The sequence below is a fragment of the Asticcacaulis biprosthecium C19 genome (assembly GCF_000204015.1).
Classification (GTDB): domain Bacteria; phylum Pseudomonadota; class Alphaproteobacteria; order Caulobacterales; family Caulobacteraceae; genus Asticcacaulis; species Asticcacaulis biprosthecius.
In genome coordinates, this window is sequence record NZ_GL883077.1 from 1,435,619 (window position 1) to 1,492,688 (window position 57,070).

A 57,070-nucleotide genomic window follows, 5' to 3' on the forward strand; every position below is an offset into this window, starting at 1 on the left:
ACACACGATGAGTCAAGGTCATCGTGGGTTGGTATTACTGGCCGGTATGTCCACCTGCCGCCGCAGAGATGGCGTTAACCCGGCTTGCGGATCAGAAAGGTTATGTGCGGACACAGCGTCAGCTTCAGCAGATTGATATCAGCGACCGGCCGGCCCAGTCTGAGGCCGTATTCGACGCACAGGTCGTGAAAGAAGTTGTCGCGGCGGATGAGGTCCTGCAGGTCGTTCCTGGCCGTGGTAATCGCGCGCAGGCGGTGGAACATCCAGGAAAACACATCATAGGCGGCGTGGATCTCTTCCAGCCGCAGACCCGCCTTCACGGCCGCGGCCTTCAGACCCAGAGGCGTGAGATTGTAGAGCGAGTGGTCGTGGACCTGCTCGAGATAGCCGGCGGCGCCGAACACGATGCCATTGGGTTTCAGCACCCGTGCGATCTCGGACAACGCCAAATCGGGGTCGCGGAGGTAACAGAAGATCTGGAAGGCGAAGACGGCGTCGAAACTGGCGTCGTCATAGGGCAGACGCAGGTCCTCGCAGGCATCGACCTCCGGTTGGGGGTCGCCGCCGCTGCCCGGCAGCCCGGCCGGCTGAACGCCGCGCCAGACAAAGCCGGCGTTTTCCAGCATGCCGCGGTAGATGCCGGATCCGCAACCATAGTCGAGCACGCTCGGTATTTCGTCATGGAGCGCGCGGTGCGAGTCACAGAAGCGGACGGCCAGTTGCTCGGGCGATACCGGATCGGTCGAGGTCTGGCTGACGAACGGGCCGATCTCCTGGCGCAAGGAACCGTCGATAACCAGTTCGTGCCCGTCCTGGAACAGTCTCTGCAACAGGGCGGTCAGGCCCGCCATGATCTCTTGGTTTTTCTCTGCCGCAATCCCGTCCATGACGAAGCGTATCTCACGGAAGAATCCACCGGGCAAGCCATGACGGGCCTTTATTACCAGACGATGTGAGCCAGGACGTCGGCCGTAGTGGCACTGTTCACTGTGATGACATTGCCGCCGCCCAAGGTGATCAGCACATTGGCCCCCGACTGGGTGACCATGCCGCTGCTGACCACGCCGCTGGTATAGGCATTGATGTTGATCGTGTCGTTCTGGGCCGCGCTGAAGTCGCTGATGGTGTCGGCGCCGCTAGCCGCTTCGAACAGGAAGAGGTCCGCCCCAAGCCCACCCGCCAGGACATCTGCCCCGCCCTTGCCGTTGAGGGTGTTGTTGCCGCTGTTGCCGGTCAGTGTGTTGGCCAGGCTGTTCCCGGTGGCGTTGACATTGGCTGAACCGGTCAGGTTGATGGTTTCGGCGTAGCGGCCGCTCAAGCTATAGCTAACGGTCGAAGAGATGACGTCGGTCCCTTCGCCGGAGGCTTCCACGACATTGTCGCCGCTGGTCTGGACATAGTAGGTGTCGTTGCCCAGCCCGCCGGTCAGCACATTGACGCCGGAATTGCCGGTCAGGACGTTGTTGAGCGCGTTGCCGGTACCGTTGACGGCGTCCGAACCCGTCAGGGTCAGGTTATCGACATTGGCGGCCAGGGTATGGGTGAGGGCGGTGGAGACCAGATCGATACCTTCGCCGGCCGCTTCGGTGACCACGTCTTCGGCATCGTCGACGACGTAGCTGTCGTTGCCGGTGCCGCCGATCATGGTGTCGGCGCCGGCGCCGCCGTCCAGGCTGTCGTGGCCGCCCAGACCACTCAGGGTGTTCACGCCGTTGTTGCCGGTCAGGGTGTTGGCATTGCCGTTTCCGGTGGCGTCGAGATTGGCCGCGCCGGCCAGGGTGAGGAACTCGACATACCGCCCGGCCAGGGAATAGCTGACGGTCGAAATGACGGTGTCGCTGCCGTCGCCATTGGCCTCTACGACATTGTCGCCGCTGTTTTGAATGTAATAGGTGTCGTTGCCGGCCAGGCCTGACAGGACGTTGTTGGCCTCATTGCCGCTCAGGACGTTGTTGCCGGTGTTACCCGTGCCGTTGACGGCAGCCGCGCCGGTCAGCAGCAGGTTCTCGACATTAGACCCCAGGGTCCAGGTGATGGCGGACTCGACGGTGTCGGTGCCTTCGGCGGCGGCTTCGACGGTGCTGTCGCCTGTGTTCTGGACGACATAGGTGTCGTCACCCGCCAGGCCGGTCAGGACGTTGTTGCCGCTGTTGCCCTCGATCCGGTTGGCCAGTTCGTTGCCGCTGCCGTTGATATTGGCCGAACCGGTCAGAATCAGGTTTTCGACCTGGGTACCCAGGAAGTCGCGCGTCGCCGACGAATAGACGACATCAACGCCGCCGCCCGCCGACTCGACGACGCTGTCGGTCTGGCTCTGGACGTAATAGGTGTCGTTGCCGGCAAGACCCGACAGGACATTGTTGCCGGAATTACCGGTCAGGACGTTATCGAGAGCGTTGCCGATACCATTGATCGCCGTGGCCCCGATCAGGCTCAGGTTTTCGAGATTGGCCCCCAGGGTAAGGGTAATGGAAGTCTCCACCGTGTCGGTGCCTTCGCCGGCAGCTTCGGTGACCAGATCGCCGGTCGTGTTCACAACGTAGGTGTCGTTGCCCAGCCCGCCGGTCAGGGAATCATTGCCCGTACCGCCGTCCAACCGGTTATGGCCGGAATTGCCGTTCAGCGTATTGGCATTGCCGTTGCCGGTGGCGTCGATGTCGGCCGCTCCCGTCAAAGTCAGGACCTCGACGATGCGGCCGGCCAGGCTGTAGCTGGCGGACGCGAAGATGATGTCCGTGCCCTGGCCCGCCGATTCCACGACATTGTCGCTGGAGTTCTGCACCACGTAGGTATCATCACCCAGGCCGCCGCTCAGGACATTGGTGGCGCTATTGCCGGTCAGGATATTGTTGAGCCCATTGCCGGTGCCGTTGATCACGGCCGTGCTCGTCAAGGTCAGGTTTTCCAGCTCTGCCGACAAGGTCAGGGTGATCGAGGATTCGACCGTATCCAAGCCCCCACCGGCCGCTTCGCCGAAAGCATCTCCGGCGGAATTAATGACGTAGGTGTCGTTGCCCAGGCCTCCCACCAGTGTGTCATTGCCGGTGTTGCCGTCCAGACGGTTGGCGTTGTTGTCGCCCGTCAGGCTGTCATTGAAGGTCGAGCCCAGCAGGCCCTCAAAATTGGTCAGCAGGTCATTGCCGTTGCCGGTCGCCTGGGCTGCGCCCTGCAGGGCCAGGCTGACCGTGACGGGTCCGGTAGCGCTGGCGTAGCTGGCGATGTCAAAGCCGGCTTGGCCGTTCAGCGTGTCGTTGCCGGCGCCACCATCGATCGTGTCGTTGCTGTTGCTGCCGGCGTAGCTGTCGTTCCCCCCTCCCCGGAGGATGTACTGGCTGCCGCTGGCGAGCGCCACGTTGATGCTTTCGAACGAGGCGAAGGTGTTGACCCCGATGGTCAGGGTCACACCTGACCACACCAGGTTCAGACCCGAAAGTCCGCTCAGGTTCAGGTTCAGATGGTCGATCCCCGTGCCGCCTGACAGGTTCAGCCGGTTGCCGGCCGCGCCCAGGGCGTTGCCGTCGACATTCATGACATCGTCGCCGCGGCCCATGGTGTAGGCGATGCGTTCCATACCGTTGAACTGGGTGCGATTGGCGCCTTCGTTATAGAAGTCGCCGTAGAAGCGCACGCCACTGTCGTTGTAGATATAGCTGGTAACGCCGGTATCCTGGCTGTTGTTGCGCACCGTCAGGAAATCGTAGCCGGAACCGCCCTCGACATATTGGTAGCCGATGGCGCTGTTCAGGGTGATGGCGTCGTCGCCGCCCGCCAGCCTGAACTGTTCACTCGTCGCCGTCGTGCGTGTGACCGTATCGTTGCCGCTGCCGAAGGTCACATTGAAGACTTCAAAATTGAGCAGGCTGAGGCGGGTACTGGTCAGCGAGGTTTCGTTCAGGACGATATTGGCCGTCAGGGCGCCCAGATTGGCGCTGAGGCTATCGCTCCCGGCGCCGGCATCGAAAGCGATGCTGGTATTGCTGTTGACCAAGGGGCCGCCGTCCAGGCTCAGGGCGTCATTTCCGGATCCGGCGATGACGCTCAAGTTTTCCGTGCCGTTGAACTGGGTGCGGTTGGTGTCGTTATAGATGTCGCCGTAAAAGCGGATGCCGCTGTCATTGTAGATGGCGTGGCCGACATTGGCGGTCACTGTGTGATTGTCGATACTGAGGCTGTCCGTACCGTCTCCCGCTTCGACATACTGGTAACCCGCCGCGCTGGTCAGGGTGACGGTGTCGTTGCCGCCCGCCATGCGCCAGCTCTGGTTGTTGGCGCCGGCGACAGTGACGCTGTCATTGCCGCTGCCCATGTAGACCGTACCGTAGATTTCGAAGCCATTGAGTGCCACACGATCCGCGGTGAGGCTGCTGTTGAACACAGTAATGTCGGTTGTAATGACCGACAGGTTGGCTGAGGTCAGGGTGTCGGTTCCGCCGCCCGCGTCGATATCGGCACTGTTGGCCACGGTCGCGAGCACCCCGCCATCGAAGGTGAGCGCGTCGTTGCCGGTACCCATTCGGTAGACAAGCGCCTCGGTCCCGTTGAATTGCGTGCGGTTGCCGCCGTCATTGTAAAAATCGCCGTAGAAGCGTGCGCCGCTGTCGTTGTAGACATTGCTCGACACGCCCGCTGTCTGCGTCGAGTTGTCGACCGACAGGGTATCGAACCCGCCGGCCAGTTCGATGTACTGATAGCCGTGGGCGCCATTCAGGGTCACGCTATCGTTGCCGGCGCCCAGGCGCAGATCCTGGCCGGCGGTTTCGGTCAGGGTTACGCTGTCATTGCCGCTGCCGAAGGTCACGACATAACTGATGAAGCCCAGAAGGCTCAGGCGGCTCGTCGTCAGGGAGGCGTTGTTCAGGACGATATCAGTGGTGATGACCCCCAGGTTCGCCGACAGGTGGTTGCCTCCAGCGCCGGCGTCGACATAGACCGTGTTGGCCACAACCGCCAGCGGACCGGCGTCGAGGGTCAGGGTATCGCTGCCTGAGCCCATATAATAGGTCAGGTTCTCAACGGCGTTATACTGCGTGCGATTGCCGGCGTCATTGTAGAGGTCGCCATAGAAGTCAACGCCGCCGTTGTTGTACAAGGTGCTGCCGACGGCGACCGTTTGCGCGGAGTTGTTCACCGTCAGGCTGTCTTGGCCCGCCCCCATGGCGACATACTGGTAACCCAGGGCGCCGTTGAAGGTGACGCTGTCATTACCATTGCCGAGCACCAGACTCTGGCCGCCCGTATTGTTTAGAGTGACGCTGTCGTTACCGCTGCCGAAGGTGACATTGTAGGTGGTGAAGTTCTTTAGCGACAACCGGCTGGTGGTCAGAGACGCATTGGTCATAACTATGTTGGTGGCAACGACCCCCAGATTGGCGTTCAGCGTATTCACGCCGCCGCCGGCATTCACGGCAACATTGGTATTCGAAGCGGCGAGAGGGCCTCCGTCCATGGTGAGGGTGTCGTTCCCCAGGCCCATCGTATAGTTGATCTTCTCGATGCCGTTATACTGGACACGGTTGGTGTCGTGGTAGAGGTCGCCGTAGAAGTCCACGCCGCCATTGTTGTACAAGGTGCTGCTAACCCCCACCACCTGGCTGGCGGCATTGACGTTCAGCGTATCCTTGCCGGCGCCGCCTTCGACATAGATGTAGCCTGTCGGATTGTTGTAGGTGAAGATATCGTCGCCGGGGCTGTTGCGCAGTCCGCCATTGCCGGTCACCAGCTTTTGGGAGTCGTCGCCGATGGCTGCGACAGGGGGCGTGCCCAGACTCTCATGTGTCAAGGCGGGAGCGGTGATGATCACGCGGAATGGGCTGTCATCAAACGACGGCAGGAGGCTGCTATGGATCTTGCCATCGTGGGCACGTGATGCTGGGCTGCCATCGAGATAGATGGCGTTGGCGACACCGCCGGTGCGGCCGGAATGATCGACAAAAAGGGCAGGCATGGTCGTTTCCTCGAATTATGATCTGGCGGGAGTGGGCGCGGCATCGCCGCGTATCCGGAAAAAATGACAGGCTACTTTGACGGCTACGGTAATGAGGACGCGGGCGCCGTGCCGAAATCGGACGCAAGGCGCGGGTACGGCATTAGGATTTGATTAAGGTTTTACCGGAACGGCGTTCTCTTGGCTACAGAAAACGCCGTATCGTTGATCCACTATCCTGTCACGCCGCTGGCAAAATGATTAATGACAATCAGGGGGAGCAGCGCTACTGTTGACTGGGTCGACATGCAATGGGGCGCAGGGAGACAGGTGCTTGAGTGACAGGCCGACGGGTATAGGGGCGTTGACCGAGCGCCAGAAGGAAATTCTGCGCCTGATCGCGCGGCACCACCAGGAGAAGGAGATCGCACGTCTCCTGCGGATCAGTGTGCCGACGGTCAAGGACCACGCCGCCACGGCGCGGCGGCACCTCGGTGTCAGTACAACGCGCAAGGCCGCCATGATGCTGGTGGAATACGAGGCCGGCGCCGGAGCTATACCCGGCGTAGGGTATACGTCGCGATCAGTCGCCAGACCGCCCGAACCTCTGTCAGCTTCAGGTCATGAGCCAAGCATTCAAACCGAACGACGACTACCTGATCATCACCTACCAGGAGCTGGAAATGGCCTGGAGGATGCTCGCTTCACCCGAGAAGCTGGATCAGATTACGGACACACTGGATTCCGTCCGGCAACTGAACCGCAGCTACGGGCCGGAGAAGGCCATCTTCACCATGGTCTCAGCGACGGCGTGGCTGACCCAGGACGAGCCAGCGTAACGACGAGTGCGGGGTTCATTTCCCGGCTGAAATCGATGTCACTTCCGATGTGGCTGGGGCTGATTGCAACGACCGCCGTGGGATCTCTGATCCTCATGACGTTCGTTCTGGCCCTGACGCTCGGAACCCTGAACGTCATTCAGCAGATCACACACTACTTCGGCTGGTGAGCACGCCAGTCGGCGTTCTCAGCAGTTAGGGGTATCAAGATGAAACGAGCGGATATGGTGCGGTACGGCGCCGAGCAACTGATCAACGCAGAAAACGCCATCGAACTGGCGCTGTGTCAGTCGGCGACGCTGATCAGCGAGCTCAGCCGGATGCGCATGGAGTCCCGACTGTCGGCTGTGGTCGGCCAGGATGCCCTTGACTCCGCGGCGGACGTCATCATCAAACTGACCGAGGCGCGCCGCGCCATCGTCCAGACCCACGGTCACCTCAACGACGTCAAGATCCAGATCGGTTGTGGAGCGGTCGCCGCCGGTGACGTCGAAAAGCCTCCCAAGCCGACACCTACTGGTATGCGGTTGCCCCTGGCCGTGGCTGCCGAATAAGGAGACGCATGTATTACACCTGGGCTATCGTCTCCCGATTCTGGGGATTTCTCATCGTACCCTATGCCCTCGTGCGTGGCGGCCCCGCGGAAAGATGCGGTGCCGCCATTTACGGTTTGGCCTGGGCTGCGACCTTTTTTTCCCAGAGCCGCGACGGCAACGGGCCAGGCATATGGGTTTTCGTCATCGATTCCCTGATGATGCTGGCATTTATCGTCCTGTCGGCGGTGACCCGCAAAATTTGGACGCTGTTTGCGGCGGCCTTCGCCATGGCCGCGGTATTGTGTCACATCGCCGGCATGATTGGGCAGGTCAATGTGGTGACCTATGTCACCGGGATCATGTTGTGGGGCGCCTATGGCATGCTGGTAGCACTGACTGGGGGCATGATCAGCGTCGAACTGGAACGTTACCGCCGGCATCGCCAGAAGCCTGAATCTTAGTGGCAAATGCAACCATGGGCGATTTTATGCGGCATACTTTCTTCCGGTTGCTTACGCCGAGTGCGTAGCACTCGCTATGGTGCCAACACTGAATCGTCCCGGCCTACGCTGCGGGCGACTGTTTTTATTCCAACCCCCAGCAATGGACCTGAATATGGACGAAAGCCGCGTTCATCCCATAGATGTACATGTCGGAAGCCGCGTGCGTATGCGGCGCAAATTTATGGGAATCTCCCAGCAGGTGCTGGGTGACAGTATTGGCCTGACCTTCCAGCAGGTGCAGAAGTACGAGCGCGGGTCGAACCGCATCAGTGCGTCAAAGCTGTGGCATATCGGTCAGGTGCTGAAGGTGCCGATCGACTATTTCTTTGACGGCTTTGCCGGCGGAGAGGCGCCCGAAGATGCGCCGGGCGGAACCGAGGCGAAGATCAATGCCTTTTTGACCACCACCGAAGGCATCGAACTGGCGGAAGTCTTCCCTAAGGTGTCGGGCCCCAAGCTGCGTCGCAAGGTCCTGGACCTGGTCAAGGCCCTGGCTGACGACTCCGAAATCTAATTCGAGCCGTGGTCGGCGAAATTTTCTTCTGAAGGCAACCGCCTTCATCCATAAATTTATTCCGGCGCCGTGACTGCGGCGCCGGAATTTTTTTTGGTCACTTCGCAGCGTTGACGATGTCGGTAATCGTCACAGGGAAGCCCTGGGTCGCGGCGCCGCGATCGAACAGCCCCGACTGGTGGTTGGTCAGGTATCCGTTGTCCCAGTACATTGGGATCATGCCGTGCTGGAAGGCGGAGCCGGTGATGTATTTGTTCCAGTAGTTGCGATAGATGCCGCTGGCATCGTACTCGGTGCGCAGGCTGGCGGCGTATTCGCCCAGGATGACCGGCACGCCCTTGTCGACGAAGTTGACCTTCATCTTCTGGAACTGCGCATCGGTATAGGCCTCGTTGGCCCAGGTCTCGGTATTGGCCGGGCTGGTGGCGATCGAGCCCCACTGCCAGATCGTGCTGCCGGTATTCAGCGTAAAATTGTAGGGGTCATAGTAGTGCACCTCCATCATCAGCCGGCCGGTCGTGGTGTCCGTCGGCAGGGTGGCGTTGCACAGAAGGGTGTGGTCGATATTGGTGTTGAAGCCCTGGACCACCAGCCAGCGTGAGGTGTTCCCGCCGCCGGTGGCGCGCACAGCATCGACGAACTTCTGATTGAAGCCGTGCTGCACCTCGCAATATTCGGCCTTGGGCGTGCCATAGTCGCCGTCCACCATGACCTCGTTGGTGCCGGCAAACAGCAGGTGGTCGTCATAGTCCTTGAACGTGGTGCCGATCTGGGTCCAGAACTTGGTCAGGCGGGCATCGGCGACGGCCTCGCTGGCATAGGTCGGCTGCAGCCAGCCGCCGTCCCAGTGGACGTTGATCATGACATACAGATCCGCCGCACGGGCATAGTCGATGACCTCCTTCACCCGCGTCAACCAGGCCGCGTTGATGGTGTCGCTGGAGTCGGCATACTGCTTCCACGACACCGGGATGCGGATGCTCTTGAAGCCGGCGGCCTTGACGGCCGTCATCAGGGCCTGGGTCGCGGCTGGATTGCCCCACGCCGTCTCCTGCGATACCGAATGCGGCGGTGTGCCCGAGCCGATGGCTTCCAGGGTATTGCCGAGATTCCAGCCCGGCGACATTTCGGTCAGGGCATTGGCGGCGGTCAGCCCGGCCGACGACGACGAACTGCTGCTTGAGCTGCTCGAACTGCTGCTTGAGCTGGAGCTGCTGGTGGCAGTGCTGGAGCTCGAACTGGAGCCCCCGCCACCGCCTCCGCCTCCGCCTCCGCCTCCGCCACAGGCGGTCAGCATCACGACCGTCGCCAGGCCCAGCGCCCAGGACGCCTTCGTCTTCGACGTTTCGAAAGTCTTCAGTGTAAACACATCAAATCTCCCCATTAGGTTTTTTGGATCAGGCGCCGTTGGTCAGCGCACGATAGGTGAAGGTGTTGAGCCGCACGGCGCCGGTCCCGGTGCAGCAGATGGCGATCTTCAGGCTCAGGAATCCTCCGAAGACATTGTGGTGCATGCCCGATACCTCCATCCGGGTCGGATGGCGGATCCAGGATGCGCCGTCATCGGGCGAATAGTGCCAGGTGATGACGTTGTCCTGATTGGTGACCCTCAGGCGCAGCTGGCGCGCCGTGATCTTCTGCCGGTTCCAGGCGTGGTCCTCGGCATATTGCCAGGTCCGCGTCTCTTCGCCGGTAAAGCCGACCCCGACATAGGCTTTGGAATTATAGTAAAGCAGCAGGCCCGCCACGGCCTCGCCTTCCAGTTCCAGGGTAACCTCGACCTCGTACGACCGGTCGCCGACCGGGCAGGTCAGCGGCGCACTATCGGCCGGCGACGTGCCTCGGGCGGCCAGGCGAAGGCCCTTGCCCTCGTACTTCACCCGGTCCATTTCGCCGGGCTTGGGGTCGTGGAAGCTCCACTGGATGCCGAAGCGGTTGGCGCTGAAATCGTCCGACAGTTTGAACCCGGCCGGGCCTGCCGTGCCGCCCTTGGGTTTCCTCATCGGCTTGGACAGGTCAACGCCCAGAGCGCGGAACCAGCCATCCTTGGTCCATTCGGCGGGCTCCAGCAGGGTCTGGCGGCCAAGCGTCCGGAAACCGTTCTCGTAGCCGTGGTACACCAGCCACCAGTCAGCTTCTCCGTTTTTTGGTGAAGGCCCTTCCATCAGAGTGGCGTGGCCGCGCGACCACCAGGGTTCGTCGGTGCTGAGCGTGCGGACCAGGGGGTTGTTAGGGTAGTGCTCCCACGGTCCGTGGATCGATTTGGAACGCGCAGCGATGACCATATGGCCGGTTACGGGGCCGGCCGTACCGCCGACGGCGGTCACCAGGTAAAAATACTCGCCGCGGCGCAGCAGCTTGGGGCCTTCCGGCGCGAAGTTCTCCACGATCCAGTCGTCGGGATTGATCCACGGTTGATAGGCCGGCTCCAGGACACCGTCCGCCGCCAGGCCGTCGTCGGTCAGGCGGATCTTGCGGATGCCGTTGACGAACAGGTAGCGCTTGCCGTCCTCACCGACGATGTGGCCGGGATCGATGCAGTCATGGATGTTGAGATCGACCGGATCGCTCCATGGACCTTTGATATCGGCGGCCCAGATGGCATAGATCGACCACGGCTTGCCGTCGGGTGCGGCCGGGATGTAGATGAAATAGCGATCGTTGTGCTTGCACAGGTCGACAGCCCAGATGGTGCCCAGCGGCTTGAACAGGGCCGGACCGACCGGTGTCCAGTTGACCAGGTCGGTCGAGTGCCAGATGACCAGGCCCGGATACGAAAAGAACGATGAGAACGTCATGTAGTAGTCGTCACCATCCTTAAGGATGGTCGGGTCGGGATGGTCGCCGGCGATGATAGGGTTGAGATAGGTGCCGTCGCCAAGGTCGGCTTTGCGCTGACCTTCCGGGCCTGTGCCCCACTGCGGCTTGGCCCTCTTGTCGCCCGCCACGGCAACGGCCGGCACCAGGACGGCGGGTGTCAGGACAGCGGGTGTCAGGACAGCATTGGCCGCCAGAGTCGTGAACAGATTGCGGCGTGTCGTCAAGGCGGGCGTCCTCAGTTCGGCGTGATGGTGACGATGACTCTGGCGTACCGCGTCAGGGCGGGCGCGCCCTTATCGGTGACTTTGACGATGAAATGGGCGGTCTCGGCTTTCGAAACCTGAGGTGCCACGACCGGAACGGCATAGATGTTCTCGGCACCGGCGATGGCGATCGGCGTCTTGAGGCTTCCCGCTTCCGGATAATGGAACCAGAGATAGCTGAGATTGTCGCCGTCCGGATCGCGGCTGCCAGCGGCGCTCAAGGTAAAGCGCTCACCCGACTTGACGGTCAGGTGGTCGGCATGCCCCAGGGCTACAACCGGCGGGTGGTTGGCCTTGGCATAGGGCCTGATCGTCCAGTCCATGCGCGCGGCAAAGTCGTTCTGAAAGTCCTTGCGCCAGCGCCACACGGTCGTCTTGTAGCCGGTCGCGCTCTTGTCCGACGGGCGAACGGCGCGGCCGAAGTCACTGGCCACGAAGGGCGTATAGGTGTCGACGGCATTGCTCCAGATCGGCCGCGGTTCCTGCTCGATCGCCATGCCGCCGTTGAAACCCTTCGGGTCGGTATCGGCCAGTTTCGGCACGTACAACTCATAACGTCCGCCCCAACCGCCCCACTCCGGGTGGTCAGGTACATTCAGCCCGTTGGGGATCAGCGCCAGGAAGCTTGGCGTATCGCCTTCCATGCCATAGGCGACGTCCGGGTACATGGCGCCGAGCGGCCCGTGGCCCTGCTGGATATTGGCGCCCAGCCAGGCATTGCTGATCTCGGTATTATCGAAGCCCGCTTCAACATGCATGATGCCGCTCCAGGTGGCGTTGCCGTAACCGCCCGGGCTGACGATGTAGAACAGGTCCGGGAAGGTTTTGCGCATCCAGATGCCGGAATCGTCCTGGTCGGAGATGGTATAGACGCGCAGCTTGGCGACCAGCCGTTTGACCTCGGCCGGGGAGCGGGTTTCGCGCAGTTTGTAGAGCGCCTGGGCCAGGGTGTTGGCGCCACCCCAAACCGAAACCCAAAGCGGTCGGTTATCGGGTGTGTCCAGCAGGGCGATGATGCGGTCGGAGCCGGGTGAATCCTTGCCCTTTCCGACCCCAGTCATGCCGTAAAGCGGCAGGCCCTGGGTGACGCGGTCCTGCAGCGCCTGGGCCGTGGGGTAACCCGGCGCGTGCAGCAACAGATTGGCCTGCACCTGGCCATAGGCGGTGATGATGGCGCGCAGCGACTCCGGCGCCACCCGGTTCTTCATATGGACTGAGGTCGTCGCTACGATGGCCTCGACATCGATTTCGTTGCTGTAAACCAGCAGGCGGACCATCGACTCGCTGTCGTCGGGTTCATTCTCGATATCGGTCAGGACGACAACGCGCTGTTTGACCGCTTCGGCCGCGGCCGTCCCGGCGAAACATAAGGTCGCCGCCGTCAGGATCGCTGCAAGGCGCTTCACGGCTGCACCTTTACCAGGACGACATCGTTGCTGTTCATCGCCACCGTCACCTCGGCCGTACCGTCAGCGCCGACCTTGATCCGGCGCGTGGTTTCCGGGGCATCGGTGGTCAGGCTTTGCAGCTTGGCCAGTTGCTCCGGCGTGGCGTCCTTGGGCGAGCCCATGGCGATCCAGTGGGAGTAGGCGTCATTGACCTTGTAGCCGGTGCGCTGGACGGTCACGGTGTAGCTGCCGGGCTTGAGGCCGCTCAAGACAACCTTCGCCGGGACGGAGGTCCGGTTCGGCACCAGCTTGCTGAAGAAGGTGCCGTTGCTGCTGCCCTTCTGGTCGGGGTGCTGGTAATCCCAGATCACCGCCGACAGGGTGTTGCCGTCCGACGATGCCCAGACCTGACCGTCCGTGGACGGAATTTCATTGCCCTTGAGCGCGTTGAGATACTTGTAGCCGAACCACGACGCCTTGCGGATGCCGTCGCGAGTCATCAGGCCGAAACCGCCATGGAAGGTCGCCGAAGGCGGGCCGGGCTCTTCGAACAGGTCGGAATAAAGCCAGTAGCTCATACCCTGGACGATGCCTTGCGTGGCCTTCAGCTTGCTGAGGATATAGGGCGCAGCGATGTAGGAATCGTGGCTCAAGTCGCGCGGATTGTAGCTGGTGCTCCACTCGGTGAAGAACAGTGGCAGGCCCGGCAGGTGCGACGCTTCGATCTCGTTACGCACCTTCTGGACATCACCGATGACCGCATTGGGATTCTTCGACAACTGGAGGTCCATCTTGCCCTCTTCGTCGAGATAGCCGTAATCGACACCGTAGGTATGGGTGGTGGCGAAATCGACCGGGGTGTTGGTGGTCTTGGCCCAGGCCAGCAACTCCGGCACCCAAGCGGCGCCGGCCGTCGACGGCCCGCCGACCTTGAGCTGCGGATCGATGGCTTTGATGGTGCGCGCGGTCAGACCGTAAAGAGCGAAATAGACCTCCTGGTCGGCATGCTGGAAGAAGCCGTCGAGATTGGGCTCGTTCCACACCTCGAAATACCAGGTACGGACCTCGTCGATGCCGTACCGGGCGATCAGGTGACGGACGAAGCTGTCGATCAGCTGCTTCCACAGGTCGAAGCGCGGATGCGAGGTATTGCCCTTCCAGTAGAAGATGGTCTGGTCCGAGGTCTTGATGGCCGACGGCGTGAAGCCCAACTCGACGAAGGGCTTGATGCCCATTTTCAGGAAGCTGTCATAGAGATAGTCAATCTTCGTCCAGTCATAGACCAGCTTGTTATCGACCATCTTCACCGTGCCCAGCTCGTCGTGGAAGATGTCGTGGAAACGGATATAGCGGAAACCCAGTTCCTGCGCGGCCAACTTCAACTGCGCCAGGTTGGCGTCGCGGATGGTGACACCGGGATAGTCGGCACCGACCGACAGGTCGAAGAAGCGATCGACCGGCTGCGTCGCCTTGCCGGCGTCCAGCTCGATGGTGCGGGTCGTGGTTGCGGCCAGGGCCGGCGTCGCCGCGGCCAGGGCCAGCAGCGAGGTCAGGGTGGTGCGGCGTGAAATAGGTCGCGTCATGGTTTCCTCATCTATTTTTGGGCAGGCGACGGCCGGAACAGGCGAAAATCGGGTAAGGGCGGGGCAGGCGGGTCGTCGTCCGTCCTGACGATATACAGCGTGTTGGCGGTGCCGTCGAACGCCGGCCAGGCGGGCAGGTCCGGGCCGTTCGGCGATCCCGTGGTGGCAAATCGCACCCAGGTATCGGCCAGTTGCGACGCCAGTTTACGGTCATTGGCCGTCCAGGCGCGCTTCGACCCGTCGAGATTGTCGAAGATATACTGGACGTCAGCGCCGTGACCGATGCCGCAGCCATAGTTGCACGGCGTCTCCTGGGCCGGCATATGGGCGAACAGGTAGATATAGGCGTCCGATCCGTCCTGTTGCGCCTGCAGATCGGCCCAGTACCACATCCGCCAGCCCCACCAGTCATTGGTCAGACGGTTGATCGAGGCCCTGGCGTCGGCATCGGTTCCTGCCGGATAGGCGGCCAGCAGAGCGTCGGATGGGGCATGGCCCAGCAACTGCGTCACCAGCGCGTTGTAGTTGGCGGCGGTAAAGTCAGAGGTTTTGAGCAGCTCCGGCGCCAGGTCCTTGCCCTCGTCGGCGGCCCAGCCGACCAGCAGCGGCACGTCGTTATAGCGGCGGCCGGCATAGAGGCTGGTCAGGTCCTCACGCAGGACATAGCCGTCAACGCTGGGGACCGTGTACCACGGCACCGCATGCAGGGCTTCGACGCTCATCCGGCGCAGGTCGGAAACATGAGTGGCGCCGGCGGCCTGGGTATAGGTCACGGCCCGCGCTTCGGCGCCTGTGCGCGAAAACATGGCGTCCTCGCTGGGGTCGATAGGCATGGCATAGTTGCCGCTTTGGGCGATGCCGCGATGGAAAAGCCCCTTGGCCACCGGCGACGCCATCAGCAGGTTGACCGATTCACCGCCGGCCGAATTGCCCATGATGGTGACGCGCTGCGGGTCGCCGCCGAAGGCCGCGATGTTGTCGCGGACCCATTGCAGGGCGGCGATCTGATCCTCGATGCCCTGATTGCCCGAGGCCTGGTGCGGCGACTCGGCCGCCAGTTCCGGATGGGCGAAGAAGCCGAAAATGCCGAGGCGATAATTGATGCTTACGACCACAGCGCCATGCTGCGCCAGGTTGGCGCCGTCATAGGAGGTCTGCATGCCCGACCCGCCGGTAAAGGCGCCGCCATGAATCCACACCATGACCGGCAGGTCCTTGGCGTTTTCCGGCGCCCAGACATTGAGATAGAGGCAGTCCTCACTCTTGCGCTCCGCCACCCAGGTCGCGGTCTGGGCACAGGCGGCCGACCGGCGTTGCGCTGGCCGCACACCGTCCCACGACGCGACCGGCTGGGGCGAGCGCCAGCGCAACTCGCCGACCGGCGGCGCTGCGAACGGCCACCCCCAGCCACGACCTGACGCTGCCGTCGTCCGTGCCGACGATCTGACCGCCGGTCACCTGGACCGGCGCCAGTACCACAAGCGCGGCGGCCAGGAGTGAGATCATCGCGACACGACCTTGACCAGGCCCGGTGCCGACTTGGCGAAGGCCTTGTCGCTGCCGGTGGCGGTCAGGGTCTTGGAAGTGTCGTCCCAGTGCAGTTTGGTCAGGCTGACGCCCTTGCCGGCTTCGTAGTCGTAGGTATTGCCGTCGTCGTCATAGAGGGTGAAGTCGCCGTCCTTGCCGGGATAGATGGCGATGGCAGTGATGGCCTGTTTGGTCGCCGTAGACGGGATGTCGGCGCCGATGGGCAGGATCGAACCGGCCTTAACGAACAGCGGAATCTGATCAATCGGCGCGGCGACCGTCAACCACTGCCCGCCGGCGAACTTTTCGTTGGTCCAGTAGTTGTACCAGTCGGCTCCGGCCGGCAGATAGACGCGCTTTTCGGTCTGGCCCTGTTCAGTGATCGGCGCGACCAGGAAGGCCGGGCCGAACATGTATTGCGTCCCCAGGTCCGCCACATTGGGGTCCTGCGGGAAGTCCATCCACAGCGGGCGCATGAAAGGCGCGCCCGTGTCGTAGGTCATCTTGGCCTGGCTGTAGATATAGGGGATCAGTTGGTAGCGCAGCCGGTCGAACTTCGCCATCACGCCCTCGGCCTGCTTGCCGAAAGCCCAGATCTCGGCGTTCTTGCGGTCACCGTGCAGGCGCAGGGTCGGCAGGAAGGTACCGTACTGGAACCAGCGGGTGTGCAATTCCGGATAGTCGTGGTTCTGGCCCACCGTCTCACGCGCATCGGACGGATCCAACAGCGGCGTCTTGGTGGCATTCGTCGTCTGCGGCAGCCATTGCCAGCCGCCGATGTCGTTGCCCCAGTAGGCGATGCCCGATGCCGTCATATTCAGGCCCGTCGGGACCTGGCGCTGCAGCGCCTCCCACGACGGATGGATGTCGGACGACCAGAACAGGGCGCCGGTGCGTTGCGAGCCAAGATAGGCCGCCCGCGCGAGGATCAGGACGCGCTTGTTGGGCTTCCAGGCACGCATGCCCTGGGCCACGCCCTCGACATGGACCAGCGGATACAGGTTGCGATAGCGGTCGCCGGTGCCGATCGAGAAGTGATACCCTTCCGGCACCAGGTCCGGCTCGGTCTCGTCCAGCCACGGATAGTCAAAGCCCTGGCTCAGAATATTGTCCTTGATCTTGCCCCAGAACCATTGCCGCGCCTCGGGGTTGGTCGAGTCGATCAGGGCGCCTGTGCGGTCCGACCGGAAGGGCAGGCCGTCGACCGGTGAACCATCCTTGTGGTGCAGGAAATAGCCCTTGGCCGCCAGTTCGTTGTAATAGCGGCCCGAGGTCTCATAGCGCGGCCACACCGAGATGATCGACTGCATCCCCATGTCGTGCAACTGCTTGTTCATACCGGCGGCGTCGGGAAACTGCGCCGGGTCGATGTCCATCTGGCCCATGCGGGTCCAGTGGAACCAGTCGACCACCATGACGTCGAGCGGATAACCCTTCTGGCGGTAGGTGTTGGCGACGCGCAGCACCTGTTCCTGGCTGTCGTAGCGCGCCTTGGACTGGATCAGGCCGAAGGCGGCCTTGGGCGGGATCGGGGTCTTGCCGGTGACGCGGGCATAGGCCGAATAGATCTGTTCCGGCGTATCGCCGGTGACAATGAAGAAGCTGACACGCTCGCCGACCTTCGACTGGAAGGCGGTGCGGCCGTTGACGGCGCCAACAAAGCGGGTCTGCGACGGGTTGTCCCAGATAATGCCGTAGCCCTTGGACGACACCATGAACGGGACGCAGACGGTTTCGCCGGCCGGAGCGTCGTACCAGTGTTTGCAGTCCAGGACCTTGCCGCGCAGGTCCAGCGAACCCAGCGATTCCTGGTTCTGGCCCATGCCATAGAGATGCTCGTCGGCGGGCGCGGCAAAGGACGCGCCGACCTGGTAGGTCGCTTCGCCATTGACCTCGTGCGGCGCCATTTCCCAGCCGTTCATAGTCAGCAGGGTGTCACCGCGGGCGTTCTTTACCGTCAAGCCGACCGGCGCGAGGGATGGCGCGAAATACTTCTCGCCCTGGCTGGGCACGCGCGGCGCCGGGGCTGGATTGATCTTCAAAGTCAGGGCATTGGAGGCGAAGGTGTCGCCATCCGCACCCGTGGTCTGGCGGAAACCGGAGTTGTCGCCATTGGCTGGTAAAATGCCATAGCCTGGACCTTTCAAGGCCTCGGCCTTCTCGGCAGCGATGGTGACGTGGACCACATTGGGGCCGTAGGCTTCAACGCTGACCCAGGCGCCATTGCGGTCGAGGGTGGCGATCGGCGCCGCCAGGGCTCCTGACGCCAGGGTCATGGCCGAGGCCAGGACGGCGAGTGATGCGCCGACGGAAAACTTGCTCATCTGTGCTCCGATACAAAGGTCCCTCCCGGTGTGACGGCCGGGAGGGTAAGTTTTTGGAAGACGGTCCAGGGAGGACACGCCACGTGCCTGGACCGGCACACGCAGCGGAAAGTTGATCACGGCAAGCCGTGACCAATCCAAATGGCGAGGAGGCTGCTGGGGCGGGTTGCGACGTGAGCGCTAACATTGGAAAGCATCATGGCGTCGCAACAGCAGGGTGTTCGGTAGGTCCTCCGGTTATGTTTTTTCCCGAGTGTATACGTGGTATGATAATTTGTCTAAACCTCAGAATTGGTTTGACATTTCACCCTTCATCGCTTCAAAGTGTCCGCACAAGTGTTCGTTGTGTCCGGAAGCGTACATGTCCCAAGCCAAGCCCAGCGTCCTGTTCATCGATGACGATCCGGACCTGAGAAAAACCGCCGAACTTCTGCTGCGCAAGAAGGGCTACAGCGTCCATGGCGCGGCCCATCCGGACGAGGCGCTAAGCTGTCTGGTCGCCAACAGCATCGACGTCATTCTGCTTGACCTGAATTTTTCGCGCGGCCAGACCTCGGGCGAGGAGGGCCTGGCCTGCCTGCGCGACCTGCTGCGTCATGACCCCAAGGCGGCCGTTCTGGTGGTCACAGGCCACAGCGGACTGAATATCGCCGTCCAGGCCCTGCGCAATGGCGCGCGCGACTTCATCATGAAGCCGTGGAACAATGATCGCCTGGTTGAGGCCATCGAAGCGGCGCTGACCGCGCGCAAGCCAGTCGAGATCAAGGCGCTGGATCCCTCCATCATGGTCGGGCATTCGCCGGCCCTGCAACGCATCGCCTCTGCGATCGACCGCTGCGCGCCGCTCACCGCGTCGGTCCTTCTGACCGGGGAGGCCGGCACAGGCAAGACCCTGGCGGCCATGGCCTTTCACCGGCAATCCGGCCGCGCCAACCTCACCTGCGTCGAGGCGTCGGCGCTTACGGCCGGCGATCTCGATGACATGGCCAATACAACGCTTCTGGTCGAAAACATCGACCGGCTGGGGGAGGGTCAGGGACCGGCCCTGTTGGCCTGGCTGCACCGGGCGCCGCGCCATAACAGCCGGCTGATTGCCACCAGCACCCGGCCGCGCGCCGAGCTGGGTCTCGATCGCGGCCTGATGTACGCCATCAGCACGCTGGATGTCGCCCTTCCGCCGCTGCGTGAGCGGCCGGATGATATTGTTCAGTTGGCGGAGCATTTCATCCGCATTACCTGCCAGCAGCACGGTTTTGCCACCAGGACATTGTCGCCCGAAGCCCAGGCCCTGCTGACGTCACAGGCATGGGACGACAATATCCACGCCTTGCGTCATACGATTGAACGGGCGGTGATCCTGGGCGACAGCGTTACGATCTCCGGTGCCGACCTCGCCCTGCATACTGGCGACGGCCTGTCGGCTGTTCCGGTCAAACCGAAACTGGCGGCGTCGGAAAAGACCCTGATCGAAGACGCGCTGAAGCGGACCAACTTCAATGTTTCGGCGGCGGCGACTGAGCTGGGCTTGACGCGGCCGGCCCTGTACCGGCGTATGGCGAAACATGGCCTCTAGGACGCGCGCCTTCCACATGCTGCTGATCGCCGCTCTGGTGGCGCTGGCGCTGTTTGCCTTCGAGGCCGGGCGCACCGGGCTTTGGGTCAATCTTCTCCTGGGGCTGCTGGGCTGCGCTGTCTTGCTGTTCCTTATCTGGGTCCGGCCCGAGGACCGCCTGGCGTTGGTGTCATCGCCGCCGGTTCTGGCGCCGGATGATCCCGACGGCCTGCGTCTGCTGCTGGACCAGGTGCCGATCCCGCTGGTGCGCTGTGCGCCGTCGCAGACGCCGCAGGCCATCAATCGCGCGGCGCGCGGCCTGTTCCAGGCGGAGGATGTGATCGCGTCGGACGAACTGATAGCGGCTTTGACCGGGCCAGTCTCCGGCGCGCGGCCGGTGGTCACTGTGCTGGGGCGGCGCTATGCCCTGAGCGTCAGCGAAATCGAATCCGGCGACGGGCCCGTCCGCCTGGCCGCCTTGACCGATGTCCAGGTCGAGATGCACAAGGCCGAGGCCGCGGCGCTGCGCGACACCCTGCATATTCTCAGCCACGAGATCATGAATTCCCTGACTCCGGTGGCGTCGCTGGCCGATGTCGCCGATTCCTATCTGGACGGCGAGACCAGTGCCGGCGCCGGCTCGGCGCGTGAGGCGCTGGAGATGCTGTCGCGGCGCGCCAGGAGCCTGACGCGGTTCATCGAGGCCTATCGTTCGGTCGCCCGCCTGCCCGAGCCCGTGCTGCAGCCGGTGGCGCCGGCCCGGCTGATCGACGATATCCTGGGGCCGTTCCAGCACAGTTCCTCGGCGCAGGATGTCGCCTTTCAGGTGGATATCGCCGACGCTTTGCCGACCGTCGATATCGATGAGCCTCAGATCAGCCAGGCGATCATCAATGTCATCACCAATGCCATCGAAGCGACCGAAGGCCAGGCCGACCGACGAGTGCGCGTCTCTGTGTCCCAGGTGCACCAGACGGTGGCGATCCGCGTGTCCGACAACGGTATCGGCATCGCCGGCGACATTCGCAGCAATCTGTTCAGCGCCTTTGCGACCACCAAACCCAAGGGCACCGGCACAGGACTGAACCTGGCGCGACAGATTCTTCTGGCCCACGGCGGCAATCTCGAACTTCTCGACGGGGAGGCGGAGACGACCTTCGCCTTCACCCTGCCGGTCAGGGGTTGAGCATGCCCCTGATCAGCCTCAGCGATATCCATCATACCTACAGCGGGACGGCCCAGGCCGTACCAGCTCTGCGCGGGGTCTCGATCGACATTGATCCCGGCGAATTCGTCGCCATCATCGGACCTTCAGGTTCCGGCAAGTCGACCCTGCTCAACATTATCGGCACCCTCGAAAAGCCGAGCCAGGGCCGCTACCTGTTCGACAACCGCGACGTCACCACCATCCCCGAGCGCGACCTGGCTCGGCTGCGCGCCACCCGGATCGGCTTTGTTTTCCAGAACTTCAACCTGATCGACCACCTGACCGTCTATCAGAATATCGAACTGGGTCTGCGCTATCGCCGCGACCACCTGCGCGGCCGGCGCGAACTGGTCATGGAGGCGATGGACCGGGTCGGCATGGGGCACCGCGCCGACCACCTGCCGCGTCAGCTCTCCGGCGGTCAGCAGCAGCGCTGCGCCATCGCCCGCGCCATTGTCGGCCAGCCCGCGATCGTTCTGGCCGACGAACCGACCGGTAATCTCGATTCGCGCAACGCCGCCCAGACCCTGGGTATCCTGAAGGAGCTCAACGACAAGGGCACCACCCTGATCATCGTCACCCACGCGCTCAGTCAGGCCGACCAGGCCTCACGGACGATCGAGATGCACGACGGCCGCATCCATCTCTCAAGCCGCAGGCTGTCGTGACCCCGCTGCTGTCCCTCCTGCTGTACATCTTCCGCACGGTCGTCGCACGCTGGGGCGTCTATCTGCTGATGGTGGCCGGCCTGACCCTAAGCTATGCCGCCGCCATCGTCGTTACCCTTTATGTCCACGATGAACTGACCCACGATCGCTTTATGGCGCAAGCGGACCGGGTCTATATGCTGACGGCCCGCTATGGTCCGCCCGATCGCGGCCTAGTGGCCAGCGACCGGACGCCGGCTGGAATGGCCAAGTGGATGGCGTCGGACGTCGCCGAGATCGACCAGGTCGCCCGGATCGTCGCCATCGAATGGCCGATGCGCAGCGCCCGCCGCCAGGTGCGCGAACGCTTCTACTGGGCCGACCCCAACATTTTTAAAATATTGCAACTGCCGGCCGTCGAGGGCGACCTGGCCACAGCGTTGAAAGCGCCCGGCAGCGTGGTCATGACGCAAAGGATGGCACGCGCCTATTTTGGCCGGCCTGACGCCGTCGGCCTGACCCTGACCACCAAGGACAACCAGCCCCTTACGGTGACAGCGATCCTGAAGGACCTGCCGGCCAATACCCATCTCGACCGCGAGATCTTCGTCTCGGGCCGCGGCAGCTACTCCATGCTGGCGGTGTTCGACCTCAATCCCGACTATCAGTGGAACAGTGCCTATATCTACGCCACCTTCAAGCCCGGAGCGGACGTCGCCGCGGTCGAGGGGCGGCTGCAGGCCATCAGCCGCAGCCACTGGCGTGGCCCGAACAACCTGCCGGAAGGTTATGAGCTGATCCGCCTGACAGACCTGCACTTCCATCCGCATGGCGATGGCGAGCAGAGGCCGCGCGGCCACGTCGGGTCGATCCTCGCCCTGGTCGTCGTCACCGCCGCCATCCTGGCCCTGGCCGGCATCAACTTCTCGGGCCTGGTCCTGGCCGAAACCCAGGAGCGCGGTGACGAAATGGCCATCCGCAAGGCCTTGGGGGCGCGTCGTATCGACCTGATCTGGCAGATCCTGCGGGAGGCCTTGTGGGTCAACCTGGTCAGTGTGGTCCTGGCCCTGGCGGTGGTGGAACGGTTGTTGCCGGCGCTGAATGGCGGGTTGGACCTGGACCTGCACCTGTGGCGGCATCCGGCGGTCTTTCTGGGGGTGCTGGGGGCGACGGTCGTGTTGGTGACCGTGTTGAGCGGCCTGTATCCGGCGTTTGCCGTATCGCGGCCGGCGGCCAATACGGGCACAGGCCGTCTCAGTGCGCTGCGCTGGCGCGGCTGGGTGGTGGCCCAGATCGCTCTGGTCGTCGTGCTGCTGATCGGGTCGCACACCATGAACCGGCAATGGCAGTATGCCACCGACGATGCGCTGAACTTCAATGGCGACCATGTGGTGATGATCCGGTTTTCGGATTTTCCCAATGACGATGCCGACTTCGTGGCCCATCTGCGGGACCTCAAAGGCGTGGAGTCGGTGGCGGAATCCTTCGGCAGCCCGACGATGGACAATGTCCGTCCGGCCTGGATTCGCCGGCCGGGCCTCCCCCTGATCAGCCTGACGCGGAACTCGGCCCACCCTGACTTCTTCAAGGTCTTCCAGGTGCCGCTGGTGGCCGGCCGGCACCTGTCGGGCACATTTTCCGTCCCGGAAGTCCCGCCGGAAATCCTGATCAACCTCTCTGCGGTCAAGGCGCTGGGTTTCGCCACACCCGAGGCGGCGCTGGGGCAGGAGATCGTCTATGAGACCGACCGGACGACCATGCGGTCGCGCATTGTCGGCGTGCTGCCGGACCTTCGCTTTGCCACAGTGTACGAACCGAAGGGGCCGATGATCTTTGATAATTTTTCGAAATATCTTACCGTGGTGAACGTGCGGATTTCGCCAACCGACACGGCGGGGACCCTGGCGCGGATCGACGCCCTATGGAGCCGCGACAATGGCGGCTCCATGCCGATGCAGCGGTGGTTTTATCGCGACTATCTTTTGGACCAGTATCATGATCTGCATCAGCAGATGCGGGTCTTCAACCTGGTGGCCGGGGTGGCGATCATCTTGTCCACCCTCGGGCTGACGGGGTTGTGCATCTTCCTGACCCGGCGCCAGGCGCGCGACTTGGCGATATTGCGGGCGCTGGGCGCGACGTTCGGGGACATCTTCGTACAGCGCCTGACGCCGTTTTTCGTGCCCTTGCTGATCGCGAATGCCATTGCCTGGCCGGCTGCCTGGCTGGTCCTGCGCAGCTGGCTGGGGTCGTTCGCCGAGCATATTCCGTTGTCGGCGGTATCGTTTTTGGGCGCCGCGGTGACGTCGGTAGTCTTTGCCCTGCTGACGGTAGCGGCGCACTCGGCCCTGACGGCCGGGAAGGTGTCGGTGTCGGCGAGTTTACGGCATGAATGAGGTCAGTTCTGGAGACGGAGGCGGTGTTTTTTTGTCTCTGAGCCCTCTATTTATGTGGCCGTTTTTCATGGCTCTGGGCGAAGCACTGCGGACGGCTTAGCCCGGCCAGCGTGCAAAACATTGCGTTTGTGACAAAAAATTTGGCGTTGCTGGCTAGTTGACGCGGTTCGCAAACTCGCGTTCCTTAGGTTTATAGGTCAGTCAGTACAACCTGCGGGCATGTGGGTGGTTGTTTCCCCCTCGGCTTTTTCGGTTTTTTTAGCGTCTTCACGAGTGTGCAGATCGCCTTAACCTGCCTGCGCGCGACAACGTGCAGGGGTATGGCCGAGCGGCATCTTATCGAGTCCACGGGTTACCTTGCGTTTGCTTTTCAGGAAATGAAGCCATGACTGTGCGCGGTGTCGCAATTGTGTTGTTTTTCGTCGTGTCGTTCGGATCGGCGGGCTACACGGCCTGGCTGCACGCGCACCGCTCCAAGTTTCCAGTAGAGTACACGACGCCGCGGAACATGGTCAATTATACCAACCTGGACAGCTAAAAGATCCCCGTGTCAATAACGGCCGAGGAAAAAACAGTGCTTTCCGCAACCCGCATAGCAACATTCGCTTCAGTCGCGTTTTTTCTTGTTGTCAGCATTATCGGTCGCACTCGTAAATCGAAGTAATCATCTACGAATACAGGGATAGGAGCAGCATTCCGCAGCCGTTATTGACGCGGCATTGCAGGGGTATGGGCTGATCTTCGCTTGCGACTTGCGGCTTTGACTTGGCGCGCGACGAATTCACGGTAAGGGGTCAGAAAGACTACACGGGGCGCCATTGTGCATAAGGCCAGGGAAGGTTTTGCTCTCCGTGAGCATGCCATTATCCCTCTGATCACCGTCAACCGTTAAATGGGATGAAACGACGTTGCGGTTGGGTGTCGGAGGCTGATGATCGTTGGCGTCGCTTACGTCCTTGCTGCCTGTCGTAGAGCTAGGTCTGTGATCGCGTCGAGGAAGCGAATATGTTCGGGCGTGCACCAGGTCTTGTTCGACATTTGGCGCTGCCACGTCCAATCCGGCCAGTCCCGGAACAACTCATCCAATCCGAACTGGAAGGTTTCGTCCATATTCACCGAGACATAGCCGCGTTCGAAGGAAATGTAGGGCGATGGCCACTCAGCGCCGGCCAGGACGGCGACGACGGGTGACTCGTCCTTGGTCTCCATCACTTCCGGATGGTCTTCAAAGCACCATTTGATGGCGTCCTGTGGAGAGCTGATCCACTGGCGGAAACCGTCTATCGATTCTGGAAACTTGACCCGGCGGGCCAGGGAGACCTGGTCTTCGGAAGGCGTATCCATAATTGCGTACCTCGCTGCACCGATTGACATGACGCCTCGAGCAGAGGTGGGACGGCGTTCGAATTCCGTCAAGGGTTTGAACCGGCGATCACCGCAATATGACCGGAAGGTAACAAGGTGCGCAAAGACTGGGTGCGGCGGCTCAGCACCTAGGTGATCCGCGGTTCTCCCGAGATCGTAGGCGACTGAATAAGACAATTGCATTGCGATCGTCCGAAGCCTACCGGTAAGCACCGGCTACCACCTGGAGACCCGAATGCTTGCGAAGTCCCGGCCAAAGTCTTGGCTTGTTATCCTTGGGGTGGTGGCTGCCTGCCTCCTCGCCGGCGTCGTTTGGTTCATGGTGTCGCGTCCCGCAACGGTCGCGGTTCTGGAGATCAAACCTGCCACAACCGAGATCGGGCTTTCGGTCGTCGGGCGTGTGCGGCCTGCCGACCTGGTCCAGTTGACGTCGTTAAATGCCGGACAGGTCATTCAGCTTCTGGCCGACAATGGCGACCGCGTCCAGGCGGGTGCGGCGCTGGCGGTTATCCGCGCCACGGTCGAACAGGCTCAGACCCAGGCCAATGCCGCACGCGAACGCGCAGCGCGCGCCGAGGCCGTGGAGGCCCGGCAGTCCTATGAACGGACGCGCATGCTGGCCGACAAGGGGTTCGCCGCCCCCGCCGCTCTGGACATTGCGCGGGCCAAGCTCAATGCCGCCGAGGCCAATCTGGCCGCCGCTACGGCGGACGTGCAGGCGGCTGCCGAACGCACACGTGAGTTCACCATCCGGGCGCCCATGGACGGCACGGTTCTGCTTCGTCCCATCGACAATGGTCAGGTCGTCGCGGCCGGCGAAACCCTGTTCGAAGTGGGCTCGGATGCCGGCACGGAGATCTGGGCGGAGGTCGACGAAACCTATGCCGACGATCTGCAGCCGGGCATGCCGGCGCGCGCCGCGCTGTCCGGGTCTGACTCGGTCTTCGGCGCCCGGCTGAGCGAAGTGTCGCCGCGGGTCGACGCGTCGACCGGCGGTCGTCAGATCCGGCTGGTCCCTGACACCACCACCACGCTTCCGCCGGGGCGCTCGGTCGATGTCACGGTAGTGCTCAGCCAACGTCCCAACGCCATCGTAATCCCGCGCAAGGCTGTTATAGACGCAACCGCCGGTCCCAAGGTCTATGTCGTCGACAACGAGGGCGTCGTGCGTGTGCGCGAGGTGGCCATCCTGCGCTGGCCCTCCGTCAATGCCATCGTGGAAAAGGGCCTGAAGGCGGGTGACCGCATCGTCCTCGACCCGTCGTCGGTTCGCAACGCGCAGCGGGTGCGCCCCGTGCCGGCCGGCGGGCAATGACATCATGTTCGCCTTTACCGTTGCGCGTCGCTACCTGTTCTCCAATCCGCTTCAGACCGTCCTGCTGGTGGCGGGCGTTGCCCTGGGCGTCACGGTTTTCATCTTTATCACCGCCCTGATTGCCGGCCTGGCCGTCTTGCTGACCGATCAGGTGACGGGCAACAGCGCCCACGTGACGCTGGACCCGCCGACCCGCGTTGCGCGGGTTCTCCCCGGCGCGCAACCCATCGAATCCGTTGCCCTGGTCTCCACGGTCCAGCGGCGGCAAATCCGCGACTGGCCGCGGATCGAGGGACTGCTGCGCGCCGAACCGTCAGTCATCGCGATTAGCCCCCAGATCACGGGCAGTGGCTTTCTGGTTCGCGGCGAAGCGGTCGCCCAGGTCGAGGTCATTGGCCTGGAGCCGCAGGGCATCGACGCCATCACGCCGATCTCGAGCAAGATTATCAGCGGCAGCAATGCCCTGGGCGCCGACGGCCTGCTGATCGGTGAGCGCCTTGCCCAGGAGTTGGGGCTTTATGCCGGCCAGGTCGTGTTGTTGCGGACCGAGCGCAATGCTGAGCGGCAACTGACCGTCAAGGGCATCTACCGCACCGGGCTGCAAAGCCTGGACGAGCGCGTTGCCTTTCTGTCGTTGCAAACCGCCCGCCCGCTGTTTGACCTCCCCGAGGGCGTCACCAAGATCGAGATCAAGCTGAACAATCCCACGACAGCCCGCGAAGAAGCCGATTTCCTGGCCGAAGCGACGGGTTTGCGGGCGATTTCCTGGCAGGACAAGAACCTCGACCTGGAAGGCGCCCTCAAGTCCCAGGGGCAGACCGGTACGCTGATCCAGATCTTTTCGCTCATCTCCATCGTTATTGGCGTGGCCAGCGCCCTGGTCCTGTCGGCGTACCGGCGGCGGCCGGAAGTCGGCATCATGCGCGCGTTTGGAATTCCATCGGGCTTCATCGCCTGGATCTTCCTGCTTCAGGGTCTGCTGATCGGGCTGGCCGGCGCCGCTATCGGCTGCGCCACGGGCTACGGTTTGTGCACCTGGCTGGCAGGATTGACTCGCGCTGATGGCACGGCGGCCCTGCCCATTGCGCCGGAGCAGGGCGGCTATGTCGCGGCCATTGTTCTGACGACGCTGGGAGCCGTCATTGCCTCGGTTCTGCCCGCCCGTGCCGCCTCGCGCATCGATCCGCTGGAGGCGATACAGCAATGACCCGACTGCTGGAAGCGCGCGGCATCGAAAAGACCTTTCACAACGGGGACGAAGACACCCAGGTGCTGAAAGGGATCGATCTCGATCTGGAACCGGGGGAGATGGTCGCGCTTTTGGGCGCGTCGGGCTCCGGCAAGTCGACGCTTCTGTCGATTGTCGGGCTGTTGCTGCGCCCCAGCGCCGGCACGCTGACGATCAGCGGCCAGGCGATCGACGGCCTGTCCGAAAAGGAACGCAGCCATTTTCGCAATACGCGTTTGGGCTTTGTCTTTCAGTTCCATCATCTCTTGCCGGATTTTACAGCGCTGGAGAATGTCGCCTTTCCGGCGGCGGCGCCGGCGGGCGGCCTGTCACGGCAAATGCGTGAACGTGCGAGCGAATTGCTGGGCCGGGTCGGGTTGTCCGACCGCGCCGACTTTGGTGCCAACCGCCTGTCCGGAGGCCAGAAGCAGCGCGTCGCCATTGCCCGCGCGCTGATGAACGCTCCGGACCTCGTCATCGCCGATGAGCCGACCGGCAATCTCGACCGCGAGTCGGCGGATCGCGTTCTGGACCTGATGCGTGAGGTCAATAAGGCTGACGGCGCAACCTTCCTGATCTGCACCCATGATGAAAGCGTTGCTGAACGCTGCACGCGGCGCATCACGCTGCTTGACGGCCGCGTGAGTTGAGCGGTTGGACGGTGGCGGAATATTGGCCGCGCGGTTGGTCCGTTGACCTCTGCGGCGCGTATGATCGTTATCGATCACCTGAGTGCCTTGCGCGATGAACCTTTACCTCTGTGCCGTCATGGCCGGTGTGACCACCTTGCTACTGGGCGGGTGCGCCAGCGCGCCCCTGACGACTGCATCGACCCTATCGTCAGCGGACCAGTTGACGCCTGGCAAGACGGGAAGGACGACGACCAGGGAATATCGCGACGGCCCGGCCCTGGCGCAGGTGAAGCGTGTCTACCTGCATCCGACGGAGCTGGTGACCGGTGACGCGGCGCGTTACACGCTGAAAGACGACGAAAGAGAACTGGTGCTGGCCGAGGTCGAGGCGCAACTGTGCTTTGAACTGGCCGAGCGTTTCGAATTGGTGCGTGAACCGGGCCAGAGCGATGCCGAGGTGACGTCTGCGGTGACGTGGTTCGAGCCCACGGGCACAGCCGGGTCGGGCGCCGCGGCGGCGGTCAACTTCTTCATTCCCGGCCCGCTGGGGGTACGGCTGCCCGGCACCCTCGGGGGGCTGGGTGGTGAAGCGGAGATGACCGCCGGCAAGCGTCAGATCGCCGCTATTGTCTGGGCCCGTCAGGCTCAGGCCGTCGGCACCGACTCGCCGTCCCTGTCGCGTTTGGGCGATGCGCTCCAATTCGCCGAGCCCTTCGCGGACGATGTGGCACGGGTGATGTCGCCGGATACCCTGCCGCAGCCAAGAACCTACACTGCCGCCAACGATCCATGTGCGGCTTACGGCGACCGCATTCAGGCGGCCGGCTTCATCTTTGACAAGGTCACAGGTGTCTATGTACCCTCCGGTCGTAGGAAAGTCACAACCGAGGGTTCGGGCAATTAGAGCGGTTCTCGCCGCGCATTAAGCCCTCTTTTATATCACCCTGTTATATTGGCGCCTGATCTCGAAGGGATGGCGCAGGGTTGAAAACCTTCATAGGCAGGCTGAGGCATATTTTTACCGTCTCCGGCGAGAGTCCGGAACTGGTCCAGGCGCAGTTTCGCGCCTTCTGCAAGCAGATGCCCACCCTCTACTTCATCCTGACCGTCAGCACCCTGGCGGTCAGCTACACCTTCTCGTCGCGTGCGCCGCTGTGGCTGTCGGTCTATCTGCCCGGGGCGATATGCCTGGTCTGTGTCGGCCGGTTCCTGTGGTGGATACGCGCCGGCAAGAAGCCCGTCTCCCATGACCATGCGCTACATCACCTGAAGCGGACCAACACCCTGGCTGCGCTGCTGTCCATAGGTCTAACGACATGGGGTTTAAGTCTGTACGGCTTCGGCGACGCCGAGGCCCAGGGGCATGTCATCTTCTATATGGCGTTGACGGTCATCGCTTGCATCTTTTGCCTGATGCACCTGCGGTCGGCAGCCATCAGCGTGACGCTGATCGTCGTTGCCCCCTATATTGTCTTTCTGATGGCAGAGGGCGGGCCGACTCAACGCGCTATCGCCGTCAACCTGTTACTGGTTTGCATGGCCATGATCAGCGTTTTGCTGACGCATGATCGCGACTTCAAGGAACTGATCTCGTCACGCCGTGACCTGACCGCCAAGCAGGCGGAAACCGAGGCCCTGTCCAATGAGAATTTCCGCATTGCCAATCTGGATGCGTTGACGGGCCTGCCCAATCGGCGGCGGTTCTTTCATGATGCCGAAGCTGTCTTTGCTGCTGCTGAGGCGGGCGGGAAGGCGCTGGCCATCGGGGTGATCGACCTGGACGGGTTCAAGCCCGTCAATGATACCTTCGGGCATGCGGCCGGCGACAGGGTTCTGGTCGAGGCGGCGGAACGGTTTCAGCGGGCCGCTGCGGAAACCGGACACCCGGAGGTCATGGTCTATCGGCTGGGCGGGGACGAATTCGGCCTGGTCGTTCAGGGAGAGTTGCGCACGGGTGTGCTCGAGGATCTCGGACGGCGGCTCACGGAGGCGACATCGCGGCCATTCGCAGCCGGCGGTGCCCATACCCAGTTGGCCTGTTCCATCGGGTTTGCCCTTTGGCCGCAGTCCGGCACCACGGCGGAAAGCCTTTTCGAGTGCGCCGACTATGCGCTCTATCATGCCAAACGGCATCTTCGGGGACAGACCGTCCTGTTTTCGACCGACCACCAGGCGGAGATTCTCAACCAGAGCGTCGTCGAACGCAGCCTGCAGGCGGCCGATCTGTCAGCAGAGCTTTCGCTGGTCTATCAACCCCTTATCGACCTGCGCACCGGTCGCACCGTCGGCTTCGAAGCCCTGGCGCGGTGGGACAATCCCAGCCTGGGGCGGGTGACGCCGGCGGTGTTCATTCCGGCGGCCGAACGAGCCGGGCTGATCGGCACTGTGACCCGCGTGTTACTCGAAAAGGCGCTGCGCGAAGCCAGGACCTGGCCGCCGGCCATGGGTCTGTCGTTCAATCTGTCGGCCCACGATATCTGCGCCGCCGAGGGTGTGGTGCGGCTGATCGCCATTGTCCACGCCAGCGGTATCGACCCGAAACGCATTGACTTCGAAATCACAGAGACGGCCATGACGGCCGATTTCGAACGCGCATGCCAGTCGGTGAATACCCTGAAGGCTTTAGGCTGCCAGGTGTCACTGGATGACTTTGGCACGGGCTATTCGTCGCTCAGCCATGTCCACCGGCTGCCTCTGGATCGCATCAAGGTCGATCGCAGCTTCGTCGCCGATCTCGACACCAATCCGGCCAGCCGTAAGATCGTCAAGAGCCTGACCTCGCTATGCCTGGACTTCGGCCTGACCTCGGTGATCGAGGGTGTCGAAACCGCGCAACAGCTGGAGGTCTTGGCCGGCCTTAATGGCGATCTGGCCCAGGGCTTTCTGTTCGCATGTCCGATGCCGGCAGCGGAAATACCAGCCTACCTGGCTGGCAGCGCTCAAGCCGTTGCCAGAATGGTATGATAAAGACGCAGATAGTCCTGCGCCATTCGTTCGACCGAAAATCGCCGCGCGACGGTCTCTGAGGTGGCTCGCCTGTCGATATCCGGAATGCGGGCTACGGCAGCTATCGCGCCATCCAGATCGTCGACAAGAAAGCCGTTGCGACCGTCTTCGATAATTTCCGGCATCGAGCCGCGCCGCATGGCGATGACGGGCGTTCCGCAGGCCATGGCTTCAATGACCGACAGGCCAAAGGGTTCGTCGAAATTGATCAGGTGCAGCAAAGCATAGGCCTGCCCGAGAGCCTGGCGGCGCGCTTCGCCCCCGACAGCACCATGATAGAGGATCGTCAAGCCGTCGATCCGCGGTGCGATCTCGCGTTCGAAATAGCCCTGGTCCTGGACGATACCGTAGATATGGAGGCGGCGGCCCACCGCCTGAGCGACGTCGATGGCTTCACGCGTGCCCTTGTCGGGGTGGATGCGGCCGAAATAGAGCAGGTCGTCGCTGCCCACCAGGTCCAGCGGAAAGTCCTCCGGCACGATGCCATGGTGGATGGTGGCGGCATAACGCAGGTCCGGCGACCGGTCGGCTTCGCTGATGGCGACGTAATGGATGCGATCTTCGTAGGGCTTGTACATCGGCAGGATGCGCTGTGACGAAAAGCCGTGAATGGTCGACACCATCGGTGTGTCCACCAGACGGGAAAAGGCATGAGCCGGGAAGTCCGCCTGATTGTGAATAATGTCGAAGCGATCAGCCTGTTCGAAGACATGGGCCAGGTGGCGGTATTCCCAGACCTTGGCATCGATCGACGGATCTTCGCAGTAGGGGGAGGGCACAACCGCGTCCAGTCTGGCCGTGGTGACGCTGTCACAGGTGGCGAACAGGGTGACGTCCACGCCGGCCCTCACGAGGGCTTCGGTCAGAAGGCTGGTCACCAGTTCCCAGGGACCATAGTGGCGCGGAGGTGTGCGCCAGGCGATGGGCGCAATCATGGCAATACGCATTCGGTCAGAGGATCTCCAGAATCAGGCCTTCATGGGGTGCCAGACCGTCGGATGACGGCACGGCCAGGGTTGAGAGCAGGGGCGCGGTGATGACCCCATCCGGAACCATCAGGCGGCGTGGCTGGTCTGTCAGGTTCAGCGCCACCATCAGCTTTTCGCCGTCAGCTCGACGCTGATACTGCAACACGCCGCAATCCCCCGGCAGGAGGGCGAAGTCGCCGCTGTTCAGCGCCATATGCCGACGGCGCATTGCCAGCAAGCGGCGGTACAGATTTAGCATGGAGCCCGTGTCGGCGGTCTGATGCGCCACATTGCGCGTAGCCCAGTCGTCATGCAGCGGCAGCCAGGGTTCCGCGGTGCTGAAACCGGCATTGTGGCTGTCGTCCCACGCCATGGGCGTGCGCGACGGATCGCGGCCGAGGCCCAGCCCCGGCTGGCGCAGGTCCTGCGGATCGCGGATGCGGTCGGTCGGGATCACAACGCAGGCAATGCCAAGTTCGTCGCCCTGATACAGGGTCGGCGTCCCACGCAAGGTCAGCAACAGCATGGCGGCGACGCGGGCCTGGGCCTCACCGATGCGGCCGGCGATGCGTGGCGCGTCGTGGCTGCCCATTACCCAGTTCGGCCAGCCGCCCGGTGGAAGAGCGGCTTCGTATTCGGTGATGATCCGCGCCAGGGCTTGCGCGTCCCACGGGGCGTCGAGGAGCTGGAAATTGAATGGCAGATGGACGCCGGGCCGGTCGTCCGAGCCGTAATAGGTGACCAGTTGAGGGACCGGCAGGCAGACCTCGCCGACCAGCAGGCGCTCGCCGTAGCTATCCGCCACCTGGCGGAAGCTTTGGACGACGTCGTGGATTTCAGGCTGGTTGGCCGAATGGTGCTGCAAAACCTTGAACTTGTCGCCCAGTTCTGGCCGGAAGTCGGGATTGAGCGGATTGTCGGGCAGGCCTTCCGCCTTGATGCAATGCCACAGCACATCGATGCGGAAACCGTCGACGCCGCGGGCGAACCAGAAATGCAGCACGTCGGTCATGGCCTGGCGCACATCGGGATTGCGCCAGTTGAGGTCGGCCTGTTCCTTCAGGAAGGCGTGGAGATAGTACTGGCCGGTGGCCGGGTCGAGCTCCCAGGCCGAGCCGCCCATGTCGCTGGTCCAGTTGTTGGGCGGACCGCCGTCGGGGGCCGGATCGCGCCAGATATACCAGTCGCGTCTGGGGCTGTCGCGCGACGACCGGCTTTCGATGAACCACGGGTGCTGGTCCGAGCTGTGGTTGGGAACGAAATCGAGCAGCAGCTTCAGGCCTCGGTCATGGGTCTCTGCCAGCAGGGCGTCGAACTGCGCCAGGTCGCCAAACATCTCGGCGACATCGCAGTAGTCGGCGACGTCGTAACCGAAGTCTGCCATGGGGGAGGGAAAGATGGGCGACAGCCATATGGCGTCGACCCCCAGGGCCGCCACATAGTCTAGTCGCTGGCGAATGCCATCCAGGTCACCGATACCGTCACCGTTGCTGTCCTGAAACGAGCGTGGATAGATCTGGTAGACCACGCCGCTTTCCCACCAGGGACGCCGGGTTGCAGGGGCTTGAGTGTCGAGGCGCATGCGGCGAATGACACCAACCGTGCGTAAGGAAGCAATGCGAGGATCTGCGCCGAATTCGGGCTATACCCCCTCGTTCGATGGGATTGAAGCCGGGTGCCCTTGCCACCGATACTTGCGCCACAAAGCAAGGCTCGGAGGACAAGATGGCGCTCTATAATGGCAACAATTCGGACAACCTGATTACAGGCTCTGTTCTGGCGGATCAGATATACGGCCGCGGCGGTAATGACGTGCTGGACGGCGGCGACGGCAACGACCTTATCGACGGTGGCAATGACCACGACGTCCTCTATGGCGGGGCAGGACATGACAGCTTGTATGGCGGATCGGGCAATGACAACCTGATCGGTGGCGCCGGCGACGACCAGCTATATGGCGGGCAAGGCCAGGACTGGGCGACCTATACCGGAGGTGCCGCCATTGTCGCCAATCTCAACACCGGCCTCGTCACCGGCCAGGGCAGCGATACGCTGAATGGCATCGAAAACATCATGGGCTCGGATTTTGCCGACATCCTGCAGGGCAATGCCAGCGCTAATAAGTTGCATGGCGGCGGGGGCGACGACCGTTTCGTGGTGTCCTATGGGTACGACGAACTGGTGGGTGGCACCGGCACGGACGTGCTCGACTTCATCAATGCCGGTCCGGTCCAGGTCAGTCTGTTGCAAGGGACCTATTACATGAACAACAACAATGCTGGCACGGCAACGGGTTTCGAAGACATACTCGGCGGCAATTCCAATGACCTGCTGCGTGGTGACAACGGCGCCAATCGGATCGATGGCCGCGGCGGCCAGGATACCCTGGACGGCCAGGGCGGTGCCGACGTGCTGACCGCGAGCGGTGGCCATGACAGCCTGACAGGTGGCGCAGGTAATGACAGCTTCGTCATCGCCGCCAGCAGCGGCAACATCGTCATCAGCGACTTTACCCAGGGTTCCGACGTCATCGACCTGTCTCACTATTTCGACCAGAACGGCCAGAGCGCCGTGTGGTCGGCCAGTGCGGCGCAACAGGGCGCCAACACCGTCCTCACCCTGACCGGGGCCGCCCAGACCGTGACGGTGACGCTCAACAATGTCGTCCGCGCCAATCTGACGGCGGCTGATTTCGTGAACCCCGCGCCGACCCTGCCGGCCCCGGTGTATGTGCCGACCGGTGACGTCTTCGTCGCCACGCCGGTTTCCGGTGGTGGTGCCCAGAGCCTGGTCATCGGCCAGTTCGATGACGGGCTGGACCTGATCGACCTGTCGGCCTTCGGCTATGTCTATGATTCCGGGCTGAACGACTATGTCGCCACGGTCTGGTACGACAACGGTTTGCGGCAGGCCGGCGGTGATGTGGTGACGACCTTCCACGACGGCAGCGGCGCCACCTTCACGCTGGTCATCGGCAATACCCAACTCAGCCAGATCGACCTCGGTGACTTTATTTTCTGATTTACCCGAAGCAGGTTAAATACGGGGGATGGGCATGACAGGGGAAGGCCGGCTGGCCGAGGCATGGCGTACTGTGGCGCGGATCGGGGACCTCTCCGATCCGCGCCGCGCGGCCTTGCGCGCCGCCATTCTGGTCGCCGTGCTGATCGCGTCGCAGGTTTTGTTGTGGGCCATGGTAACCGCCGCTGAGCGGCTGTCGCGACCTGCCGGCATGGCCAGCCAGACCGAGGTAGAATATCGTCTGCGCTACGCCGATGGCCATCTGGGCGAGCCGGCGCAGGCGCGTCATGACGGCACTGACGGCTATGTCGTCCGCACTGAAGTCAGCGACACGGCCATCGTCTATTCGCTACCGTTCGAGGTCGCCGATCCGGGCAAACCGCAAGCATTGTACCTGTCGATCCGCGAGCAGATCCACGAAATCCTGGTCAATGGCCACCTGGTTCAGCCGCAACTGGCGCTCAACAAGGTTCAGGGCGTGGTCAATTCCGAGCCCGGCCTCTACGTCCTGCCGGCGCGGGCACTGAAACCGTCGGGCAATGTCATCACCGTCGAACAGAGCCGCTTTGGCTACGCCTATGCTCTCCCGGAATTTGCGATTGGACCGGCCGATGAGCTGGGCGCGGCCTATCGCTGGAAGACCTTCTTCACCGTCGACCTGGCCATGGGCGGGATCTTCATCCTGGGCTTCACCTCTTTACTGGTTCTGGTCATCGACTGGCCGGCGGGTGACCGGCGGCGCGCCCGCGCCCTGGTGGCGCTGCTGATGTCCAGCGCCCTGGTCACCTACCTCTTCTCTTTCACACCGACTCTCGGCGTGCCGCTGAATATCATCATCTGGCTGCTGATGCTGGTCGGGCTGGGCAACACCCTGGCCGCCCTGTGGTATGTCTTTTGTGACATGGGTCTGCCGGCGCCATGGACCCGGCGCCTCGGCCAGGTCGGGCTGGTTCTGGTGGGCCTGTTGACCGTGCAACTGATGGCCGGTCTGTTTGTGCCCGGGCTCGACGTCCACCTGACCTATCTCAGCCTCGACCTGTCGCACTATGTCATCGGCGGCGCGTGCGCCGTCGCCGTCCTGCTGCTGGGCGGTGCGGTGGCGGTGTTGCGGCCGTCGCGCTGGGGCGAGCGCCTGGCCGTCATGGTCTGTCTCTCGACCTTTGCCCTCGACCATGTCGGTTCGCTGATCGACCTGACCTCGCCCTTTGTGCCCGATCTGCCGTTGACCCTGTATCTGTCGCCGGTGGTGGGCGTGCTGCTGGGCCTGGCCATGCTGCTGTCGATTTCACGCCAGGCCGGCGAGGCCCGTCGCGTCGTCGCCAATGCCAATGAGGTGCTGGAAACCACATTGAAAGCCCGCGAAGACGAATTGCGCGCCGGCCATGAACGCCAGCAGGTGCTGATGCAGCGCCATGTCCTGCTGGAAGAGCGTCAGCGCATCGTGCGCGACATGCATGACGGCATCGGCGGCCAACTGCTAGGGCTGATGTTGCAGATACGCGGCCGCCATATCGCCCCGCCGGCTATCGAAGCGTCGCTGCAGACCTCGATCGATGACCTGCGCCTGATCGTGGACTCGCTCGACTCGGCGGAGGAGGGGTTGTGTGCCGCTCTGCGCGCTTTCGAATACCGCGTTCGTTCCCAGATCGAAGGCGCCGGTCTCGGCTTTGCCGTCGACCTGAACCTGGCTCCGGCCGAAGGCCTGCGGCCAGGGCCGCGCGCCTCCTTGCAGATCCTGCGCATCCTGCAGGAAGCGGTCAGCAATGCGCTGCGCCATGCGAAGGCGACGCGCCTGGTCTTGGACGGCGGGGTGTCGGACGGCGTCCTGACGCTTTGCCTCGGCGATGATGGCCGTGGCTTTGTGGCGGGCGAAACGGGCGGACGGGGCCTGGGCAATATGAAGGCGCGGGCGAAACGCCTTGGGGGGCAGCTTGACATCGCCTCGGGCGCGGGCGGTACGCGTGTGGTTTTCACCGTGGCGGTGGCCGCGCTTAACCAACTGGCGGCCGAAGAGGTGGCGCTATGACCGAACCGGCGCGGGTGCTGATCGTCGAAGATGACGAGGTCTTTTCTCGGTACATGGTCGAAGCCCTGTCGCGCGCACCGGATATCGTGGTGGCTGCAACGGCGGCCAGCCTGGCCGACGGCCTGACCAAGCTGGCCGTGCAGCCGGACCTGGTGCTGCTGGATCTGGGGCTGCCGGATGGCAGCGCCCTGCCGATCATCGAGGCGCTGCGCGCCCAGAACCCGAAGGCGCGCGTTCTGGTGATCACCGTGTTCGAAGATCGGGCCAGCGTTCTGAAGACCCTGCGTGCCGGCGCCGACGGCTATGTGCTCAAAGACACCGGACCGGACAAGCTGATCGAGTGGGTACGCGCGACCCTGGGCGGGGAAACGCCGGTTAGCCCGCGCGCGGCCGGGCATCTGCTGAGCCTGCTGCGCGAGGACGAACCGCCGGCCGAAGCGTCGCCGCCGTCACCTTTGAGTGCACGTGAACAACAACTGCTGGAACTCATCGCCCAGGGCCTGAGCCGCAAGGAGGCGGCGCGGGTGATGGGGATTTCGCCCTACACGGTGGCGGAATATATCCAGGGCATCTATCGCAAGCTGTCGGTGCGCTCCCGCGGGGCGGCGGTGCGTGAAGGGATTCATAGTGGCTTGATCTCAGGCAGCCGGCCGACGGGCTGACACCGCAACCTACTTCTTCTTTTTCTTGCCCTTGGTCGTCGCCTCCGGTGTGATCACCGCCACAGCGCCTCCGGACGGAGCCAGTTTCAGGGTGAGGCTGCCCGACGTGTCAGCCGCCGAAGACGCAACCGTCAGGCTGTTGACGTCGGCGCCGTCCTGCCAGGTTTTTGCGGTGAACTTGCCGTCGCCCAGGAAGCTTAAGGGCACGGTGACGTCGCGGCCGCTTTCGTTCGTCATGGCCCCGACATACCAGGTGTCGCCCTTGCGCCGGGCGGTGACAATGAATTGGCCGATGTCACCCTGTACGACGCGGGTCTCATCCCAGGTGGTCGGCACAATCTGCAGGAATTCGGCCCCATCGGCCCAGGAGCCATCTGCTTTTTTGTACGCGGATGGCGAGTCCGACACCATCTGGAACGGCGAGTCGAAGACGACATACATGGCCACGGCCTGGCCGCGGGTGGTCTGGACGAAGGGCGCCTTGTTGCGGCGCTGGGCCGCGAATTGCTCCGGCGGCAGCGAACGGAAGCCGCCCGGCGTATAGTCATGCGGCCCCAGGATCTGGCGCGTGAACGGCAGGGTGACATTGTGGGTGGCGGTGATTCGACCGCTCCACTTGTTGTATTCGGCCCCCATCACGCCTTCCTGGGTGATGTAGTTCGGCCAGGTGCGGTTCAGCCCGTTGGGCGGATAGGCGCCGTGCATATCGACCAGCAGGTGATGCTTCGCCGCGACCGCCATCAGGCGGTGGTAGTAGTCAACCATCTCCTGGTCGTTGCGGTTCATAAAGTCGACCTTGATGCCTTGCAGCCCCCACTTTTCATAGGTGGCCAGGGCCTCTTCCATCTGGGCGTCGAGCTGGTGCCACTGCACCCACACCCAGACGCCGACGTTCTTGGATTTGGCGTAACGCAGCAGCTCCGGCATATCCAGCACCGGCTTGGCCTTGGTGATATCGGCCGCCGGATTGGGCTCGATATCCGAGCCCATCGACCAGCCTTCGTCGATCAGAATGTCGTCCAGCTTCATCGAGGCGGCGAAGTCTACATAGGCCTTGTAGCTGGCGGTGTTGATGCCGGCATCGGGGACGTCCAGCGCCCAGTCGTTCCACCAGTCCCACGCGGTCTTGCGGCCGCGGATCCATGAGGTGTCGGCGATTTGGGACGGCGTCGCCAGAGTGGTGATCAGGTCCGAACCCGTCAGGTCGCCAGGCTGGTCGCCGATCATGACCACGCGCCACGGCGTCTGGAAGCCATCGGCATCGAGCTTGACGTCGGCCACCACGCTCTTGCGGAAGCGGTAGTTGCGGTCGTTGTCGAAGCGCGGCGGCAGGTTGGTGCGCACGCCGGTGCCACCGTCGCCGCGGCCGGAGATATAAAAGCCGGGATAGTCCTTCACGTCGGACTCGGCGATGGCAAAGGTCTTGTTGCCCTCGCCGGTCTTGCATACCAGAGGTGCGATGTAATTGTTGTGCTCGCGGATCAGCGAGGCCTTGATCGGGTCGTATTCGCCTTCGAAACTGGTGTTCATGGCGCCCATATTTGCGCCCCAGCAGGTATAGTCGGCCGGGAAGAAGAACTGGGTGTTCTCGCTCATCACCTTGAATCCGGTGACGTCGCCTTGTGCCGGGACAGCGTAGCGCATGGCCACCCCGTTGTCATAGGCGCGGATGATGACGTTGAATTTGAAATTGCCCCCGCCGGCGGTCAGGGCGATGTCGCTCTGGTTATAGTGGTCGGGGACGACGGCGTTTTTGCCGACCACGGGTTTCCAGGTCGAATTGACGGTGGTTTCCGTATGGCCAGTGATGGTCGAGCCCGAGCCGATATAAGCCACGTCCAGCCGCCATTCGATCGAGGAGGGGCCGATGATGGCCTTGCCGTCCTGTTCGACCGTGTAGCTCAATCCGCTCTGCGACTGGTCGAAGCTGATGGCGACCCGTCCGTTGGGCGAGGTGACCTTGACGGTTTCGGCGGACGCCGACCCTGCTGCCAGCGCAGCGGTCAAGGCCATGAGACTGATGGAGATGCGTGACATGGTAGGCTCCCTGATCTGTTCGTTGAGGGATTCCTATTTTTTATTACTTTATTCTGCAAGTCACATTGTTGCTGGTTATGTCGCCCGATAGTCGGCGATGACCTCGCCGGCAAGGGCGATCTCGGCCTCGTGTGGGGTGTCGCGTTCCGTCTCCGCCAGGCCGCCGGCGTACCAGGCCTGCATGGCCGGTTCCTCGAGCATGCGGTCAATATAAGCGCGCGACGTTTTGCTCAGGTCGAAGCCGACACCGTAGGTCTGGACGCGGAACACGACCGGAGCAAAGAAGGCATCGACGGCGGTAAAAGCGCTGCCAGCGAGGTACGGACCGCCGAACGTCGTGAACCCGTCGGTCCACAAGGTATCCAGGCGCGCCAGATCGCGGATCAGGGCTGGCGGGGTGTCGAACAGCTTGACCCGCACGCCGATGGTCATCGAGCAATAGGTGCGCAGCGCTGAGAAGCCCGAGTGCATCTCGGCTGCCGCCGAGCGCGCCCAGGCCCGGGCGGGCTTGTGGGACGGCCAGACCTGCGGATAGCTTTCAGCGACATATTCGGCGATGGCCAGCGAGTCCCAAACCGTTACATCGCCATCGACCAGGGCCGGGACCAGGGCGGTTGGCGAAAAATCGCGAAAACCGGAATTGTCGGGTTTGAAGAAGTGCTGGCGTTCGGTGAAGGGGATGTCGAGCGCCGTCAGCAGCACCCACGGCCGCAGCGACCAGGACGAATAGTTCTTGTTGCCGATATGCAGTTCGTAAGACATGGGCATCTCCTCCGGATTCGCCGGCAACTAAACCCGACTCCGATAAAATGGCCATATGGCTTTCCTGCCAATTGGCAGGGCAAATCAGCCAAACTGATAGGCGCTGATCGCGATGCCGGTCTGGCCCACGCTGTCTTCGTGGTAGGTGCGGCGCGACGGATCACCGCGACCGGCGCCGGCCACCACCATCAGCGGCAGAAGATGTTCCTCGCGGGGGTGGCAATCCCTGGCATTCGGCGCGCCGGCCCAGGCGGTCAGGCCATCGGGCCCTGCTGCCAGGGTCTTGTCCAGCCAGGCGTCAAAGGCGTGCGACGCCGGACCGCTGTTGCTGCCACGGCCCATCAGGCGCGGGATGCTGTGGTAGCTCATGCCGCTGCCGACGATCAGCACGCCTTCGTCGCGCAAGGGCGCCAGGGCACGGCCCAAGGCGAGGTGCTCGGCGGCATCCAATCCATGTTTCAGGGAAAGTTGAATCGTCGGGATGCCGGCGTCCGGGAAAGCCAGAAGCAGGGGAATGAAGACGCCGTGATCGAAGTCGCGGTGGGCGTCCGTAGCCACCGTAATGCCGGCCGTTCTGGCCAGGTCCTGGACGCGCTCCGCCAGGGCTTGCGAACCCGGCGCCGGCCAGGTCAGTTCGTAGGTATGCGGTGGAAAGCCGTAATAGTCGAACAGCAGGCCCGGCGCCGCCTTGGTCTGGACCGTGAACTCGAACTCTTCCCAATGGGCGGAAATAACGAGGATGGCCTTGGGCTTTTCTCCAACATCCTGGGGCAGGCGTTTGAGGTAGGCGCCCATCTGATCCCACATGTCGGCCGGGTTCCAGTCCATGAAAAAGCACGGTCCGCCGCCGTGGGGATATACACCGTCGGAGTCGTCATCAGTAAGCTTCTACTTCTATTACGAGGCCGATGTCGTCGCCGACGACCGGCGCCAGGTTGCCGAGACCAAAGGCTTTTCGGCTGAGTTGGGTGGTGGCGGTAAAGCCGACCCCCGTCTTGAACAGCGCCGGGTTGAAGGCCTTGCGGTTGAAGGTGACGTCCAGCACCACGCTTTGGGTGATGCCATGAACCGTCAAATCGCCGGTCACCTTCGCCGTTTTATCGCCGGTCGGTTCGACAAGGGTGCTGACGAAAGTCGCCTTGGGAAACCGGGCGATATCGAAATATTTTTCGCCCTTCAGCAGGTCGTCGAATTCGGGCAACGCCGTGGTCAGGGTGGCCATGTCGAGCGACGCCGTCACCGAGCTTCTGGCCGGATCGTCGCTGTCGAGCACGATCGTACCTGCAGCGCCCATCACCTTGCCGGTGGGGTGCGACAGGCCGAAATGTTCATAGGTGAACTGGGCTGAGCTGTGTTTCGGCTCAATCGTATAGGTCTCAGCGGCAGCGACGGGCCAGGCCGTCGCTGCCAACAGAAAGATCAGGCTGGAAAGCCGTGCCGACATGGATCTATTCGGCAATGGCTTCCGCGGTGATCACCAGATGAATCTCGTCGGACACCGCCGGGGCATAGGCGCCGACGCCAAAGTCGCTGCGCTTGATCGTACCGGTCGCCGAGAAGCCAGCAGCCTTCTTCTTCTTCATCGGATGCTCGCCCAGACCGTTGAGGGTCACGTCCAGGGTCACCGGCTTGGTGACGCCGTGGATGGTCAGATCGCCGGTGACCGTTGCCGTCTTGTCCGAAGTTGTCTGGACCGCGGTGCTCTTGAACGTGGCGGTCGGGAATTTCGCGGCGTCGAAGAAGTCCGCGCTCTTCAGGTGGTTATCCAGCGCCGGCACACCGGTGTTGAGGCCGCTGATATCAAAACTGACCGATACGGACGACTTGGCCGGATCGGCCTGGTCGAGCGTTACCGAGCCGACGGCATTGGCAAACTTGCCGGTCGGCTTGGAAAAACCAAAATGGGTCCAGCCAAACACCACTTCGGTGTGGCCGGCATCCAGCTTGTAGGTATCTGCGGCAAAAGCCGGCGCGGTGGCCAGGCCCAGGGCGATAACCGAGGCGGCGAGCAGGGAGGTCAGACGTTTCACGGGGAGTTCCTTTGTGGCTGTGATCGAACTGTATATGTAACAATAATGATTACTGTTTAGTTTTGCAAGACCGGCCCCCGGATGCCTGGCGAAAATATGATTGCAGCCCCGCAGCGCGAGGGCAATCGCTAATTCGTTCATCATCGCGAATTGCAACAGCCGCCAGGCTCCCCATATCGCAGGCATCCGACAACGGATACTGAACCAAGGAGGGCTCATTATGCCAGACACTGCCATTACCGTTTCCAAGATCGACATGTATCAGGCATCGGTGCCGATCGTGCTGCGCGCCCTGACCAATCTCAAAGCCATACTGGGCAAGGCCGAGGCCTGGGCCGGCGAGCGGAAGGTCAAGGAAGAGACGGTGCTGAATGCGCGTCTGGCGCTGGACATGCTGCCTTTGGTCAAGCAGATCCAGCTTGCCAGCGACAATGCCAAGGGCATTGCTGCGCGCCTGGGCGGGGTCGACAATCCGTCCTATGCCGATGAGGAAAAGACCTTTGCCGAACTGCATGAGCGCTTGCAAAAGACGATTGATTTCGTGAAATCCGTGCCGGCGGCCGGGTTCGAGGGCTCGGAAACGCGCGATCTGGTGCTGAAGTTTCCCAACCTCACCATGGAATTTACTGGACTGGCCTATCTGACCGGTTTCGCCATTCCGAACTTCTTTTTCCATGTCACCACAGCCTACGCCATCCTGCGCCATTCGGGTGTGCCGCTGGGCAAGCCGGACTTTCTAGGCGGCTGATTTGGCGGGTTTCGGCTCCCGAGCAGACCCTGCTGCGGTATGTGTCGAAACTGACACATTCGGGAGCCGTCCTCTGCTGTCGTGCATCTGTCAGCTTGAAATCGTTATTTGACGCGACTAGCTGGGATTTGCGCGATCTTGCGCGATTCGAGGTAGGGGAATTCCTATGTATAAAGTTCTGCTCAGCGCGGCTGTCGCCGCGTGCGCGCTTGTTTGCGCCAGCCAGGCTTCGGCCGATGAAGCCGCCGCCGCCACGCCCGGCAATATAACCGTCGAAGTGGGCCTGACACGCGCCAATGTCGCCGATATCGACACCTCCTATGCTGTCCTGACGGCCCGCGTCGGCACCAAGTTCAACGCGTATTTTGGCGCTGAATTCGAAGCCGGCATCGGCCTCAACGAGGACACTGTCGACTTCGGCGGTTTCGACATCGACACCAAGCTGGAATACGCTATCGGCGCCTTTCTGACTGGCGAAATGCCGATTGATGACCAATTGGCTCTGACGGGCCGGGTCGGCTACGCCAAGACCCAGATCAAGGCGAGCGCGGGCGGCTATTCGGAAAGCGCCAGCGGTGACGGTGCTGCTTTCGGCGTCGGCGTGAAGTACACCAGCACGAGCGGCAACTATGTCGTTCGTGGCGATGTCTCGCGTTATCAGATCGATGACGGCGACGTCGACGCGGTCTCGGTGACGATCGGCCGCAAGTTCTAATCGGCTTCGAATGTTTTGACGGCAAAGGACTCCAGTTCCGCGAGGTAGTCCTCCACACTGATTTTGCCGACACAAGGATAGGCTCCGGCTTCGACGCCGGAGCCTTTTTCGTGGATACGCCGCGCCAGGACGATGGCCGGGATGCATGGGATATTGGGGCCGTCGCCGTTTTCGGCGACAATGGTCCAGGTCTTTTGCAGCGGTTGGCCGTCGTGACCCATGCCGCGCAGACGCATATACATGCCGCCGGTGTCGCTTCCCAAGACGTCGAACCATCGGCTGACGGTCAGGAGTAAACCGGAGGCAGCAGGCAAATTCAGCGGCCAGCCCCAGCGCACCGGCCAGGACAGCAGCCACAGAAACCACTGCATAAAGCCGAGCTCGACGCCGGCGCCGAAGCGAATATCCCTTATGCCGTAAGCCTCCGGCAGCAGGTCGAGATCGGGGATGTCGCAATTGGCCAGCCAGCGCTTCCCAAAAACTGGAAACGTCCAGGATCGCATGTCCTGCCAGCCAAAGGCCTTCGGATGGCCGGCGAAGGGCTGAAGCGGTTTACCGACATAGCTGAGAATGGCGCGAATCGTGGCCAGGCCGCGTTCGGTCTTCTGGCCCGGCGTGATGGCGTAGTCGAGGCTTTCGACGCTGACAAACTGCGGGCGGTAGTGTTCGATCACCGCTGAGGACAGGCCGGGAACGGTCGAGGCGCCGGTGATCAGAGGCACGCCGGCTGCCCTGGCTTCGGCATCAAGTTCCACGAAATCGCGAACGAAGTCTCGGCCGTCGGCCAGATCGATATAGGCGACTCCGGCCTTGATACAGGCACGCGCCACGTCAAAGCCCGCACCTTGGAACGGGCCGCATGTATGGACGACGACCGTGGGCTTTTCACGCTCCAGGATGGCGGCCAGGTCGCGCCGGATATCGACGGCGAGGCCACGGGCATGGGCCAAGGAGGCGGCCAGTTTTTCAGCCTTGGTGGTGTCGCGGCCGGCGATGATGACGGGCACACCGTGGCGGTTCAGTCCGGCACAGATGCGCTTGCCGAAATTGCCGTAGCCGCCCAGGACCAGAACTTCACCCGTCAAGCTTCACCTCTGTAATACGGAAAGCCCCGGCATAGCCGATCAAGGGCCCTCTATGCAGGGCGTGGGTGAGGGCGGTCTGCATGGCGAAACTGCTTTCGTCGATGGCGGTCTCCCAGGCAACTCCGGTACCGAACAGGTATTTCAGCAGGCCGGGCAGGGGGATGTGACGGCCAAACAGTCGCCAGGTAAAGCCTTTGTGGCGGATTAAGACCCTACCGTCTTCGAAGCTGTAGTCGGCCTTCCAGCCGCCGCCGAAACGGAAATATTCGATGACCTCGTGCGGGCCGGTGACGATCAGTTCTGACTTGAAAACATGGGGCGGCCGGTTTGGCGGGAAGAAATGGCGTTCGAAGATATAGCTGTCAGAGGCGGGATCGCTGCGGGTGTAGACGGTGACCGGCACGGCCTTGCCTTCGAACGGCGCCAGCAGGCCGCCCAGTTTCAGCAGCCAGGCGAAGCGACGCATGACCGGCGACAGGGTGATATCGAGCGCGCCTTCGTGGGTGACGACGTCGCGGGTAAAGGGCCGGTTGGCGTAGTGGGCTTTCAGCGGTGCCGGCAGGGCGCCCCACTGGTCGCCGAAGGCCTTGGCGAAGATCGGTTTCAAATCGGCTGCTTTCCGTTGAGCCTCAGCATCAGCCGGCGGATCGCCTTCATGGCGGGATAGAAGAGGGCCACGGTTGCCTTGTTGCGAAAGAGGGCGACATTCAGCCGGTTCAGCCAGCCCCGGTCCGAACCGATCATGGCCAGGAGGTGCAGGGCGTCTTCGCCATGATAGAGGCGGTCTTCGAACTTGACGACTATACCCTGGTTCAAATCTAAGCCGTGGGCGGCGATTTCGTCGCCGAGTGGTGTGCCGGCAATTTCGCGGGCATTGAGAATCTGCAGCGAGCCTACGGCCTGTTTGATTCGGACCATACGGGCAGACGCCATGCAGAACGGGCAGTCGCCGTCGTAAACCAACTGAATCGGTGCCCCCTCGCTCATGGGGTTGAGCTTAGCACTGCTATCACCCGCGGCAATGCGGCAAAACGCCGTCAGAATGTGCATGAACCTGCCGCTTAGCGGCCCGGCTTCAAGATTTGGAACCGCGAATGAACGCGAATAAACGCGAATATTCCTGGTCGTCTCGATCGATTGAGAAACCCGGTACTACGCCTGAGCGCCCTTGGCGCTCTCTCATTCGCGCTTATTCGCGTTCATTCGCGGTTCCGAACTTGCATAAGTAAGGCCGCTGCGCGGCATCAGAATTACAATACCTAGAACCGAGACCCGGAGCGCAGGGCAGCGCGGGCTTCTTCGATCAGGCGGTAGACCCGGCGGACCTCGGCGATGCCGACAAAGGCCACCACCGGCGCCTGACCACGGCCGCGTCCCATACCCGTCGGCATAAAGGCGTTGTCTGGCCCGAAGGTCAGGGTGCCCTTGCCGCTGCGCGACTCGCGGATATTGACCTGGTCCAGGCTGGCCAGGTTCAGCGCGGTGACACTGCCGCCGCGCACCACCAGGGCGCGCTGGTCGGTGACGCCGTAAAAGGTACCAGCCCGGACAAAGGCGTCGTAGAAAAAGCGGCCGATGATCATGTAGAGGCCGACCAGGCAGAACGGTATGCCCCACAGGGCGAAGAAGCTGACGGGCAAGGCCGCGAAGGGATTGGTGATGTCGAAACAAAGGTCCGTGAGGACACCAAATTCCCAGAAGAAGGCGAAACCGCCCCACAACAGGCTGAACGGAATCATCATGACATCCGCAGGGCTGAAGCGGATGCCCTGGCCGGGCCGGCCTTGCCACAGCAACCGTTCGTTGCTCAGCACCTCGCGCGCGACAGGTGAACTGGGATCGTGGATGGTTGTCATGGATAGCCCCCGAATGCACTATCGTGATGCCTGGGGGTAAATTTGGCAAGACCTATTGCCCTGGCGCCGGTCGCTCCCATCTCAAACGGCAAGTGAGAGGAGCCGATCATGATCCATCTGTACACCTGGGGCACCCCCAATGGACGCAAGCTGACCATCCTGATGGAAGAACTGGGCGTGCCCTACGATATCCACCCGATCGATATCGGCAAGGACGAGCAGTTCGCGCCGGACTTCCTCAAGATTTCGCCCAACAACAAGATCCCGGCCATCGTTGACGACGAAGCCGAAGGCGGGCCGCTGAGCCTGTTCGAATCCGGCGCCATCATGATCTATCTGGCAGACAAGTACGGCCAGTTCCTGCCGGCTTCGGGCGCGGCGCGCTATACCGCCATCCAGTGGCTGATGTGGCAAATGGGCGGCCTGGGGCCGATGTTCGGCCAACTGGGGTGGTGGGTTGTGTCCGACAAGGAGCAGACGCCCAAGGGTGTCGAACGCTATGCCAAGGAAGCGGAACGCTTGATGGGCGTGCTCGACAAGCGTCTGTCGGAGGCCCCTTATGTCGGCGGTGACGACTATACGATTGCCGACATGGCGATCTGGCCATGGATTTCGCAATACCGCACGCGGGTCAAGGACCATGTCGAACCGATGGTGCAAAAGCATCCGCATGTGCTGGCGTGGCTCGATAGGGTCGGTGAGCGTCCGGCGGTGCAGAAGGGCTTTGCCCTGCCCTAAGGAAGGACCTCGACGCCGATCTTCTTTTCCCACGTTGCAAGTTCGGCGCGCTCGGCCGCGGTCCGGACCTGGCGTGGCTTGAACGGCAAGACGGGCTGGGCAGATACCAGTTGCCAGGCGCCATTTTTCAAAGTGGCTTCGGCATCGAAGGGCGGTGTTTCGCCGTCGTCATCGCGATTGCACTGAAGCCTCAGCCGGGTGGCATCGTGCCATGCAAGGGGTTGGCACGAAGTCTCGCTTTGCTGGGTGAGCCTGGGAGAAGCCTTCCAGTCGGTGATCTCGGTGAACGACCTGGAAATAATAGAGGCCAACTGTCCACTGGCGACATACCGGAGGTCGGGCGATACGCTGGGCGGGCCGTTTAACCAAAGACGGTCGCCCTTGCGATCGAACAGGACGTAGTTGTCGCCTTCGCCGTGTTCGCGGCGGACGACGATGACGGCGCCATCATCCAGCATCACGATCCCGGCCAAGGTCCACAGGCTGCAGGTTTCCCAGCCTTCGCAGTCGGTTTTCGGCGAACTGGTCAGGCGAACGCCGTCGCGGCCGTCATAGCTGAGGGTCAGTGTGCTGCCGTCGCGCCGGGCGTATTTCGGAAACGCTTTCAGCGCCGCGGCCTCATCATGGTACAGGCGCGCCTCGACGGCCTTGGGGGCGGTCTGCGGCGGGGGCGGAGGTTGCGTGGTGACAGGCGGGGGTGGCTTGGTCGAACAGGCGGCCACCGTCGCCAGAAATCCCAAAACCCATAAGCGTTTCATGGCAGGATCCCCTTTGGCCCTCTTTGACGTGACGCTACCATGTTCACTGAAGTCTGGAAACGAAACTCAGGCGGCTTTTTCACCTTTTGGTGGTTTGCGGCGGACATACAACACCTTGCGGACGCGGGCTATGAGGGTACCGTCGGTGTCCATGATGTCGACCTCGTATTCCGGCGTCACCTTCTCTCCGGCATCGGCCAGGGCGCGGACGCGGGCGATTTCCTCGTGGGGAATGTGAAATATGGCGCGGACGTGTTTGCGTCCCGGTTTCAGGAACTGGATCGAGGCCGCCTTGTCCCAGACAATATAGTCGCGGCCCAGATTGGTCATCAGGATGGCCATAAAGAACGGATCGCACATCATGTACAGGCTACCGCCGAACTGCGTGCCGACGATGTTCTTGTTCCACCAGCGCAGCCTCATCTCAACCGTGATCGAGGTGACATCGGCATTGGTATCGATCACCTTGATGCCGGCGCCCAGCATCGGTGGATACCAGTTGATCATCCGGAACAGTTTTGCACGGGCCATGGGCACCTCCCATGGTCATTAATATGCAAAACGGTACAAAATTCAAGCCGTGTAACCCGATTTCGTTGTGGAGCGTATAGTGTTATGGATTTAAAATGGCTCGGACACCTGCGGGCCAAATCCCCCACCGTCTCATTTGCTGGCCGCAAATGATCCACGCCACGGGGCGCCCCGCTCCCGGTAAAACGGGGCGGTATAAGGAAGGTGAAGGCCATGTTTGCGGAGGGATGATGCAGGAAATCGACAGGACGTCCATCCATCCGTGGTGGCTGCGCATGGTGCACTGGCTGAATGCGGCCGCCGTCATCATCCTTATTCTCAGCGGCTGGCAGATCTATAACGCTACCGGTTTTATGGGCTTCAAGTTTCCGCCGCAGGTGACTCTTGGACGTTGGCTGGGCGGTGGTATCATGTGGCATTTCGCGGCCATGTGGCTGTTGTGGGCGACGGCCTTCTTCTATCTGGTCATGGCAACCTTTACCGGCCGGTGGAAGCGCCAGTTCTGGCCGGTGTCGCCGGGCGGTATCCTTCGCGACCTGAAGGACACCTTTACCGGCAAGTTGAGCCACGCCGACCTGCGCGTCTATAACTACGTCCAGAAGGCTGTCTATCTCTTCGTCATGCTCGATATCGTCGTGCTGATCTGCTCCGGCCTGGTGCTGTGGAAGCCGGTGCAGTTCCCGACCTTGCGTACCGTGCTGGGGGATTATGAAGGGGCGCGCCTGATCCATTTCATCGCCATGGTGGTGATGTGCGGGTTTATTGTTGTCCACGTCGTCATGGCGCTGCTGGTGCCGAAGACGATCAAAGCCATGTTGTGGGGACGCTGAGATGAACGGTCAACTTCCGCCTGAAGTCGAACGCGACAAGGACGCCATCCTGAAGGAGGCCGACGGGCTGCTCAAGGACCCAGGCAAGCGCCGGTTGCTCGGCAATCTTCTGACGCTCGGCGGGTTGTCGCTCGCCACCGGCATTCTGATCCGCGACGAACAGTCGATCAAAAAGATCCTGGAGCGGATTTCGCGTTTCAATGACGACGCCCAGGCGGCGCTGTTCGATCCGAACGATATGGCGCCGGAATATCCGCGATCCGAAATTGCCAATCCATTTCCTTTCAACGCTTTTTATCCCCTGGCCAAGGTCCCGCAGGTCGACGCGGAGAGCTTTCGGCTGCAGTTGTCAGGCAAGATCGCCGACAAGCGGGCGTGGGATCTGCCGGCGCTTTATGCCTTGCCGCAGGTCAGCCAGGTCACGCGGCATATCTGCGTCGAGGGCTGGAGCGCCATCGGCGAATGGGGCGGAGTGGTGTTTTCCGATTTCCTCAAGCGTGTGGGCGCCGATGTGACGTGCAAATATGTCGGGTTCAAATGCGCTGACGGCTATCATACCTCGATCGATATGCCGACAGCCCTGCACGCCCAGACAATCCTTGCGTTTACGTTTCGAGGCCAGACCCTGCCGACCTGGTATGGTTTCCCCATGAAGCTGCGCATGCCGACCAAGCTCGGGTACAAGAATCCCAAGCACATCACCGAGATTTTCGTGACCAATGATCATCCCGGTGGGTTCTGGGAAGACCAGGGCTATAACTGGTTCGGCGGCAGTTAGAGATACCGGAAAGAGGACCCCTCCGTCTCGACGCGCTTCGGCCTGTAGGGGGCCTCGCTTGCTCGCCATGGCACGGGCCACCCCGCTCCCCAGGGAGGAGAAGGAAAGAGTTAACGGGATTCCGCTGCCCGTCTGAACGGTGCGGAAACAAACCGTGTAAGAATCACTGACATCGCCGTGTTGCCGCGTTGTTCACCCCTATATGTGGTGGGGAATCACCGTCTTAACCATACGGATCAGGCGACTTTTATGACCCCGCGGCGGATCTGATCGAGTTCGATCGACTCGAACAACGCCTGGAAGTTGCCGTTGCCAAAACCTTCATTGCCCTTGCGCTGGATGATCTCGAAGAAGATCGGCCCGAAAGTATTTTCGGTGAAGATCTGCAGCAGGATGCCCTCGTCACCGGTGTCGCCGTCGATCAGGATACGGTTCCTGCGCAGGCGTTCCAGGTCCTCGCTGTGGCCAGGCACACGTTTGTCGACCAGGTCGTAGTAGGTGTCGATTGTGTCCTGTAGCTTCACCCCGCGAGCGCGCAAGCTTTCCACCGTGGCATAGATGTCCGGCGTGTTCAGGGCGATGTGCTGGATGCCTTCGCCATTGTATTGGCGCAGGAATTCCTCGATCTGCGAGGCGTCGTCCTGGCTTTCGTTCAGCGGGATGCGGATGGCGCCGTCGGGGGCGATCATCGCCTGGCTGAACAGGCCTGTCGCCTGGCCTTTGATGTCGAAGTACTTCTGCTCCTCGAAGCCGAAGATCTGGCGGTAGAATTCCGACCAGGTGCGCATCTCGCCGCGCTTCACATTGTGAGTCAGATGATCGAGCAGGTCGAAACCGACGCTGTTCCTGGCTTCAGCCTCATCCGCGCCAGGAATTGGCGCCCAGCCGGCGAAAGGGTCGCCATCGACCAGGTACAGCAGCGAGCCGCCAATACCTTCCAGCACAAACTCCGGACGCAGCCCGGCGGCCGTGGCGGGCCGCGCGCCACTTTTCAGCGCCAGGTCGTAGGCTTTCGCCGCGTCCTTGACATGGAAGGCCATGCCGCTGGCCGACGGACCGTGTTCGGCGGCAAAGGTGCGGGCGTGCGGCGTGGCCAGGTGGTTGACCACGAAGCGGATACGGCCCTGGCGGTATAGGACGATATCGAGCGACGGATGGCGCGCCGCGGCGGTAAAGCCCAGCAACTCCAGTTGCTGCGCCATAGTCGCGGAATCGGGGCCGGTGAATTCGACATAGGCGAATCCGTCCAGACCCAAGGGATTAACAGGTGTATTCATCACCGTCTCCATCAGGTTCTTACAAAACGGACCGCAAGGCGCTCGCGAACACCGGCAGGTTACCCTGGTTCAAACCGGCGATGTTGATACGGCCAGACTCCACCATGTAGATGCCGTGCTCGATTCGCAACCGGGTGACCTGGTCGCGATCGAGCGGCAGCAGACTGAACATGCCGGACTGTCTCTTTACGGTCTCAAATTCGGGTACGGCCGTGGCCAAATCATGGCGCAGGCCGGTAAGGCGATCCCGCATCACATCCAGCTCGCTGCGCCACTGGGCATCCAGTTGCGGCGTCGTCAGGATAATGCGGACAACGGCGGTGCCATGATCGGGCGGCATCGACCACAGGGTGCGGGCCATCAGATTCAGATTGGTGCGGGCGCGGCGGACGCTGGTCGGGTTGCTGCCCTGGACCCACAGGGCGCCGGCGCGGTCGCGGTACAGGCCGAAATTCTTTGAGCCCGAGACACAAACCAGGGCTTCGGGCACATGGGCCAGGACATGGCGCAGGCCCCAGGCGTCTTCGTCGAGGCCCTGGCCCAGCCCCTGATAGGCCATGTCGAGCACCGGCACCACGCCGCGTTCGTTGAGAAAGGCGGCCAGAGCGCGCCACTGGTCGTGGCTGAACTCGACGCCGGTCGGGTTATGGCAGCCCGACTGCAGCACAATAGCGTCGCCGCGGCGGACCTCGTTCAGAGCCGACATCATGGCGTCGAACAGAAGCGTCTGTGTCGGCTTGTCGAAGAAGGGGTGTTCAATAACAGCAAGGCCCGCCGCCTGCATCAGCATGGCGTGGTTCACGTAGCCCGGGGTGCCGATCCAGACGCGGCAGTCCGGATTGGTGCGGTGGAGGAGGGCGGCTGCCAGGCGCAGGGCACCGGTGCCGCCGGGCGTCTGCATACCCCACATGGTGCCGTCATCCGTGCTCGGTCCCAGCACGATGGGCGCCAGGGCAGCGACGAAACCGGCATCACCTTCGGGAGAGAGATAGTCCTTGCTGGTCTGGGTTTCGATCAAGTGACGTTCGGCAGCCTTGACCGAAGCCAGGATCGGGGTGTGACCGGTGTCGTCGCGATAGACCCCTATACCGAGGTCAATCTTGTTCGGGCGCGGATCGTTGCGCAAAAGGTGCAACACCATCAGCATCGGATCCAAGGGTTGCTCGGCCAGGGTGTCCATCAGGCCGGGGGCAGGGCGGATATCCAGGCTATCAGAACCTATGGCGGGACTCATCGAGGGCACCAGTCGTTGCGAATGTTATTGTATCTAATGAAACTATACCTGCATCGACATTCTGGCAATCGGAAACGGCCGCGTTTGGAATTTTTTTTGGACTTTGCCGTTATATTCCAGAGTCAAAAGCCTGTGAAACGGGCTTCAATACAGGAATCGTACAATGTCTGACCATTATCCGCTTTATATCGCCCTGCGTGGGCTGATGGTGCGTGCTGCGCCGGCGATGCAGATTGGCAAGGATGCGCTGGGCGAATTTACCCTGAACGTGCCGCGCGAAATCATGAACTCCAAGGACCCGATATGGTTCGGTTCGGTGCGCCTGACCGGCAACAACGTGTCCTACTACCTGCCGCCCCTGGCGGCGCGCGAAGGCCGCGACCTGGTTGTGCCCGAGGCGTTGAAGCGGCTGTCGACCAGCAAGACGTGCTTCGTCTTCCACGATCAGAATCCGGATCGTTTTGCCGAACTGGAAGACGTAACGCGGGCAGCGGCTGATAAGTTTACCAGCGCCACCCGCGCAGCTTAAGGGCTACTCCGCCGGCGCGGTCTTCTTGCCAGTGGCCAGGAAGATCAAAACCGTGAACATCAGGATCTGGGCGGCCGTCAGGACAGAGCCGATGCCGACGACCGGTTCGTACCACGGCGCCTGAATCTGGGCGCCGTAGACGCCTGGGATGAACAGGGCCAGGCCTAGGACCGACAAAGCATAATGGATGGTGGTCAGGCGTTTTGAGACCTGCGGGTGGGCGTTGTAGAACAGTCCTGCCAGGAACATCCACACGCCACCGACCAGGTTCAGGTGCGCATGGGTCGGCGCCTGGACGAAGTCGTGAGTGGCGCCCATGTAGACGCCTATACCGATACCGATGCACAGAAATACCGCACTGGTGCGCAGGAACACATTACCGTTCATTGGAGCCCTCCCAAGCTCTGTGGATGGCAAATGACTACAATTGAAACCCTGAATTGGCAAATCGGCCGCTTGCCGGTGTCAACAAAGCGCGGCATTGTCGCCGCAACAGCCCTTCAGAGCTGAACCTGAGGAGACACCGATGCGCTTTTCCCGAATTTTGGCCGCCGGCGCGGCCGTTATGATGTTTGCTTGCGGTTCGGCCTGGGCCGGCGACACGGCGAAGTTTCAGGTGTCGATCACGGTCGATGACCTGACCGTGCATGGCGGCCTGCCGCCGGGCACGACGCGCCAGCAGGTGGCTGACAACTTCCTCAATGCCTTCAAGGCGCACGGCGTCACCGAGGCCTGGGGCTTTATCAACGGCATGAGCCTGACGCAGGATCCGGGGAGCGAGACGGTTCTGGCGGCGTGGCGGGCGGCCGGTCATCCGCTGGGCAATCATGGCTTCACCCATATGAACGCCTCGCAGAATACGGTGGCCGCCTTCAAAGGCGATATCGAGGGCAATGAACCGATCCTTAAATCCTATATGGGCGATGCCGACTGGCACTGGCTGCGTTTTCCGTTCCTCAATGCGGGCAGCGACGCCAGCCATGGCGAGATCATGCAGTACGTCAAGGACAAGGGCTACAAGGTCGCCGATGTGACCATCAGCTTCAATGACTGGGCCTATACCGACGCCTATGCCCGCTGCGCCGCCAAGGGCGATACGGCGGCGGTGGCGACCTTACGTGAAAAGTACCTCAGCGATGTCGTGGCGTCGGTGAAACGGGCAAGGGGCCTGTCGCAAAAGATCTATGGCCGCGAGATTCAGCATGTCATGTTGATCCACATCGGCGCCTTCACCGGCGAGATGCTGCCGCAGGTTCTGACAGCTTTCGATACCGAAGGCGCGGAATATGTGACGCTGGAGCAGGCGCAAAGCGATCCGGCCTATGACTTCAGCGGACCCAAGGCAGCGCAGGGCTCGATGCTGGAGCGCGTGGCGCAGGAAAAGGGCATCAACCTCTATGACGGCTCTATCGCGTCGCTGAACGATGTCGGCCCGATCATGGGCATGTGCCAGTAATCAGGATGAAATCCGGACCGTGGAAATAACCTTGGCGAACAGGGCGTTCATGGCTTCGGATATGCCTTCATTTGGGCCGACCTCGAAATAGAGGCCTTCCGTGGCGCATTCCTGCATCTTTGCCGCCAGCTGTGATGTCGGCGACACGTACTTGGCAAGGTGCGAATTGTAGAAGGCATTGGTCGGCAGAGGCAGATAGGTGGTGTAAAGCACCGCGATCTTGACCCCTCGGGCCTTCATCGCCTTGCATTGGGGTGTGTCCAGCGGCGAGATGCGCCGGCAAGAGGCGCCGTTGGAATAGGCGCAATCATAGCCGTCATTGGCGCCGTCGGAGACAAAGAACAGCACCTGTTGCGGCTTGGATGACGAAGACCCATCGCCCGAGGACGGAATCACCTTGTTCATCCCCAACAGGTACGACGGGAAGTTGGTCTGACGGTCCGAGTTGTAGTTCTGATAGGGAATGGTCATCAGGTCGATCTTGGCGGCATTGCTTGCCGAGGTGCTGAGGTTGGTCGTCAGCGCGCTCACCTCATAAGGTGCCGGATTTTTGGAGTCGATCTGATCCGCCGCCATGCCGAAGTGGTAGATGGCCATGCGGTACTGATCGGTCAGGGTCTGGGTGTTCTTCGCCGTCGTCATCAGGTTCTGGGTCGCCTGACGCACGACATCGATGCGGGTCGTTACCTTCAGCTTCTTCGCCAGCGCATAGTAGTCATTGCCCGCCTTATCCATCTGGTGGCAGGCGAAGGCGCACTTGTCCGATGTATTGGCCACCATGGTGTCGATATCCTTGGTAGTCGCCCCGACACCCATGGACGGGCTGTTGTCCAGCAGCAGGTAGAAGTCGATATAGGGCGGGAAGGTCGAGGACGAGGTCGATTTGATGGTGATCGGCATCGTGTTCATGCCCATCAGACCCAGCAGGTAGGGGCGGTAGTCGGCTGTGACACCAATTTCGGACACTAGGTTGGTTGACTGCTTCTTGATCTTAGCCTTGACCTTAATGTTGTTCAGGTCGTTATGCTTCTTGACGTTGGAGTTGAAGATGGCCAGCGCCTGATTTTCTCCGGTCTTGAAGCTGCTGTGGCCCTTCGTGTTGGCCTTGTAGGCATAGGAGTTGACGGCGACCGAACCGACGCTGGCGACATCGGCGGCGTCCTGCAGTTCTTTTTTCAGTTGCATGACGCGGCTGAAGTCGACGGCACCGCCAATCGCCAGGAACACGACCGGCAGGGCCAGGCCGATAATCATGATGACATTGCCCCGCGTATCGCGGAAGAATCGCTTCAGTCCGTGTAGCACCTTTTGCGCCCCAGCCCTTTGGTAAGGCGGGAGCATGCCACAAACAGCTTAATCAACCGTTCGATTTGGCGTTCGCTTCAGACAGGGTAAGGGTTTTCAAGGCTAGGGCGTGCACCGGACCCGCCAGTTCCTCGGCCAGTTCGGCATTGACCAGAC

53 protein-coding genes and 1 pseudogene (1 of these 54 only partly in view) are annotated in these 57,070 nt (G+C 62.2%); 26 read left to right on the forward strand and 28 right to left on the reverse strand.

The window, feature by feature from the left end; translation table 11 throughout:
- Positions 1–74: 74 nt before the first annotated feature.
- Both ABI_RS06860 and ABI_RS06865 read right to left on the reverse strand, forming a co-directional pair.
- Entirely contained in the window at positions 75–851 is a 777-nt protein-coding gene (locus ABI_RS06860) for a class I SAM-dependent methyltransferase (RefSeq protein ID WP_157138731.1), read from the reverse strand.
- A gap of 89 nt (positions 852–940) precedes the next feature.
- The gene (locus ABI_RS06865; protein ID WP_006272158.1) at positions 941–5,944 is read right to left on the reverse strand and encodes a beta strand repeat-containing protein; all 5,004 of its coding nucleotides are present in this window, start codon (positions 5,942–5,944) and stop codon (positions 941–943) included.
- A gap of 343 nt (positions 5,945–6,287) precedes the next feature.
- Between ABI_RS06865 and ABI_RS26610 the strand changes: the two are divergent.
- From ABI_RS26610 to ABI_RS06885, 6 genes and pseudogenes are all read left to right on the forward strand, one after another.
- A pseudogene (locus ABI_RS26610) lies at positions 6,288–6,437 on the forward strand (LuxR C-terminal-related transcriptional regulator); the annotation flags it as partial.
- Positions 6,438–6,546: 109 nt separating this feature from the next.
- Positions 6,547–6,762, forward strand: a complete 216-nt coding sequence (locus ABI_RS26125; protein ID WP_006272159.1) for a hypothetical protein — start codon at positions 6,547–6,549, stop codon at positions 6,760–6,762.
- 35 nt (positions 6,763–6,797) lie between these two features.
- Complete coding sequence (locus ABI_RS26440; protein ID WP_280959735.1) at positions 6,798–6,932, forward strand: hypothetical protein; 135 nt, start codon at positions 6,798–6,800, stop codon at positions 6,930–6,932.
- A 39-nt stretch (positions 6,933–6,971) separates the two neighbouring features.
- Positions 6,972–7,316, forward strand: a complete 345-nt coding sequence (locus tag ABI_RS06875) for a hypothetical protein (RefSeq protein ID WP_006272161.1) — start codon at positions 6,972–6,974, stop codon at positions 7,314–7,316.
- An 8-nt stretch (positions 7,317–7,324) separates the two neighbouring features.
- The gene (locus ABI_RS06880; RefSeq protein WP_040308667.1) at positions 7,325–7,759 is read left to right on the forward strand and encodes a hypothetical protein; all 435 of its coding nucleotides are present in this window, start codon (positions 7,325–7,327) and stop codon (positions 7,757–7,759) included.
- Between the two features lie 208 nt (positions 7,760–7,967).
- Positions 7,968–8,315 (forward strand): helix-turn-helix domain-containing protein, encoded by a 348-nt coding sequence (locus ABI_RS06885; protein ID WP_006272163.1) that lies wholly within the window; start codon positions 7,968–7,970, stop codon positions 8,313–8,315.
- 97 nt (positions 8,316–8,412) lie between these two features.
- On the opposite strand, the gene ABI_RS06890 is transcribed toward ABI_RS06885, so the two are convergent.
- From ABI_RS06890 to ABI_RS06920, 7 genes are read right to left on the reverse strand one after another with little or no spacing between them, the layout of a single operon-like run.
- Entirely contained in the window at positions 8,413–9,684 is a 1,272-nt protein-coding gene (locus ABI_RS06890) for a glycoside hydrolase family 5 protein (protein ID WP_006272164.1), read from the reverse strand.
- A 28-nt stretch (positions 9,685–9,712) separates the two neighbouring features.
- Entirely contained in the window at positions 9,713–11,359 is a 1,647-nt protein-coding gene (locus ABI_RS06895) for a family 43 glycosylhydrolase (RefSeq protein ID WP_006272165.1), read from the reverse strand.
- An 11-nt stretch (positions 11,360–11,370) separates the two neighbouring features.
- The gene (locus ABI_RS06900; RefSeq protein ID WP_006272166.1) at positions 11,371–12,804 is read right to left on the reverse strand and encodes a DUF1593 domain-containing protein; all 1,434 of its coding nucleotides are present in this window, start codon (positions 12,802–12,804) and stop codon (positions 11,371–11,373) included.
- A complete protein-coding gene (locus ABI_RS06905) occupies positions 12,801–14,369 on the reverse strand; it encodes a GH39 family glycosyl hydrolase (RefSeq protein ID WP_006272167.1) in 1,569 nt (522 codons plus the stop codon). The genes ABI_RS06900 and ABI_RS06905 overlap by 4 nt, the downstream gene beginning before the upstream one ends.
- Before the next feature lie 11 nt (positions 14,370–14,380).
- Complete coding sequence (locus ABI_RS06910) at positions 14,381–15,739, reverse strand: carboxylesterase/lipase family protein (RefSeq protein WP_083811413.1); 1,359 nt, start codon at positions 15,737–15,739, stop codon at positions 14,381–14,383.
- The gene (locus ABI_RS25575) at positions 15,627–15,875 is read right to left on the reverse strand and encodes a hypothetical protein (RefSeq protein ID WP_169313697.1); all 249 of its coding nucleotides are present in this window, start codon (positions 15,873–15,875) and stop codon (positions 15,627–15,629) included. The genes ABI_RS06910 and ABI_RS25575 overlap by 113 nt, the downstream gene beginning before the upstream one ends.
- Positions 15,872–18,220, reverse strand: a complete 2,349-nt coding sequence (locus tag ABI_RS06920; protein WP_006272170.1) for a glycoside hydrolase family 31 protein — start codon at positions 18,218–18,220, stop codon at positions 15,872–15,874. Before ABI_RS06920 ends, ABI_RS25575 begins: the two co-directional genes overlap by 4 nt.
- A gap of 361 nt (positions 18,221–18,581) precedes the next feature.
- Here ABI_RS06920 and ABI_RS06925 point away from each other — a divergent pair, with 361 nt between their 5' ends.
- The 5 genes from ABI_RS06925 to ABI_RS24990 all read left to right on the forward strand — a co-directional run bounded on the left by ABI_RS06925 (position 18,582) and on the right by ABI_RS24990 (position 24,560).
- Positions 18,582–19,793, forward strand: coding sequence for a sigma-54-dependent transcriptional regulator (locus ABI_RS06925; RefSeq protein ID WP_006272171.1), 1,212 nt, complete (start codon positions 18,582–18,584; stop codon positions 19,791–19,793).
- Complete coding sequence (locus tag ABI_RS06930; protein ID WP_040308671.1) at positions 19,783–20,958, forward strand: sensor histidine kinase; 1,176 nt, start codon at positions 19,783–19,785, stop codon at positions 20,956–20,958. Before ABI_RS06925 ends, ABI_RS06930 begins: the two co-directional genes overlap by 11 nt.
- 2 nt (positions 20,959–20,960) lie before the next feature.
- On the forward strand, positions 20,961–21,647 hold the full coding sequence (locus ABI_RS06935; protein ID WP_006272173.1) for an ABC transporter ATP-binding protein: 687 nt from the start codon (positions 20,961–20,963) through the stop codon (positions 21,645–21,647).
- Entirely contained in the window at positions 21,644–24,022 is a 2,379-nt protein-coding gene (locus tag ABI_RS06940) for an ABC transporter permease (protein ID WP_006272174.1), read from the forward strand. Before ABI_RS06935 ends, ABI_RS06940 begins: the two co-directional genes overlap by 4 nt.
- Positions 24,023–24,407: 385 nt before the next feature.
- Positions 24,408–24,560, forward strand: a complete 153-nt coding sequence (locus ABI_RS24990; protein ID WP_006272175.1) for a hypothetical protein — start codon at positions 24,408–24,410, stop codon at positions 24,558–24,560.
- A gap of 410 nt (positions 24,561–24,970) precedes the next feature.
- Here ABI_RS24990 and ABI_RS06945 read toward each other — a convergent pair whose 3' ends face one another.
- Positions 24,971–25,366 carry a hypothetical protein gene (locus tag ABI_RS06945; protein WP_006272177.1) on the reverse strand — a complete coding sequence of 132 codons (396 nt, stop codon included), beginning with the start codon at positions 25,364–25,366 and terminating at the stop codon, positions 24,971–24,973.
- Positions 25,367–25,622: 256 nt separating this feature from the next.
- Between ABI_RS06945 and ABI_RS06950 the strand changes: the two genes are divergently transcribed.
- The 5 genes from ABI_RS06950 (at position 25,623) to ABI_RS06970 (ending at position 31,526) form a co-directional block, all read left to right on the forward strand.
- Positions 25,623–26,702, forward strand: coding sequence for an efflux RND transporter periplasmic adaptor subunit (locus ABI_RS06950; RefSeq protein ID WP_157138734.1), 1,080 nt, complete (start codon positions 25,623–25,625; stop codon positions 26,700–26,702).
- Between the two features lie 4 nt (positions 26,703–26,706).
- Entirely contained in the window at positions 26,707–27,909 is a 1,203-nt protein-coding gene (locus ABI_RS06955; protein WP_006272179.1) for an ABC transporter permease, read from the forward strand.
- Positions 27,906–28,580, forward strand: coding sequence for an ABC transporter ATP-binding protein (locus tag ABI_RS06960; protein WP_006272180.1), 675 nt, complete (start codon positions 27,906–27,908; stop codon positions 28,578–28,580). Before ABI_RS06955 ends, ABI_RS06960 begins: the two co-directional genes overlap by 4 nt.
- Before the next feature lie 94 nt (positions 28,581–28,674).
- Complete coding sequence (locus ABI_RS06965) at positions 28,675–29,466, forward strand: DUF3313 family protein (RefSeq protein ID WP_006272181.1); 792 nt, start codon at positions 28,675–28,677, stop codon at positions 29,464–29,466.
- An 80-nt stretch (positions 29,467–29,546) separates the two neighbouring features.
- Entirely contained in the window at positions 29,547–31,526 is a 1,980-nt protein-coding gene (locus ABI_RS06970; RefSeq protein WP_006272182.1) for a putative bifunctional diguanylate cyclase/phosphodiesterase, read from the forward strand.
- Here the strand turns inward: ABI_RS06970 and ABI_RS06975 are convergent.
- Together ABI_RS06975 and ABI_RS06980 are read right to left on the reverse strand one after the other, a co-directional pair.
- Complete coding sequence (locus ABI_RS06975; RefSeq protein WP_006272183.1) at positions 31,502–32,515, reverse strand: glycosyltransferase family 4 protein; 1,014 nt, start codon at positions 32,513–32,515, stop codon at positions 31,502–31,504. The genes ABI_RS06970 and ABI_RS06975 overlap by 25 nt on opposite strands.
- A 4-nt stretch (positions 32,516–32,519) precedes the next feature.
- The gene (locus ABI_RS06980; RefSeq protein WP_050808212.1) at positions 32,520–34,118 is read right to left on the reverse strand and encodes an alpha-amylase family glycosyl hydrolase; all 1,599 of its coding nucleotides are present in this window, start codon (positions 34,116–34,118) and stop codon (positions 32,520–32,522) included.
- 143 nt (positions 34,119–34,261) lie between these two features.
- On the opposite strand from ABI_RS06980, the gene ABI_RS23470 reads away from it, so the two are divergent.
- From ABI_RS23470 to ABI_RS06995, 3 genes are read left to right on the forward strand one after another with little or no spacing between them, the layout of a single operon-like run.
- Positions 34,262–35,557 carry a calcium-binding protein gene (locus ABI_RS23470; RefSeq protein ID WP_169313711.1) on the forward strand — a complete coding sequence of 432 codons (1,296 nt, stop codon included), beginning with the start codon at positions 34,262–34,264 and terminating at the stop codon, positions 35,555–35,557.
- 34 nt (positions 35,558–35,591) lie between these two features.
- Positions 35,592–37,583 carry a sensor histidine kinase gene (locus tag ABI_RS06990; protein ID WP_040308672.1) on the forward strand — a complete coding sequence of 664 codons (1,992 nt, stop codon included), beginning with the start codon at positions 35,592–35,594 and terminating at the stop codon, positions 37,581–37,583.
- On the forward strand, positions 37,580–38,245 hold the full coding sequence (locus ABI_RS06995; RefSeq protein WP_006272187.1) for a response regulator: 666 nt from the start codon (positions 37,580–37,582) through the stop codon (positions 38,243–38,245). The genes ABI_RS06990 and ABI_RS06995 overlap by 4 nt, the downstream gene beginning before the upstream one ends.
- Before the next feature lie 9 nt (positions 38,246–38,254).
- Here ABI_RS06995 and ABI_RS07000 read toward each other — a convergent pair whose 3' ends face one another.
- The 5 genes from ABI_RS07000 to ABI_RS07020 form a co-directional block, all read right to left on the reverse strand.
- Entirely contained in the window at positions 38,255–40,282 is a 2,028-nt protein-coding gene (locus ABI_RS07000; RefSeq protein ID WP_157138735.1) for a glycoside hydrolase family 97 protein, read from the reverse strand.
- A 75-nt stretch (positions 40,283–40,357) separates the two neighbouring features.
- Positions 40,358–41,044, reverse strand: a complete 687-nt coding sequence (locus ABI_RS07005) for a glutathione S-transferase family protein (protein ID WP_006272189.1) — start codon at positions 41,042–41,044, stop codon at positions 40,358–40,360.
- Positions 41,045–41,128: 84 nt separating this feature from the next.
- On the reverse strand, positions 41,129–41,872 hold the full coding sequence (locus tag ABI_RS07010; RefSeq protein ID WP_006272190.1) for a DODA-type extradiol aromatic ring-opening family dioxygenase: 744 nt from the start codon (positions 41,870–41,872) through the stop codon (positions 41,129–41,131).
- A gap of 49 nt (positions 41,873–41,921) precedes the next feature.
- Positions 41,922–42,488 carry a YceI family protein gene (locus ABI_RS07015; protein ID WP_006272191.1) on the reverse strand — a complete coding sequence of 189 codons (567 nt, stop codon included), beginning with the start codon at positions 42,486–42,488 and terminating at the stop codon, positions 41,922–41,924.
- A gap of 4 nt (positions 42,489–42,492) precedes the next feature.
- On the reverse strand, positions 42,493–43,074 hold the full coding sequence (locus ABI_RS07020) for a YceI family protein (protein WP_006272192.1): 582 nt from the start codon (positions 43,072–43,074) through the stop codon (positions 42,493–42,495).
- Between the two features lie 220 nt (positions 43,075–43,294).
- Between ABI_RS07020 and ABI_RS07025 the strand changes: the two genes are divergently transcribed.
- Together ABI_RS07025 and ABI_RS07030 are read left to right on the forward strand one after the other, a co-directional pair.
- Positions 43,295–43,822: a DUF1993 domain-containing protein gene (locus ABI_RS07025; RefSeq protein ID WP_006272193.1), complete on the forward strand. Its 528-nt coding sequence runs from the start codon at positions 43,295–43,297 to the stop codon at positions 43,820–43,822.
- Positions 43,823–43,988: 166 nt separating this feature from the next.
- The gene (locus ABI_RS07030; RefSeq protein ID WP_006272194.1) at positions 43,989–44,537 is read left to right on the forward strand and encodes an outer membrane beta-barrel protein; all 549 of its coding nucleotides are present in this window, start codon (positions 43,989–43,991) and stop codon (positions 44,535–44,537) included.
- Here the strand turns inward: ABI_RS07030 and ABI_RS07035 are convergent.
- The 4 genes from ABI_RS07035 to ABI_RS07050 all read right to left on the reverse strand — a co-directional run bounded on the left by ABI_RS07035 (position 44,534) and on the right by ABI_RS07050 (position 47,478).
- Positions 44,534–45,622: a saccharopine dehydrogenase family protein gene (locus ABI_RS07035; protein ID WP_006272195.1), complete on the reverse strand. Its 1,089-nt coding sequence runs from the start codon at positions 45,620–45,622 to the stop codon at positions 44,534–44,536. The genes ABI_RS07030 and ABI_RS07035 overlap by 4 nt on opposite strands.
- Positions 45,612–46,229 carry a DUF4166 domain-containing protein gene (locus ABI_RS07040; RefSeq protein WP_006272196.1) on the reverse strand — a complete coding sequence of 206 codons (618 nt, stop codon included), beginning with the start codon at positions 46,227–46,229 and terminating at the stop codon, positions 45,612–45,614. The genes ABI_RS07035 and ABI_RS07040 overlap by 11 nt, the downstream gene beginning before the upstream one ends.
- Complete coding sequence (locus ABI_RS07045; protein ID WP_006272197.1) at positions 46,226–46,672, reverse strand: DCC1-like thiol-disulfide oxidoreductase family protein; 447 nt, start codon at positions 46,670–46,672, stop codon at positions 46,226–46,228. Before ABI_RS07045 ends, ABI_RS07040 begins: the two co-directional genes overlap by 4 nt.
- Positions 46,673–46,881: 209 nt before the next feature.
- Positions 46,882–47,478: a hypothetical protein gene (locus ABI_RS07050; protein WP_006272198.1), complete on the reverse strand. Its 597-nt coding sequence runs from the start codon at positions 47,476–47,478 to the stop codon at positions 46,882–46,884.
- Between the two features lie 108 nt (positions 47,479–47,586).
- Here ABI_RS07050 and ABI_RS07055 point away from each other — a divergent pair, with 108 nt between their 5' ends.
- On the forward strand, positions 47,587–48,216 hold the full coding sequence (locus tag ABI_RS07055; RefSeq protein WP_006272199.1) for a glutathione S-transferase N-terminal domain-containing protein: 630 nt from the start codon (positions 47,587–47,589) through the stop codon (positions 48,214–48,216).
- On the opposite strand, the gene ABI_RS07060 is transcribed toward ABI_RS07055, so the two are convergent.
- Together ABI_RS07060 and ABI_RS07065 are read right to left on the reverse strand one after the other, a co-directional pair.
- Complete coding sequence (locus tag ABI_RS07060; protein ID WP_006272200.1) at positions 48,213–48,974, reverse strand: hypothetical protein; 762 nt, start codon at positions 48,972–48,974, stop codon at positions 48,213–48,215. The genes ABI_RS07055 and ABI_RS07060 overlap by 4 nt on opposite strands.
- Before the next feature lie 66 nt (positions 48,975–49,040).
- The gene (locus ABI_RS07065) at positions 49,041–49,505 is read right to left on the reverse strand and encodes a DUF4442 domain-containing protein (RefSeq protein WP_006272201.1); all 465 of its coding nucleotides are present in this window, start codon (positions 49,503–49,505) and stop codon (positions 49,041–49,043) included.
- A gap of 230 nt (positions 49,506–49,735) precedes the next feature.
- On the opposite strand from ABI_RS07065, the gene ABI_RS07070 reads away from it, so the two are divergent.
- Both ABI_RS07070 and ABI_RS07075 read left to right on the forward strand, forming a co-directional pair.
- Positions 49,736–50,335 (forward strand): cytochrome b/b6 domain-containing protein, encoded by a 600-nt coding sequence (locus ABI_RS07070; protein ID WP_157138736.1) that lies wholly within the window; start codon positions 49,736–49,738, stop codon positions 50,333–50,335.
- 1 nt (position 50,336) lies between these two features.
- Entirely contained in the window at positions 50,337–51,113 is a 777-nt protein-coding gene (locus ABI_RS07075) for a molybdopterin-dependent oxidoreductase (RefSeq protein ID WP_006272203.1), read from the forward strand.
- A gap of 236 nt (positions 51,114–51,349) precedes the next feature.
- On the opposite strand, the gene hppD is transcribed toward ABI_RS07075, so the two are convergent.
- A complete protein-coding gene (hppD, locus tag ABI_RS07080; RefSeq protein ID WP_006272204.1) occupies positions 51,350–52,390 on the reverse strand; it encodes a 4-hydroxyphenylpyruvate dioxygenase in 1,041 nt (346 codons plus the stop codon).
- A gap of 19 nt (positions 52,391–52,409) precedes the next feature.
- Positions 52,410–53,624, reverse strand: coding sequence for an aromatic amino acid transaminase (locus ABI_RS07085; RefSeq protein ID WP_211211126.1), 1,215 nt, complete (start codon positions 53,622–53,624; stop codon positions 52,410–52,412).
- Between the two features lie 163 nt (positions 53,625–53,787).
- On the opposite strand from ABI_RS07085, the gene ABI_RS07090 reads away from it, so the two are divergent.
- Positions 53,788–54,153, forward strand: coding sequence for a hypothetical protein (locus ABI_RS07090; RefSeq protein WP_006272206.1), 366 nt, complete (start codon positions 53,788–53,790; stop codon positions 54,151–54,153).
- Between the two features lie 3 nt (positions 54,154–54,156).
- Here ABI_RS07090 and ABI_RS07095 read toward each other — a convergent pair whose 3' ends face one another.
- Positions 54,157–54,540: a hypothetical protein gene (locus ABI_RS07095; protein WP_006272207.1), complete on the reverse strand. Its 384-nt coding sequence runs from the start codon at positions 54,538–54,540 to the stop codon at positions 54,157–54,159.
- Positions 54,541–54,679: 139 nt separating this feature from the next.
- Between ABI_RS07095 and ABI_RS07100 the strand changes: the two genes are divergently transcribed.
- Positions 54,680–55,609 carry a polysaccharide deacetylase family protein gene (locus tag ABI_RS07100; protein WP_006272208.1) on the forward strand — a complete coding sequence of 310 codons (930 nt, stop codon included), beginning with the start codon at positions 54,680–54,682 and terminating at the stop codon, positions 55,607–55,609.
- Here ABI_RS07100 and ABI_RS07105 read toward each other — a convergent pair whose 3' ends face one another.
- Both ABI_RS07105 and ABI_RS07110 read right to left on the reverse strand, forming a co-directional pair.
- Positions 55,610–56,914: a TadE/TadG family type IV pilus assembly protein gene (locus tag ABI_RS07105; RefSeq protein ID WP_006272209.1), complete on the reverse strand. Its 1,305-nt coding sequence runs from the start codon at positions 56,912–56,914 to the stop codon at positions 55,610–55,612.
- A gap of 52 nt (positions 56,915–56,966) precedes the next feature.
- Positions 56,967–57,070, reverse strand: the 3' portion of a protein-coding gene (locus tag ABI_RS07110; protein ID WP_040308674.1) for a BolA family protein. 187 nt of this gene lie beyond the right edge of the window; 104 of the gene's 291 nt are visible here — the last part of the coding sequence; its start codon lies beyond the right edge, outside the window; it ends in the stop codon at positions 56,967–56,969.

Coding starts and splice junctions, on each gene's coding strand:
- ABI_RS06860 (WP_157138731.1), bottom strand. CDS start 851: ATGGCGGGCCTGACCGCCCTGTTGCAGAGACTGTTCCAGGACGGGCAC.
- ABI_RS06980 (WP_050808212.1), bottom strand. CDS start 34,118: ATGCGCCTCGACACTCAAGCCCCTGCAACCCGGCGTCCCTGGTGGGAA.
- ABI_RS06865 (WP_006272158.1), bottom strand. CDS start 5,944: ATGCCTGCCCTTTTTGTCGATCATTCCGGCCGCACCGGCGGTGTCGCC.
- ABI_RS06930 (WP_040308671.1), top strand. CDS start 19,783: ATGGCCTCTAGGACGCGCGCCTTCCACATGCTGCTGATCGCCGCTCTG.
- hppD (WP_006272204.1), bottom strand. CDS start 52,390: ATGAATACACCTGTTAATCCCTTGGGTCTGGACGGATTCGCCTATGTC.
- ABI_RS07095 (WP_006272207.1), bottom strand. CDS start 54,540: ATGAACGGTAATGTGTTCCTGCGCACCAGTGCGGTATTTCTGTGCATC.
- ABI_RS07075 (WP_006272203.1), top strand. CDS start 50,337: ATGAACGGTCAACTTCCGCCTGAAGTCGAACGCGACAAGGACGCCATC.
- ABI_RS07050 (WP_006272198.1), bottom strand. CDS start 47,478: ATGACAACCATCCACGATCCCAGTTCACCTGTCGCGCGCGAGGTGCTG.
- ABI_RS07045 (WP_006272197.1), bottom strand. CDS start 46,672: ATGCACATTCTGACGGCGTTTTGCCGCATTGCCGCGGGTGATAGCAGT.
- ABI_RS07030 (WP_006272194.1), top strand. CDS start 43,989: ATGTATAAAGTTCTGCTCAGCGCGGCTGTCGCCGCGTGCGCGCTTGTT.
- ABI_RS07090 (WP_006272206.1), top strand. CDS start 53,788: ATGTCTGACCATTATCCGCTTTATATCGCCCTGCGTGGGCTGATGGTG.
- ABI_RS06925 (WP_006272171.1), top strand. CDS start 18,582: ATGTCCCAAGCCAAGCCCAGCGTCCTGTTCATCGATGACGATCCGGAC.
- ABI_RS06885 (WP_006272163.1), top strand. CDS start 7,968: ATGCGGCGCAAATTTATGGGAATCTCCCAGCAGGTGCTGGGTGACAGT.
- ABI_RS07010 (WP_006272190.1), bottom strand. CDS start 41,872: ATGGACTGGAACCCGGCCGACATGTGGGATCAGATGGGCGCCTACCTC.
- ABI_RS07100 (WP_006272208.1), top strand. CDS start 54,680: ATGCGCTTTTCCCGAATTTTGGCCGCCGGCGCGGCCGTTATGATGTTT.
- ABI_RS06935 (WP_006272173.1), top strand. CDS start 20,961: ATGCCCCTGATCAGCCTCAGCGATATCCATCATACCTACAGCGGGACG.
- ABI_RS07025 (WP_006272193.1), top strand. CDS start 43,295: ATGCCAGACACTGCCATTACCGTTTCCAAGATCGACATGTATCAGGCA.
- ABI_RS07060 (WP_006272200.1), bottom strand. CDS start 48,974: ATGAAACGCTTATGGGTTTTGGGATTTCTGGCGACGGTGGCCGCCTGT.
- ABI_RS06950 (WP_157138734.1), top strand. CDS start 25,623: ATGCTTGCGAAGTCCCGGCCAAAGTCTTGGCTTGTTATCCTTGGGGTG.
- ABI_RS06990 (WP_040308672.1), top strand. CDS start 35,592: ATGACAGGGGAAGGCCGGCTGGCCGAGGCATGGCGTACTGTGGCGCGG.
- ABI_RS06880 (WP_040308667.1), top strand. CDS start 7,325: ATGTATTACACCTGGGCTATCGTCTCCCGATTCTGGGGATTTCTCATC.
- ABI_RS07070 (WP_157138736.1), top strand. CDS start 49,736: ATGCAGGAAATCGACAGGACGTCCATCCATCCGTGGTGGCTGCGCATG.
- ABI_RS06995 (WP_006272187.1), top strand. CDS start 37,580: ATGACCGAACCGGCGCGGGTGCTGATCGTCGAAGATGACGAGGTCTTT.
- ABI_RS06955 (WP_006272179.1), top strand. CDS start 26,707: ATGTTCGCCTTTACCGTTGCGCGTCGCTACCTGTTCTCCAATCCGCTT.
- ABI_RS06920 (WP_006272170.1), bottom strand. CDS start 18,220: ATGAGCAAGTTTTCCGTCGGCGCATCACTCGCCGTCCTGGCCTCGGCC.
- ABI_RS07015 (WP_006272191.1), bottom strand. CDS start 42,488: ATGTCGGCACGGCTTTCCAGCCTGATCTTTCTGTTGGCAGCGACGGCC.
- ABI_RS23470 (WP_169313711.1), top strand. CDS start 34,262: ATGGCGCTCTATAATGGCAACAATTCGGACAACCTGATTACAGGCTCT.
- ABI_RS25575 (WP_169313697.1), bottom strand. CDS start 15,875: ATGATCTCACTCCTGGCCGCCGCGCTTGTGGTACTGGCGCCGGTCCAG.
- ABI_RS06965 (WP_006272181.1), top strand. CDS start 28,675: ATGAACCTTTACCTCTGTGCCGTCATGGCCGGTGTGACCACCTTGCTA.
- ABI_RS07000 (WP_157138735.1), bottom strand. CDS start 40,282: ATGTCACGCATCTCCATCAGTCTCATGGCCTTGACCGCTGCGCTGGCA.
- ABI_RS06905 (WP_006272167.1), bottom strand. CDS start 14,369: ATGACGCGACCTATTTCACGCCGCACCACCCTGACCTCGCTGCTGGCC.
- ABI_RS26125 (WP_006272159.1), top strand. CDS start 6,547: ATGAGCCAAGCATTCAAACCGAACGACGACTACCTGATCATCACCTAC.
- ABI_RS07065 (WP_006272201.1), bottom strand. CDS start 49,505: ATGGCCCGTGCAAAACTGTTCCGGATGATCAACTGGTATCCACCGATG.
- ABI_RS07055 (WP_006272199.1), top strand. CDS start 47,587: ATGATCCATCTGTACACCTGGGGCACCCCCAATGGACGCAAGCTGACC.
- ABI_RS07005 (WP_006272189.1), bottom strand. CDS start 41,044: ATGTCTTACGAACTGCATATCGGCAACAAGAACTATTCGTCCTGGTCG.
- ABI_RS06960 (WP_006272180.1), top strand. CDS start 27,906: ATGACCCGACTGCTGGAAGCGCGCGGCATCGAAAAGACCTTTCACAAC.
- ABI_RS06875 (WP_006272161.1), top strand. CDS start 6,972: ATGAAACGAGCGGATATGGTGCGGTACGGCGCCGAGCAACTGATCAAC.
- ABI_RS06945 (WP_006272177.1), bottom strand. CDS start 25,366: ATGGATACGCCTTCCGAAGACCAGGTCTCCCTGGCCCGCCGGGTCAAG.
- ABI_RS26440 (WP_280959735.1), top strand. CDS start 6,798: ATGTCACTTCCGATGTGGCTGGGGCTGATTGCAACGACCGCCGTGGGA.
- ABI_RS24990 (WP_006272175.1), top strand. CDS start 24,408: ATGACTGTGCGCGGTGTCGCAATTGTGTTGTTTTTCGTCGTGTCGTTC.
- ABI_RS07085 (WP_211211126.1), bottom strand. CDS start 53,624: ATGAGTCCCGCCATAGGTTCTGATAGCCTGGATATCCGCCCTGCCCCC.
- ABI_RS06975 (WP_006272183.1), bottom strand. CDS start 32,515: ATGCGTATTGCCATGATTGCGCCCATCGCCTGGCGCACACCTCCGCGC.